This is a genomic window from Gallalistipes aquisgranensis (assembly GCF_014982715.1).
In the GTDB taxonomy this organism is placed as follows: domain Bacteria; phylum Bacteroidota; class Bacteroidia; order Bacteroidales; family Rikenellaceae; genus Gallalistipes; species Gallalistipes aquisgranensis.
Map to the genome: position 1 here is coordinate 1 of NZ_JADCJY010000001.1, position 57671 is coordinate 57671.

General features: G+C 58.0%; 41 protein-coding genes and 1 rRNA gene (1 of these 42 running past the window's edge). 19 read left to right on the forward strand and 23 right to left on the reverse strand.

From position 1 onward, the window contains the following. Positions 1-122 (reverse strand): 16S ribosomal RNA (locus INF32_RS00005); the annotation flags it as partial. Between the two features lie 692 nt (positions 123-814). Here INF32_RS00005 and INF32_RS00010 point away from each other — a divergent pair. Together INF32_RS00010 and INF32_RS00015 are read left to right on the forward strand one after the other, a co-directional pair. Then, positions 815-3070, forward strand: coding sequence for a glycoside hydrolase family 31 protein (locus INF32_RS00010; protein ID WP_226386365.1), 2256 nt, complete (start codon positions 815-817; stop codon positions 3068-3070). A 4-nt stretch (positions 3071-3074) separates the two neighbouring features. Further along, entirely contained in the window at positions 3075-3560 is a 486-nt protein-coding gene (locus tag INF32_RS00015; protein WP_226386366.1) for a pyridoxamine 5'-phosphate oxidase family protein, read from the forward strand. Positions 3561-3691: 131 nt separating this feature from the next. On the opposite strand, the gene leuB is transcribed toward INF32_RS00015, so the two are convergent. From leuB to INF32_RS00060, 9 genes are all read right to left on the reverse strand, one after another. Beyond that, positions 3692-4756: a 3-isopropylmalate dehydrogenase gene (leuB, locus tag INF32_RS00020; protein ID WP_226386367.1), complete on the reverse strand. Its 1065-nt coding sequence runs from the start codon at positions 4754-4756 to the stop codon at positions 3692-3694. A gap of 34 nt (positions 4757-4790) precedes the next feature. Then, positions 4791-6314 (reverse strand): alpha-isopropylmalate synthase regulatory domain-containing protein, encoded by a 1524-nt coding sequence (locus tag INF32_RS00025; RefSeq protein ID WP_226386368.1) that lies wholly within the window; start codon positions 6312-6314, stop codon positions 4791-4793. Between the two features lie 6 nt (positions 6315-6320). Then, entirely contained in the window at positions 6321-6914 is a 594-nt protein-coding gene (leuD, locus tag INF32_RS00030) for a 3-isopropylmalate dehydratase small subunit (RefSeq protein ID WP_226386369.1), read from the reverse strand. Positions 6915-6926: 12 nt separating this feature from the next. After that, on the reverse strand, positions 6927-8330 hold the full coding sequence (leuC, locus tag INF32_RS00035; RefSeq protein ID WP_226386370.1) for a 3-isopropylmalate dehydratase large subunit: 1404 nt from the start codon (positions 8328-8330) through the stop codon (positions 6927-6929). A gap of 21 nt (positions 8331-8351) precedes the next feature. Further along, the gene (locus INF32_RS00040; protein WP_226386371.1) at positions 8352-9863 is read right to left on the reverse strand and encodes a 2-isopropylmalate synthase; all 1512 of its coding nucleotides are present in this window, start codon (positions 9861-9863) and stop codon (positions 8352-8354) included. A 201-nt stretch (positions 9864-10064) separates the two neighbouring features. Continuing rightward, entirely contained in the window at positions 10065-11720 is a 1656-nt protein-coding gene (gene recN / locus INF32_RS00045) for a DNA repair protein RecN (protein ID WP_226386372.1), read from the reverse strand. A gap of 122 nt (positions 11721-11842) precedes the next feature. Beyond that, entirely contained in the window at positions 11843-13042 is a 1200-nt protein-coding gene (gene coaBC / locus INF32_RS00050) for a bifunctional phosphopantothenoylcysteine decarboxylase/phosphopantothenate--cysteine ligase CoaBC (protein WP_226386373.1), read from the reverse strand. 12 nt (positions 13043-13054) lie between these two features. After that, the gene (locus tag INF32_RS00055) at positions 13055-13393 is read right to left on the reverse strand and encodes a DNA-directed RNA polymerase subunit omega (protein ID WP_226386374.1); all 339 of its coding nucleotides are present in this window, start codon (positions 13391-13393) and stop codon (positions 13055-13057) included. Continuing rightward, the gene (locus INF32_RS00060; RefSeq protein WP_226386375.1) at positions 13374-14231 is read right to left on the reverse strand and encodes an outer membrane protein assembly factor BamD; all 858 of its coding nucleotides are present in this window, start codon (positions 14229-14231) and stop codon (positions 13374-13376) included. Before INF32_RS00060 ends, INF32_RS00055 begins: the two co-directional genes overlap by 20 nt. 418 nt (positions 14232-14649) lie before the next feature. Here INF32_RS00060 and INF32_RS00065 point away from each other — a divergent pair, with 418 nt between their 5' ends. Both INF32_RS00065 and INF32_RS00070 read left to right on the forward strand, forming a co-directional pair. Further along, a complete protein-coding gene (locus tag INF32_RS00065; protein WP_226388069.1) occupies positions 14650-15852 on the forward strand; it encodes an aminotransferase class I/II-fold pyridoxal phosphate-dependent enzyme in 1203 nt (400 codons plus the stop codon). Between the two features lie 274 nt (positions 15853-16126). Further along, positions 16127-17374 carry a sialidase family protein gene (locus INF32_RS00070; RefSeq protein WP_226386376.1) on the forward strand — a complete coding sequence of 416 codons (1248 nt, stop codon included), beginning with the start codon at positions 16127-16129 and terminating at the stop codon, positions 17372-17374. 16 nt (positions 17375-17390) lie between these two features. On the opposite strand, the gene INF32_RS00075 is transcribed toward INF32_RS00070, so the two are convergent. From INF32_RS00075 to INF32_RS00105, 7 genes are all read right to left on the reverse strand, one after another. Then, on the reverse strand, positions 17391-18542 hold the full coding sequence (locus tag INF32_RS00075; RefSeq protein ID WP_226386377.1) for a CapA family protein: 1152 nt from the start codon (positions 18540-18542) through the stop codon (positions 17391-17393). Between the two features lie 51 nt (positions 18543-18593). Beyond that, on the reverse strand, positions 18594-19307 hold the full coding sequence (locus INF32_RS00080; RefSeq protein ID WP_226386378.1) for a FadR/GntR family transcriptional regulator: 714 nt from the start codon (positions 19305-19307) through the stop codon (positions 18594-18596). Positions 19308-19518: 211 nt separating this feature from the next. Further along, a complete protein-coding gene (locus INF32_RS00085) occupies positions 19519-21102 on the reverse strand; it encodes a RagB/SusD family nutrient uptake outer membrane protein (protein WP_226386379.1) in 1584 nt (527 codons plus the stop codon). 29 nt (positions 21103-21131) lie between these two features. After that, positions 21132-24443 (reverse strand): SusC/RagA family TonB-linked outer membrane protein, encoded by a 3312-nt coding sequence (locus INF32_RS00090; protein WP_226386380.1) that lies wholly within the window; start codon positions 24441-24443, stop codon positions 21132-21134. A 30-nt stretch (positions 24444-24473) separates the two neighbouring features. Next, entirely contained in the window at positions 24474-25391 is a 918-nt protein-coding gene (locus INF32_RS00095) for a dihydrodipicolinate synthase family protein (RefSeq protein WP_226386381.1), read from the reverse strand. Positions 25392-25809: 418 nt separating this feature from the next. Beyond that, complete coding sequence (gene ahcY, locus INF32_RS00100) at positions 25810-27228, reverse strand: adenosylhomocysteinase (RefSeq protein ID WP_226386382.1); 1419 nt, start codon at positions 27226-27228, stop codon at positions 25810-25812. Between the two features lie 14 nt (positions 27229-27242). Continuing rightward, a complete protein-coding gene (locus INF32_RS00105; protein ID WP_226386383.1) occupies positions 27243-27608 on the reverse strand; it encodes a riboflavin kinase in 366 nt (121 codons plus the stop codon). Positions 27609-27723: 115 nt separating this feature from the next. Between INF32_RS00105 and INF32_RS00110 the strand changes: the two genes are divergently transcribed. The 9 genes from INF32_RS00110 to INF32_RS00150 all read left to right on the forward strand — a co-directional run bounded on the left by INF32_RS00110 (position 27724) and on the right by INF32_RS00150 (position 36813). Further along, entirely contained in the window at positions 27724-28455 is a 732-nt protein-coding gene (locus INF32_RS00110; protein WP_226386384.1) for a MerR family transcriptional regulator, read from the forward strand. A gap of 13 nt (positions 28456-28468) precedes the next feature. Next, a complete protein-coding gene (locus INF32_RS00115) occupies positions 28469-29257 on the forward strand; it encodes a Nif3-like dinuclear metal center hexameric protein (RefSeq protein ID WP_226386385.1) in 789 nt (262 codons plus the stop codon). A gap of 13 nt (positions 29258-29270) precedes the next feature. Then, positions 29271-30035, forward strand: a complete 765-nt coding sequence (locus INF32_RS00120; protein ID WP_226386386.1) for a zinc ribbon domain-containing protein — start codon at positions 29271-29273, stop codon at positions 30033-30035. A 321-nt stretch (positions 30036-30356) separates the two neighbouring features. Next, entirely contained in the window at positions 30357-30941 is a 585-nt protein-coding gene (locus tag INF32_RS00125) for an RNA polymerase sigma factor (protein WP_226386387.1), read from the forward strand. Positions 30942-30993: 52 nt separating this feature from the next. Beyond that, a complete protein-coding gene (locus tag INF32_RS00130) occupies positions 30994-31134 on the forward strand; it encodes a hypothetical protein (protein ID WP_226386388.1) in 141 nt (46 codons plus the stop codon). A gap of 103 nt (positions 31135-31237) precedes the next feature. Further along, positions 31238-33760 (forward strand): hybrid sensor histidine kinase/response regulator, encoded by a 2523-nt coding sequence (locus INF32_RS00135; RefSeq protein WP_226386389.1) that lies wholly within the window; start codon positions 31238-31240, stop codon positions 33758-33760. After that, positions 33757-35142 (forward strand): sigma-54-dependent transcriptional regulator, encoded by a 1386-nt coding sequence (locus INF32_RS00140; protein ID WP_226386390.1) that lies wholly within the window; start codon positions 33757-33759, stop codon positions 35140-35142. Before INF32_RS00135 ends, INF32_RS00140 begins: the two co-directional genes overlap by 4 nt. A gap of 226 nt (positions 35143-35368) precedes the next feature. After that, positions 35369-35911, forward strand: a complete 543-nt coding sequence (locus INF32_RS00145; protein WP_226386391.1) for a prolipoprotein diacylglyceryl transferase — start codon at positions 35369-35371, stop codon at positions 35909-35911. Between the two features lie 218 nt (positions 35912-36129). Next, complete coding sequence (locus INF32_RS00150; RefSeq protein ID WP_226386392.1) at positions 36130-36813, forward strand: energy transducer TonB; 684 nt, start codon at positions 36130-36132, stop codon at positions 36811-36813. A 103-nt stretch (positions 36814-36916) separates the two neighbouring features. Here the strand turns inward: INF32_RS00150 and lon are convergent, their stop codons facing one another. Further along, positions 36917-39346, reverse strand: a complete 2430-nt coding sequence (gene lon, locus INF32_RS00155) for an endopeptidase La (protein ID WP_226386393.1) — start codon at positions 39344-39346, stop codon at positions 36917-36919. Positions 39347-39594: 248 nt separating this feature from the next. Here lon and INF32_RS00160 point away from each other — a divergent pair, with 248 nt between their 5' ends. Then, positions 39595-42219, forward strand: a complete 2625-nt coding sequence (locus INF32_RS00160) for a valine--tRNA ligase (RefSeq protein ID WP_226386394.1) — start codon at positions 39595-39597, stop codon at positions 42217-42219. Positions 42220-42343: 124 nt separating this feature from the next. Continuing rightward, a complete protein-coding gene (locus INF32_RS00165) occupies positions 42344-43435 on the forward strand; it encodes a glycosyltransferase family 4 protein (RefSeq protein ID WP_226386395.1) in 1092 nt (363 codons plus the stop codon). Between the two features lie 31 nt (positions 43436-43466). Here the strand turns inward: INF32_RS00165 and INF32_RS00170 are convergent, their stop codons facing one another. Further along, positions 43467-44231 (reverse strand): glycosyltransferase family 2 protein, encoded by a 765-nt coding sequence (locus INF32_RS00170; protein WP_226386396.1) that lies wholly within the window; start codon positions 44229-44231, stop codon positions 43467-43469. A 24-nt stretch (positions 44232-44255) separates the two neighbouring features. After that, entirely contained in the window at positions 44256-46082 is a 1827-nt protein-coding gene (locus tag INF32_RS00175; protein ID WP_226386397.1) for an ABC transporter ATP-binding protein, read from the reverse strand. Positions 46083-46177: 95 nt separating this feature from the next. Here INF32_RS00175 and trpS point away from each other — a divergent pair, with 95 nt between their 5' ends. The 3 genes from trpS (at position 46178) to INF32_RS00190 (ending at position 49968) form a co-directional block, all read left to right on the forward strand. Continuing rightward, a complete protein-coding gene (trpS, locus tag INF32_RS00180) occupies positions 46178-47167 on the forward strand; it encodes a tryptophan--tRNA ligase (protein WP_226386398.1) in 990 nt (329 codons plus the stop codon). A gap of 26 nt (positions 47168-47193) precedes the next feature. Further along, the gene (locus INF32_RS00185; RefSeq protein ID WP_226386399.1) at positions 47194-48969 is read left to right on the forward strand and encodes a chloride channel protein; all 1776 of its coding nucleotides are present in this window, start codon (positions 47194-47196) and stop codon (positions 48967-48969) included. 99 nt (positions 48970-49068) lie between these two features. Continuing rightward, a complete protein-coding gene (locus tag INF32_RS00190) occupies positions 49069-49968 on the forward strand; it encodes a hydrogen peroxide-inducible genes activator (protein WP_226386400.1) in 900 nt (299 codons plus the stop codon). 27 nt (positions 49969-49995) lie between these two features. On the opposite strand, the gene INF32_RS00195 is transcribed toward INF32_RS00190, so the two are convergent. The 3 genes from INF32_RS00195 to INF32_RS00205 all read right to left on the reverse strand — a co-directional run bounded on the left by INF32_RS00195 (position 49996) and on the right by INF32_RS00205 (position 54940). Beyond that, the gene (locus INF32_RS00195) at positions 49996-52641 is read right to left on the reverse strand and encodes a hypothetical protein (protein ID WP_226386401.1); all 2646 of its coding nucleotides are present in this window, start codon (positions 52639-52641) and stop codon (positions 49996-49998) included. A gap of 94 nt (positions 52642-52735) precedes the next feature. Beyond that, complete coding sequence (locus INF32_RS00200; RefSeq protein ID WP_226386402.1) at positions 52736-53920, reverse strand: AraC family transcriptional regulator; 1185 nt, start codon at positions 53918-53920, stop codon at positions 52736-52738. Positions 53921-53932: 12 nt separating this feature from the next. Beyond that, positions 53933-54940, reverse strand: a complete 1008-nt coding sequence (locus tag INF32_RS00205) for a Gfo/Idh/MocA family protein (protein WP_226386403.1) — start codon at positions 54938-54940, stop codon at positions 53933-53935. Between the two features lie 523 nt (positions 54941-55463). On the opposite strand from INF32_RS00205, the gene INF32_RS00210 reads away from it, so the two are divergent. Next, on the forward strand, positions 55464-57671 hold the 5' portion of the coding sequence (locus INF32_RS00210) for a SusC/RagA family TonB-linked outer membrane protein (protein ID WP_226386404.1). Its footprint extends 885 nt past the window's final position; the window shows 2208 of its 3093 coding nt (coding positions 1-2208); it begins with the start codon at positions 55464-55466; the stop codon falls past the right edge of the window.

A 57671-nucleotide genomic window follows, 5' to 3' on the forward strand; every position in this document is an offset into this window, starting at 1 on the left:
TACGCACCCGTGCGCCGGTCGCCGGCAAGAGTAGCAAGCTACTCTATCCGCTGCCCCTCGACTTGCATGTGTTAGGCCTGCCGCTAGCGTTTATCCTGAGCCAGGATCAAACTCTCCATTGTAAAAATGTTTTGTTATAAATCTTGGCTTTATTTCAAAGGTATTGATTTTTGAAAATCTATATAAACTTTAGCTGCTCAAATACCTCAAAGAACCTATTTCGTTCGTTGTTCTTTTGCTGAACTCCTGTCTCTTATCGAAACGGGTTGCAAAGATAGTCACGTTTTTTGAATCTGCAAAACTTTTTCAAAAAAAACGAAAAAATATTTTTCAGAACTCGTTTGCTTTGCATTGTTTCCTTTGCGAAAGCGGGTGCAAATATAGAGACTTTTGTTTTAAACTTCCAAATATTCGGAGATCTTTTTTTGCGTTTTTTTGTACCTAATTTTGTATTAGGTTAAAAAACAGGTGTTTATTCGGACTGGGAAAATGTCTTTTTTTCGTTGCCTGGTGTGTCGGTTGGCGGAACATTCTTTCTGCATGGGGGAGTTTACTTGATGTCGACTTTTCGTTCCGGCGATCTTTTTCTTCAGCGGATGAAGGAAAAATGATGAATTAGCTTCTGGCCCTATCGGTTTTTTTAGGGGGAAGCACCCGGCTTTTTATCAGGAAACGGAAAGGAACTGTCTGTTTGTTCGGTTTTTTTCGACTGTTTTTTTGTGTGTTTTTCGGAAATGTTCCGGGCACGGGTTTCTTTTTTTATTACATTTGCTATACTGACTCTCTTTGAAAGTGAATAAATCTTCGACTTCTGATGAAAAAAGGATTCCTGTTGCTTATGTGCTGCTTTGTCTTCGGTCCCCTCGCGGCCGGAAATCATTCGAACCCGCTCGTGTTCGGCAATAACCGGATTACGTTGATCACCGACGGTCTGGTCCGGCTCGAATATGCCGTGGACGGTAAGTTTTTCGACGATCCCACGATGTTCGCCTACGACCGGAGCCATCTGCTGGATACGTTCAGCGTGGAGAAGCTGGACGGTAACCGTTACCGGATCGAAACGGGACGGATGACGATTACCTATACGGCCGACGGCTTCCCTTTCGGGGCGATGAATTTCCGGATAGAGTTCGACAACGGGGGAGAGAAGCCGTCCCGGTGGACGGTGCGCCAGTCCGCTTTCCCTTCGAAAAACAATCTGCGCGGGGCGATCGCCACGCTCGACAACATTGACGGCCGGACGGAACTGGACGAGGGATTGCTCTCCCGGGACGGTTATTATATGATCGACGATACCGGCAAGGAACGCCTGGTGGACGGTTGGATCGCGGAACCGAGCAAGGCACATGTGCAGGACTACTATGTTTTCATATACGGTACGGACTACCGTTCCGCCCTGCGTTCGCTGGGCGCGATCAGCGGCCGGGCGCCGATGAACCGGAAGTATATGCACGGGGCGTGGTACTGCCGGTTCTACAATTACAGTGCCGACGACTACCGCCGGATCGTCCGGGAATACCGAGAGCACGACTTTCCGCTCGATGTGCTGGTTTTCGACATGGACTGGCATACGATGGATGCCAAAGTCGGCAGCGGACACGGAGGACGTCTTTCGTGGACAGGATATACGTGGAACAGAAAGCAGTTTCCCGATCCGGCGGGATTGCTGGCAGAGTTCCGTAAGGAACATATTTATGTGCCGCTGAACGACCATCCGGCCGACGGTATCCGGCCCCACGAAGAGGGATACGACGGTTTCATGCGGGCCATGGGAGAGGACCCGGCCGAAGGCAGGAGTCTGCTGTTCGATGCCGGAGACCGGAAATACATGGAAAATTTCTTTCGGTACGCATTGGAACCCAACGAGAAAATCGGGGCGGCCTTCTGGTGGCTCGACTGGCAGCAGAACTATATTCAGCCGTGGGTGAGGGGCACCCGGATGCGCCATCTGCCTTGGCTCAATCACCTGTATTACCGTCATTCGCTGAAAGACGGGCTGCGCGGAGCCTTGTACAGCCGCTGGGGCGGTTGGGGCACTCAGCGGTATCCGATCCAGTTTTCGGGCGACACCTATGCCAGTTGGGAGATGATCGCTTTCCAGGTGGAGATGACCGCAACCAGCGGCAATGCCGGATGTTTTTTCTGGGCACACGACCTGGGTGGCCATTATAACGGGGACGATCCCGAAATGTATGCCCGCTGGACGCAGTTCGGGGCCGTGAGTTCTTCGCTGCGTGTACATTCCAGTTCTTCCGCTCCCGACCGTCGTCCGTGGAACGAGGTGTGGGGCAGGCAGGCGACCGAGTCGATGCGGCGGGCCTATCATTTCCGTTCCGAAATGATGCCCTATATATACAGCAGTCTCTGGCAGGTGCATCGGGAGATGGTGCCGTTGACCCGGGCGCTTTATATCGACTATCCCCGCGTGGAGGAGGCTTACCGCAATCCGCAGGAGTACCTGCTGGGCGATCTGGTGCTGACGGCGCCGATCGCCTCGCCCGGCAAGGGCCCCGACCGGGTGGCCGAACAGACGGTCTGGTTTCCCGTCGGGGACAGTTGGTACGATCTGTTTACCGGGCGGCGTTTCGAGGGAGGAACGAAACATACGGTGTCCGCTCCCCTGAACGAGTTTCCGGTGTATGTGAAAGGTGGCTATCCATTGCCCATGCAGCCCTATACACCCCGTATGGCGACGGCCCGGATCGACACGCTGATCGTGCGGTGCTATCCTGGCGGGCCCGGTGCGGACAACGGTTACGAACTGTACGAGGACGACGGACTCTCGCTCGACTACACGCGCGGCCGTTACGCCCTCACTCCGTTGCGGTACAGGCTTTCGGACGGAGGACTGACCGTTACTGTCGGGGCTGCCGAAGGCGAATACGAGGGACAGCCGGCCGAGCGCAGTTACCGGATCGAATTGCCGGGCCTTTCGTCCCGTGCCGTGGCCCGGATCGACGGCCGCCGGACGAAGATTTCGGTGAATGACAGGGGAATGCCCTGCATCGACGTTCCCCGGCGTTCGATCCGGAGACCGGTGGAGATCACTCTGACTGATCCTTATCAATAGCTTTATGATGTACGATAACGATACCGTGCGGCGGAGGGACCGCCTGTTGGGGGAGCCTGAAGCCCTCGCTTTGCTGCGGGAGGGAGAGTACGGAGTGCTTTCGATGGCCGCCGAGGGTGGTGGCGCTTACGGAATTCCGGTCAGTTATGTCTGGGACGGTGCCGTGGCTCTCTATTTTCACTGTGCACCGGAGGGGCGGAAGCTGAATTTGCTTGCTGCGGACGACCGGGCCTCTTTCTGTGTGGTGGGACGTACCCGGGTGATTCCGGACCAGTTTACGACAGCCTATGAGAGCATTGTCCTCGAAGGACGTGTCCGTATGAATCTTCCCGGGGAGGAGCGGTGGCGTGCACTGGAGTTGTTGTTGGAGAAGTATTCACCGGACGATCTGGCGACCGGAATGAAGTACGCCGAACGTTCCTTTCATCGGACGAATGTCCTGCGGTTCGACATCGGGCGGATGTCCGGTAAGCGGAAACGGGTCGGCTGATTCTTTCGCCGGTGGAACGGACCGTGCGGGCGTGTTCCGGGATGGTGCGAATGACAGGGAGGTATAGGCCGACAGCCTATACCTCCCTGTAGTGTGTTTGTCCGGAACCGCAGTACGGTCCCGTTCCGAACTCAGGCGATGTTTTTGGCGATGAAATCGCCCACTTCGGTCGTGGAGAAGGCTTTTTCGCCCTTTGCCGCGAGGTCTTCGGTCACGACGCCCGCTTCGATGGCGCGGTTCACGGCACTCCGGATGGCGGTACCTTCGGTCTTCAGTCCCACGTGTTCCAGCAGCATGGCGGCCGACAGGATCGTGGCCATCGGGTTGGCGATGTTCTTGCCGGCGGCCTGCGGATAGGAGCCGTGGATCGGCTCGAACAGGGCCACTTTCGATCCCACGCTGGCCGAGGGCAGCATGCCCAGCGAGCCGCTGATGACACTGGCTTCGTCGGTCAGGATGTCGCCGAAGAGGTTTTCCGTCACGATGACGTCGAAGTAGGTAGGGCGCTGGATGATCTGCATGGCCGCATTGTCCACGAACATGAATTCTAGTTCGACGTCCGGATACTGCGGTGCCATCTCCTTGGCGATCTGACGCCACAGGCGCGACGTGGCGATCACGTTGGCTTTGTCCACTACAGTCAGGTGTCTGCGCCGTCCCTGTGCCAGCCTGAAGGCCAGATGCAGGATGCGTTCCACCTCTGCACGCGTGTAGACACAAGTGTCGTAGGCTGTGTTTCCATCCTCGCTGCGTCCCTGCGGACGGCCGAAGTACATGCCTCCCGTCAGTTCGCGCACGCAGAGGAAATCGGCACCCTTCACGATCTCCGTCTTGAGCGGCGAGCGGTGGGCCAGCGAGTCGAATACCGCCAGCGGACGCAGATTGGCGTAAAGTCCCAGCGATTTGCGCATCCGGAGCAGTCCCTGTTCGGGGCGTACTTTCGCCGCCGGGTTGTTGTCGTACTTGGGGTCGCCGATGGCACCGAAGAGCACGGCGTCCGCCGCCTCGCATACTTCGTGCGTCTCGGCGGGGTAGGGATCGCCTGTGACGTCGATGGCACAGGCGCCTACCAGCGCCTTTTCATAGGTGAACGTATGACCGTATTGGGCGGCTACGGCGTCGAGCGCCTTCACCGCTTCGCCCACGATCTCGGGGCCGATGCCGTCTCCCGGCAGAAGCGCGATTTTCAGATTCATATCTCTCTGTTCCGTTTGGTTTGTCGATGGAATGTCATGCCGTTGCCCGGTTTTCGATCCTGTTGAGCATTTTCAGGGTCGCCTTGATGGCTGCTTCGGTCTGGTCGGCATCCAGCCCGCGGGTTTTGAAGGTTTCGCCGCGATACTCCCAGGTGATGATCGTCTGTACGAAAGCGTCTGTCCGTCCGCCGGGCGGGATGCTCACCGAATAGTTTTTCAGCATCGGGAAATCGCGTTTGAGCGTCGTTTTGTAAATCTTGCGGAGCGCCTTCACGAAGGCGTCGTATTGTCCGTCGCCCACCGAAGTCTCCTCGTACTCCTGGTCGTTGATCCGTATCTTGAGCGTGGCCACCGGTTTCAGGCCGTGGGCCAGCGACAGCCGGTAGTTCAGGATCGTCACCTTGTTTTCGTGCAGCTCCTGCTTGAGCACGTCCGCGATGATGTAGGGCAGGTCCTCCGGGGTGACCATCTCTTTTTTATCGCCCAATTCGATGATCCGTTCGGTCACCTTGCGCATCGACTGTTCGTCCAGTTCGATGCCGAGCGCCTCCAGGTTCTTGCGGATATTGGCCTTCCCCGAAGTCTTGCCCAGCGCGTATTCGCGTACGCGGCCGAACCTTTCGGGCAGCAGGTCGTTGAAATAGAGGTTGTTCTTGTTGTCTCCGTCGGCATGGATGCCCGCGCACTGGGTGAAAACGTTCTCGCCCACCACCGGTTTGTTGGCCGGGATGTGGATGCCCGTGTAGGTCTCCACCATGCGGCTCAGGTGGTTGATCTCCTGTTCGACCACCGTGGTGCGCTCTCCGCACTGGTCGTGCAGGACGGCCACGACGCTCGACAGCGGGGCGTTTCCCGCCCGTTCGCCCAGGCCGTTCACCGTGGTGTGGATGCCCCGGATACCCGCCCTTACGGCCGCGGCCGCATTCGCCACGGCCAGGTCGTAGTCGTTGTGGGGATGGAAGTCGAAATGTAGCTCCGGATACCGCTCCGTCATCCGGCGGCAGCACTGTTCCGTGTTGTAGGGATTGAGGATACCCAGCGTGTCAGGCAGCATGAACCGCTTCACAGGTTCATCCTTCAGTCCGTCGAGCATCGCGGTCACATAGTCCGGCGAATGGAGCATGCCGTTCGACCAGTCTTCGAGGTAGATGTTGACGGCAATCCCCGCTTTGGCCGCCCGGGCGATCGACCGTCTGATGTCGGCCAGATGCTCTTCGGGCGTCTTTCCCAACTGCCCCGTGCAGTGTTTGAGCGACCCTTTGCACAGCAGGTTCATCACCCGGCAACCCGCCTCGGAGAGCCAGCGGATCGATACTCCGTCGTCCACGAATCCCAGCACTTCGATCTGGTCGAGACGCCCCCGCTGGGCGGCCCATTCGGTAATGAGCCGTACGGCGGCGAACTCTCCTTCCGACACCCGGGCCGATGCCACCTCGATCCGGTTCACGCATACCCCTTCCAGCAGCAGCCGGGCGATACCGAGCTTTTCCCGGGCCGAAAGCGATACACCCGAGGTCTGTTCCCCGTCGCGCAGGGTGGTATCCATGATCTCGATCATCGGCGGTCAGGCTTGGCGGCGCTGTTCGAAAGCCTCTATTTCGGGGCGGATGCTCCGCAGGTAATCCACGTCGTCGTATCCGTTGAGCAGGCACTCTTTTTTATAGGCGTCGATCTCGAACCGGGTGCTTTCGCCCGAAGGGAGCGTGAAGGTCTGGCTCTCCAGATCGACCGTGAACCGTGCTTTCGGATCGGTCTCGATGGCGGCGAATACCTTTTGCAGGAACTCCTCGCTTACCTGGACGAGCAGCAGACCGTTGTTGAGCGCGTTGTTGCGGAAGATGTCGGCGAAGAAGCTCGACACCACCACGCGGAAACCGTAGTCGAAAATGGCCCAGGCGGCGTGTTCGCGCGAGGAACCGCAGCCGAAGTTCTTCGCCCCGACCAGTATTTCGCCCGAGTATTTCGGGTCGTTCAGCGGAAACGAACCGATCTTCCGGTCGCTCTTGTCATAGCGCCAGTCGCGGAACAGGTTGTCTCCGAATCCCTTGCGCTCCACGGCTTTCAGAAAGCGGGCCGGAATGATCTGGTCGGTGTCGATATTTTCGATGTTGACGGGAACGGCTCCCGTAACCAGTTTTTTGAATTTGGGAATGGACATGGTCTCTTCGTTTTACAGGTTGAACAATTCGCGGGGATCGGCGATCACGCCGCTTACGGCTGCCGCTGCGGCCACCAGCGGTCCGGCCAGCAGGGTGCGCGCTCCGGGGCCCTGGCGGCCTTCGAAGTTGCGGTTGGAGGTCGATACGCTGTACATGCCGGCCGGAATCTTGTCGGCGTTCATGGCCAGACAGGCCGAACAGCCCGGTTCCCTCAGCTCGAAGCCCGCCTCTTTCAGCACCTTGTCCAGTCCTTCCGCCTTGCACTGGGCCTCCACGGCCCGCGATCCCGGCACGATCCATGCCGTCACGTTGTCGGCCTTCCTGCGGCCCTTGACCGCCTCGGCGAACAGGCGGAAATCCTCGATCCGCCCGTTGGTGCAGCTTCCCACGAAGACGTAGTCTACCCGTTTGCCCAGCATGGCGTCGCCCGGTTTGAAGTCCATGTATTCCAGCGCCTTGTCGAACGACACCCGGTCGCTGCCCGAAAGCCCTTCGGCCGTGGGGATGCGTCCCGTGATTCCCACGCCCATGCCAGGATTGGTGCCGTAGGTGATCATCGGTTCGATGTCGGCGGCGTCGAACGTGTATTCGGTATCGAACCGCGCGTCCGGATCGGAGTAGAGTTCCTTCCATCGCTCCACGGCCCGGTCGAAATCGGCCCCTTTGGGTGCATTCTCCCGTCCGCGCACGTAGTCGAACGTGGTCTGGTCGGGGGCGATCATGCCGCCCCGGGCCCCGCATTCGATGCTCATGTTGCAGACCGTCATGCGGGCTTCCATGCTCATCGAGCGGATTGCCTCGCCGGCGAATTCGATGAAGTGGCCCGTGCCGCCCGAGGCCGATATTTTCGAAATGATATAAAGGATCACGTCTTTCGAAGTGACGCCCCTGCCCAATTGGCCGTTCACCGTGATGCGCATGGTCTTGGGTTTGGGCTGCAGGATACACTGTGAGGCGAAGACCATCTCCACCTCCGAGGTGCCGATGCCGAACGCCACGGCTCCGAACGCTCCGTGGGTCGAGGTGTGGCTGTCGCCGCAGACGATGGTCATGCCCGGCTGGGTGAAACCCAGTTCCGGTCCCACGATGTGCACGACGCCCTGCTTGGGATGGTGCAGCCCGAAGTGTTCGATGCCGTTCTCTGCGCAGTTCTTTTCGAACGCTTCCAGCTGGCCGCGCGAAAGCGGGTCCTCGATCGGCAGGTGGCGGTTGACGGTGGGCACGTTGTGGTCGGCCGTGGCCGTGGTCTGTGCCGGACGGGCCACCTTGATGCCCCGGTTGCGCAGGCCGAGGAAGGCGACGGGCGAGGTGACCTCGTGGATATAGTGGCGGTCGATATAGAGTACGCTGCGGCCGCCGTCCAACTGGCGGACGACGTGTGCGTCCCAGACTTTGTCGAAAAGTGTCTTTCCCATCTTGTTCGTGTTAGTGTGTCGTTATTCTTTTTTGTCCGTTACGTTCAGTTTGCGCAGTCCGTCGATGAAGGCTTCCACGGCGGCCCGCACGATATCGGTGTGGGCCGCGAAGCCGTGTACCATGTGTTCGCCCCGGCGGATCTGGAGATGCACGCGGCCCACGTCGTTGCAGCCCCGGGTCATCGCCTGCAGGAGGAATTCGGAGATGAAAACCTCCTCGTTTATCATGCTTTTGACGGCGGTGACGGCCGCATCCACCGGACCGTTGCCCGTGCTGGTGGCCATGATCTCCCGCTCGCCGAACTTCACCACGACCGTGGCGGTCGGAACGAGCGTGCCGGTGATGACCTGGAGGTATTTCAGTTTGATGTGGTTCTCCTTGACGGCTGCGATGTCGCCTACGAGATAGAGCAGGTCGTCGTCGCGGATATCCTTCTTCGTGTCGGCCAGTTTGAGGAATTTCTCGTACACGCTGTCCAGCTCGGCCTGTTCCAGCCGGTATCCGAGCAGTTCGAGCCGGTGGTTCAGCGCCGCCCGGCCGCTGCGGGCCGTGAGGGCGATCACCGATTCGTCTACCCCCACCTCTTTCGGGTCGATGATTTCGTAATTCTCCCGGTTCTTGAGCACTCCGTCCTGGTGGATGCCCGACGAGTGGGCGAATGCGTTGCGCCCCACGATCGCCTTGTTGGGCTGGACGGGCATGTTCATCAGGCTCGACACCAGGTGGCTGGCTTTGGTGATGAGCTTCGAATTGATCCCTGTGTCGACGTCGATGTCCTTGTGGCAGCGCAGGGTCATCACCACCTCTTCGAGCGAGGTGTTGCCGGCCCGCTCGCCGATGCCGTTCAGCGTCACCTCGGCCTGACGGGCCCCGTTCAGGATGCCGGCGAGGGTGTTGGCCGTGGCCATGCCCAGGTCGTTGTGGCAGTGGGTGGAGATGATCGCCTTCTCGATACCCGCCACATGGTCCACCAGATATTTGATTTTCTCGCCGTAGAACTGCGGAAGGCAGTAGCCCGTCGTGTCGGGAATGTTCACCACCGTCGCCCCGGCCTTGATGACCGCTTCGATCACGCGGGCCAGGTACTCGTTGTCGGCCCGTCCGGCGTCTTCGGCGTAGAACTCCACGTCCTCCACATATTTTTTCGCGTATTTCACGGCTTCGACCGCCCGCCGGAGAATCTCTTCCGGGTTCGATTTCAGTTTGTCGTAGATGTGGAAATGCGACACGCCGATTCCCGTGTGAATCCGTTTGTGCCTGGCATAGGAGAGGGCGTCGGCCGCCACGTCGATGTCCTTTTTGACGGCACGGGTCAGAGCGCAAATCGTAGGTAGGGAAACGGCCTTCGATATTTCCTGTACGGAATGGAAATCGCCGGGGCTGGAGATCGGGAATCCCGCCTCGATGATGTCCACCCCCAGGTTTTCCAACATACGGGCCACTTCGATCTTTTCGACCGTGTTCAACTGACAGCCCGGAACCTGTTCGCCGTCGCGAAGGGTGGTGTCGAATACATACAATTTCTCGCTCATAGTCTTATCGTTTGGTCATATTGTGTCGATGTGCGAATTTATATCTTTTGTTAAAAAAGGCGCATAAATGCAAAAATATAAATTACGACCGCAAAAACAAAATTTTTTAAAATATCTCTTCACGCAGGGGTACGGGGCCCCGTTTTGCCGCCGTAAGGCTACGACGACAAAATAGGATAAATAACGTCATCGAAGCCGGAATTATACTTTTAGCAATAGTCGGGCCTGTGCCAGGGCTGCATCCGTCACGGTGCTTCCGCTCAGCATCTTGGCGATTTCGGTAATTCGTTCGTCGGCCCCCAGGCGCCGGATGCGGGTGCGGATACCTCCTGCGAACTCCTCCTTGTAGACGAAGAAGTGGGCCTCGCCTTTGGAGGCCACCTGCGGCAGGTGGGTGATGTTGACCACCTGCATGTGTTCGCCCAAAGCGGCGATGATGCGGCCCATCGCGTCGGCGATACGGCCCGACACGCCGGTGTCGATCTCGTCGAAAATGATGGTGGGCAACTTGGACCGGCTGGCTACGAACGATTTGATCCCCAGCATGACCCGTGAAATTTCGCCTCCCGAAGCCACCTTCTCGACGGGTTGCGGGGCCATGTTCCGGTTGGCCGAAAAGAGGAACCGTATCGTATCGGTGCCCGACGGGGTGAGTTCTCCGTCAGGGGTGATCTCCACAGTGAAGGAGACGGAGGGCATTCCCAGTTCGGAGAGCGTTTTCCGCAGGTGCTCCTCGATGGCGGCCCCCGCTTTCCGGCGTCCCGCGCTGATCTGTCCGGCGGTTTTGCGGGCGTTTTCCCGGAGGGCGGCGATGCGGCGTTCCGTACCGGCGATCTCCTCGTCGCTTCCGGTGATCTTCGCCAGCCGGGCGGCGTATTCGTTGTACAGTCCGATCAGTTCCTCGACGCTGTTCACTCGGTGTTTCTGTTGCAGGTCGTAGATCAGGTTCAGGCGGCTTTCGACTCGGGCCAGACGCTCCGGATCGGCTTCGATCCGGTCCGCTTCACTGCTCAGCTCGCTCTCCAGGTCGCGCAGTTCCAACAGTGACGAGTGGATGCGTTCCCCGATCCGGGGAGCGGGCGCGTAGACCTGCGCGATGCGCCGGAACTCCTGCTCGATCGCCTTGAGGCGGGACAGGACACCGGTCTCTTCCTCGCCGAGCGTCTCGGCCGAGCGGACCAGCGCTTCCTGTATCTGTCCCGCATGGGAGAGTTCGGCCAACTGCGCTTCCAGTTCGGCCTGTTCACCCTCCCGGAGAGCGGCGGCGGCGAGCTGTTCCGTCTGGAACCGGAGATACTCCTCGTCCCGGCGGCTTCCTGCGGCCTCCTCCTGCAGACGGGCCAACTCCTTCTCTGCGTCCTTCAGTGCTCCATATTCTTTTTTGTATCGTTCCGTCAGGTTTTCATGGCCTGCCACTCCGTCTACGATCCGGGTGCGGAAATCGTCGCTGCCCAGCATCAGACTCTGGTGCTGGGAGTGTATGTCGATCAGGCGTCCGCCCAATTCCCGGAGCATGGCGAGCTGTACGGGCAGGTCGTTCACGTAGGCCCGGCTCTTGCCTGCCGGGGTGACGATCCTCCGAATCACGGTCTGCGGATCGTATTCGAGGTCGTTCTCCCCGAAAAACTCTTCCAGTCCGTATCCTTCGATTTCGAAAACTCCTTCCACTACGCAATTACGGTCTCCTTCGCCGAGTATACTCCCTTCTCCCCGGCTGCCCAGCAGCAGGGAAAGGGCCCCCAACAGGATCGACTTTCCGGCTCCGGTCTCTCCCGTGACGATGTTCAGCCCTTCGGTGAGTTCCAGGTCCAGTTTGTCGATCAGTGCGTAATTTTCAACCGATAACCTTCGTAACATGGCGTCGTTTTCTCTCTCTCGTTCCCTTACGGCCTTCCGGTCGGGACGGCCGCATGTTATATTATTTAAGGTATGCCGTTACTTCGTGCCTCCTTATTTCCGCCTTGCGGGCGGGGCCGGATTTACGACAGATACTTTTCGATCTTGTCCGCGATGTCTCCGGCCGCTTCGCGCTTGCTTTTCAGCGGATAATCGGTGCAGGAGCCGTCCCGTTCCAGAATCGTGATTTTATTGGTATCTACGCCGAAACCCGCTCCGGCGTCCCGGAGCGAATTCAATACGATGAAGTCGAACCGTTTGCGTTCGAGTTTCGACCGTGCGTTCAGCCGTTCGTGATCGGTCTCCAGAGCGAAGCCGACCAACAGCCGGTTCTCCTTGATCCGGCCCAGCTCGGCCGCAATATCGTGGGTGGGGCGGAGTTCCAGCGACCAGCTTCCGTCCTCTTTCTTGATTTTCCGGTCGCTCACTTCGGCGGGGGTATAGTCGGCTACCGCTGCACACATGACCGCACCGTCCGTCTGCGGGAAAATCTCGCACGCTTTTTCATACATTTCCTGCGCCGATACCGTGTCGATGCGGTGAATGCCCTTTCCGACCGGAAGGTTCGTCGGTCCCGTCACGAGGTACACTTCGGCTCCGCGTGCGGCCAGTTCTTCGGCCAGCGCATATCCCATTTTCCCGGAAGAGTGGTTCGAGATGTAGCGTACCGGGTCGATCGCCTCCCTCGTGGGACCGGCGGTGACCATCAGCCGCCTACCGTGCAGGTTCTTTTTTTTTTGATTCCGGAACCAGGTGCCGACCGCCTCTGCGATCTCTTCCGGTTCGGCCATACGACCCTTTCCGACCAGTCCGCTGGCCAGTTCGCCTTCGCCCGGCTCGATGACCGTGACCTTCATGCCGCGCAGTTTGTCCAGATTCGCCCGGGTCGCGGGATGGGCATACATGTCCAGATCCATCGCGGGGGAGACGAACACCGGACACCGGGCCGACAGATAGGTGGTCAGCAGCAGGTTGTCGGCGATCCCGCAGGCCATTTTGGCCAGCGTGTTGGCTGTGGCGGGAGCGATGACGTAGGCATCCGCCCACTCGCCCAGCGAAACATGGCTGTTCCAGCGACCGTCCTCCGGATCGAAGAAATCGACCAGGATCGGATGGCGCGAAAGGGTGGCCAGCGTCAGGGGCGTGATGAACTCCTTGGCCAGCGGGGTCATCACCACGCGGACCTCGGCGCCTTCCCGTACCAGCGTCCGGATCAGTATGGCGGCTTTATAGGCCGCTATGCTGCCGGTCACTCCCAGCAGTATGTGTTTCCCGCGGAGCATTTCCCTATGGCGTTACTCCTGGGCGGGCTGTTCTTCGGGTTTGTTTTCGCGGAAATAGACCTTCCCCTCCAGAAACTCCTCCGTTGCGATGATGGCCGGCTTGGGCATCCGCTCGTAGTAACGCGAAATCTCGATCTGCTCGCGGTTTTCGAAAGTCTCCTCCAGCGAATCGTTGGTGCTCGAAAAATCGGCCAGTTTGCGCGTGAGCTCCTGTTTCAGGTCGGAGGCGATCTGGTTGGCCCGGCGGGCGATGATCACGACCGACTCGTATATGTTGCCCGTGGGGGCATCCAGATCGGTCAGCTTGCGGGTGACGGTGTTGTTGGGAATGTTACTCTTTTTTGTCTCCATTATCCTGTGTGTTGTCTTTATTGTTCTTTGTGTTCGGATCGGCCGCCTCCGGGTCGTGCCGGGCCAGATAGTCTTTCGCCTCGGCCTGCATCCGGTCCAGTTCCTTTTTGTACCGGCTGTCGGGAAATTCCGATGCGAAGTTGTAGTAGGCGTCCATCATGTCGAGGTACCGGTCGCGCTGGAGATGCGGCAGGGAGTTCTTCGCCAGCAGGTAGCTCGACTTGGCGGTCAGGTAGAGCAACTCCTCGCGGTGGGGTGTTTCGGGATACCGGTTCAGCGCGTTCTTGAGGGCCACGACGGCGGATTTATAGCGGCCTATCGTGTAGTAGGAACGGGCGTTGATGAACGATTTGTCGTACAGTTTGAGTTTCAGCTCCTCGATGTTTTTGAGCAGGGTCTCCTTCTTCACGCTGTTGGGATAGCGGTCGAGGTATTCGTTGATGGCGATCAGCGCCTGCTGGGTGGTCGTCTGGTCCCGTTCGGGCGAGGGGGAGGAGAAGTAGAACCCTTTGGCATACATATACTCCACGTCCTCGATGAACGGGCTGCGGCCGAAACGGCGGCGGAAATCGTCGAAGATCGCCCCGCTCGATTCGAAGTCCCCCATCTTGTAATGTGCGGCGCCCGTGTAGTAAAGAACGGTGTCCTCGCGTGTGGTGCTGCTGTAAAACGGCGAAACCTCTTCCAGCAACTGCAGGGTGCGCTGGTATTTCTGGGCGTCGTAATACTCCAGCGCCTTTTTGTACATCAGCTCGTGGTCGCCGCTCTTGATCAGTTTGTTGTACCCGCTGCAACCCAACAGTACCGCTGCCGATGCGGATACCAGGAGCGTCTTCAAGAATTTTCCGTTTGTCATTTCACTGCGTTTGCTTGCACACGTAAGGGGATAATCCGTGCAAAGTTATGTATTTTTAACGTATAGAAAAAAATATTATTGCTTTTTTTATCTCCGGGTCCGGGCCCGTCCGCCGCTGTGTGAAGGGCGGTGGCGCCGAATCGGGCGGGGCCCGCGGCCGCAAAGCCGCGTGCGTTCCCTCTCCCTGTCGTTCCGGGCGTAGGTATTAATACTTATTTGCGTGGCCCAGAGCCTCTTTCCGGTAAGAAATAGTCCGAATTATTTAGACGGGAAGAAAAATGTTCGTAGATTTGTGTGGCTTTTTCCCGCAGGGAATATCGAAAGAACTAATCATACATAAAAACTTACTGTTGTGGATATTTTTGAAAGAATAGAGAAGAATGCCGGCGGCCCGATTGGTATGTATCAGAAGAAGAGCCACGGGTATTTTTCGTTCCCCAAGCTGGAGGGCGAGATCGGCCCCCGCATGATGTTCCGCGGACGCGAGGTGCTCAACTGGAGTCTGAACAACTACCTCGGTCTGGCCAACCATCCCGAGGTGCGCAAGGCGGACGCCGAGGGTGCCGCGAAGTTCGGCATGGCTGCTCCGATGGGGGCCCGCATGATGAGCGGGCAGACCAAGTATCACGAGGAACTGGAGCGCCAGCTGGCCGAGTTCGTGGGCAAGGAGGATGCCTTCCTGCTCAATTACGGTTATCAGGGCATGATCTCGATCATCGACTGCCTGCTCACGCCGGCCGATGTGGTCGTGTACGATGCGGAGGCGCACGCCTGCATCATCGACGGGCTTCGCCTGCACCGGGGAAAACGGTTCGTCTTCGCCCACAACGACATGGAGAGCCTGCGCAAGCAGCTGGGCCATGCGGTCAAGGTGGCTGCCGAGACCAAAGGGGGTATTCTGGTGATTACCGAGGGCGTTTTCGGCATGAAGGGCGACCTGGGCAAGCTGGACGAAATCGTGGCGTTGAAGAAGGAGTTCGATTTCCGTCTGCTGGTGGACGATGCCCACGGCTTCGGTACGATGGGCGAGGGCGGACGCGGTACGGCTTCGCACTTCGGCGTGACGGACGGCGTGGACGTGCTCTTCAATACGTTCGCCAAATCGATGGCCGGTATCGGTGCATTCGTCTCTTCGCATAAGTATATCATCGACTATCTGCGCTACAACATGCGTTCGCAGACCTATGCCAAGTCGCTTCCGATGCCGATGGTGATGGGTGCTTTCAAGCGGCTGGAGCTGATAAAGAAGCATCCCGAGTATCAGGAGAAGCTGTGGGAGATCACCCGTGCGTTGCAGAAGGGATTCCGTGACCGGGGATTCGACATCGGCGGCACGCTCTCTCCCGTTACGCCGGTCTACCTGAAGGGCGATATTCCGGAGGCTACGAACCTCGTGGTCGATCTGCGCGAGAACCATAACCTGTTCTGTTCGATCGTGGTCTATCCCGTGATTCCGAAAGGAGAGATGATCCTGCGTATCATCCCTACGGCGGCCCATACGCTCGAGGACGTGGAGTACACGCTCGACTGTTTCAGCGCCATCCGTTCGAAGCTGGAGGCAGGCGAATACCGCAAGCCGATGCCCGATATGGCAGACAAATAGAGATACGGAAGCGTTCCACCCGACGGGGGTGTCCGGAATGCGGATACCCCCGTTTTGTTTCTCCGGCCGGCCGGATACGGGGGACTTTGCGGGTTTCGGAAAACTGCCTTTCATCAGGGTTGTATCGGCGCGGACGAAAGAGTGGCAGGTGTCGGTTCGGATTATGGCTTGCCGGTATTGGTTTTTCGTGCCGGAATCCGTATATTTGTATGATAAATGTGATTATTAATGCTACCGTGCGGGATGGCCCGTGCGGTATGAAAATGAAACAGAGATGAGACGGACGATCGCACTTTTCTTATTGACCTGCCTGTGTGCGGCAGGGGTGGCACAGAGGCAGCCGGAGGGGACTTTTCGGGTGCAGTCGCTTTTCGCGGCGGGACAGGTGGGGTATTTCAACTTCCGGATTCCTTCGCTCGTGACCTCCCCGGACGGCGTATTGCTCGCGTTCTGTTCGGCGCGCAAAGGGAAGGGGTTCGACCACGATCCGATCGACATCGCCCTGCGTCGCAGTACCGATGCGGGACGTACCTGGGATTCGATGCGGGTGATCGTCCACCGGCCCGACGGAGCGTCGTGCGACAATGCCACGCCCATCGCCGACTACCGTACCGGGCAGGTGCATTTGGTTTATCAGATCGACTACGAGCGGATTTACTGCACGAGCACGTCGGACAACGGACTGACGTGGTCCGCTCCCGTGGATATTACGGCGACGCTGGAGGGGTTCCGCAGCGCCTACGACTGGCTCGTGGCGGCGCCCGGTCCGGGGCACGGCATACAATTGCGCAGCGGCCGTCTGGTGGTGCCGTGCTGGTTGTCTACGGGCGGACGGAAAGAGTTCGGGCGCTCGAAGATCGGGCATCGGCCCTCGATCGTCGTGTCGATATACAGCGACGATCACGGTCGGACCTGGCTGCCGGGCGAGGTGGCCGTACCGGACAACGATACGATCGTGATTCCGAACGAAACCTCCTGCCTGGAGCTGGCCGACGGCCGGGTGATGTTCAATTCGCGCAACGAGTCGGTCAATTACCGCCGGGTGGTGACCTGCAGTCCGGACGGGGCATCCCGGTGGGAAAGGCCGCGTTTCGAGGACGCTTTTTTCGAACCGATCTGTTACGGCAGCATGTGCCGTTATACGATGCGGCCTTTCCAGTCCCGCAACCGGATTCTGTTCTGCAATCCGGACAGCCGTTATGATCCGTGGGTGGCTCCGCGCCGCATTACGCCCCGTTCGGCTCCGGGACGTCGCCGGGCCAATCTGACCGTGCGGATGAGTTACGACGAAGGGGTGACCTGGCCCGTCTCGAAGGTGATCGATCCCGGTATCGCGGGGTATTCCGATCTGGCCGTCACGCCTGACGGGATGATCCACTGTCTGTACGAAGGAGGAGCGTTGGAAGGGGACGACAAGCGCAACCGGCAGATGAATTTCGTTACGTTCGATCTCCGATGGCTGACCGGCGGACAGGATGCCCTCAAACGCAGGGAAATTCCCTTGAAACCTTCCGTGAAATAGGGCGGATTCCCCTTCTTCACGGCGAGGCGATCTCTCCGACAAATGGGCGGCCGTCCAGCAATGTCCGGCTGTCCGACACGAATTTACGGTAGGCGGTTTCGGCAGCCGGATCGTGGCGGAGCAGGGTGTCGGCCACGTAGGAGGGGAGGATGCGGTATCTTCTCCGGCCCGCTTCCCACGGGGTATGTACCCAGGTGAGCAGGTAGTCCGTGCGGTAGGCGGGCGGCAGTGAGTCCCGGTGTGTGATTTCGATCCGCAGGACGATGCCTCCGTCGGTGTACCGTTTCCGCTGGTTGGAGACGAAATTGCCCAGCGAATAGGCCGTCACCCCGCCGGGCGTGCTGTCCGCCCGCAGCAGTGTCTCGATCGGCTGCAAGACATGCGGATGGCTCCCGATCACCAGGTCGGCACCCCGGGCATGGCACCATACGGCCAGTTCCCTCTGCTGCCGGTTCGGCCGGCGGGAGTACTCCTCCCCCCAGTGGAAGAAAGCGACGACGTGGTCGGCTTTCGTGCGGTCGATACGGCGCAGGTCTTCGGCGATACGTGTCGTGTCGATGCCGTTGAGGATGATGCCGTGCGGTACGGGAAGTCCGTTGGTGCCGTAAGTGTAGTTGAGCAGGGCGATCCCGATGCCGTTCGCCGAGACGTACAGGGGGTGGCGTCTGCGGAAGTCCGTGCTGTCGGCGAAGACGCCTGTGTAAAGCAAGCCCGCTTCGTCGAGTGTTTCGAGGGTGGAACGGATGCCTTTTCCGCCCCGGTCGCAGATGTGGTTGTTGGCTGTGGTCACGATGTCTGCTCCGGCCCTGCGGATCGCGTGGGCCAGCGACGGAGGGGAGGCGAAACGGGGATAGCCGCTGTAATCGGAGTGGGGCGTGAGCGTGGTTTCCAGATTGAGCACCACCAGGTCGGCCTGCCGGAAGAAAGGTGCGATGTGGCGGAAACAGTCGGTGTAGTCGAACGTGCTGTCCTGCCGGGCAGCCGTCACCTGTGGCATGTGCTGCATCAGGTCTCCGGCGAAGAGAAGCGTGATCTTTTTCTCCGGTTCGCCGGGAGACACACCGCTCGCCGTCTCTTCCGGTTCGGACGTCCTTCCCCCGCATCCGGCCAGCGAGGCGGAGAGGAGAAGGCAGCAAAGGGGACGCAGGATCGCAGGCGGCGTTTTCATCGGCGGGCGGGTTCTCGCCGTTAAAGATAGCGAAATATTTCTTTCCGCAGGTTATTTCCGGTTGCGCAGAAATGTTTTGTAGACCATGAAGTGCTGTTCGATCGCCTGTTTGTAACCCTGTTCGTCGCCTGCCTTGATGAGCTCCAGCAGGTCGGAATGGCTGACCAGCTTGCCTTGCCGCTCCAGTTCGATGTTGATCGGCTCGAAAGCCACCTTGAATTTGTCCTTGATGAAGGTCAGCACGGGATGGATGATCTCCTGGAATTCGGCGATGGTCCTGTTGCGGGTGATCTCGTAGAGTTTCGAGTGGAACATGTATTCGCTGATGAGCGGATATTCATTGTTGCTGAACACCTCCCCCATCCGTACGATCTTGTCCAGTTCGTCGATCTCCTCGGAGGTGATGTAATAGAAGATGTCGCTGCTGATCCCTACCTCCAGGGCCACCCGGAAATCGAGCAGGTCGAACAGTGTGTTTTCGCTCAGGATGCGTGGGTCGATCACCCGTTTCATGGCGCCCAGCAGGGTGGGTTCCTTGAGAATCATGCCCCGCCGCGTACGCGTTTCGATCAGTCCCATCATCTTCAGACGGCTCAGCGCTTCCCGCAGGGCGCTGCGGCCCACGCCCAGCGCTCCAGCGAGTTCGATTTCGTTGGGAATGACGCTGCCGACCCCCAGGTCGTTCGCCTTGAAGTAGTTGAGTAATTTGTCTTCGATCTGGTCGACCAGTGTGACCGGTTTGCTGTCGAGTTCCAAACGATACATATCGGTATGCGTTAAACGGGTTGATTTGTCTGACAAAATTAGTGTTAATTTGTCGTTTTGCAATTTTTTCAGTGGAAATACATACATTTTCAGCGAATTTTCAACCAGATAAATAAAGAGAGAGAATTCCGCATGATACGGAACTCTCTCTTTTGATTTGCCGACGATCCGGAATTTGCCAGACTGGAAATTCCCTTTCCGTCGTTCTGTTTTAGTACCCGGGATTCTGTTTGATGGAACCGTTGCGCAGGATTTCGTCGTTGGGAATCGGCAGCAACAGTCGCCATGCATCGATTTTATCTCCGTAAATCACCTGGGAGAGCATGGTGTATACATTGGGGTATATCAACGGGTCGTAAGCGGGTTCCGTTTTGTAGAACTCCAGAAGAATATCCGTGGCGTATTGGTCTCCCTGGCGTATCATGTCGAATAGCCGTTCGTTTTCAAATGCCAGTTCCAGCCGGCGTTCGTTCAGCACGGCTTCCTTCATGTCGCCTCCGAACATGGCGGTTATATCGTCGGTGTCCAGTTCCGGAGCCCCGGCCCGCCTGCGTACGTCGTTGATCAGGCCCAGAGCTTCGCCTTCGTTATAATAGAGGCTGTTGGGATCGGCTTTGATTTCGGCTAACAGCAGGACGACATCAGCAAAGCGCAGTTCGGGCCAGTCCAGATAGCCGTCGTTCTCCTTGTCCAACTGGTCGGTTTCGTATTTGCCGCTGCCGTCTGCTTTCAGTCTCAGTCCGACCATTTTGGGAGGATAGCGTTTGGGATAGTCCTGTCCTACGGTGGTCGATGACGAAATCTCTCCGCAGGTGACCGGATAACGGCGGTCGAGCGTCACGTCGCTCGTTTCGGTGAAGGCGTCGCGCAGGCTGTTGGACCAGAAAACCAGATTGCTCCCTTTCGTACCGCTGACCTCCTCGTGACCGCACAATGTGGAGAAGTTGTTTCCGATCCCCAGACCTCCACCCGTAAAGCGGATCGGGAAGAGAATCTCCTCCTTGCCCTTAGTCGTTTCGAGGGTGGCGACGAAGACGTCTTCGTAATTGCCGGTGAGTTTGAACCCGCTGTGCAGATGAACGTCTTCGAGCAACGGCTTGGCCAGGTCGTTTTTGTGCCATGTCATATATACCTTGCCGAGCAGTGCCTTGGCCGCCCACTGGTGGGCACGTCCGTAGGCGGGCTTGTAGCTGTTGCCCAGCGATTCGAACAGTTGGTAGGAGTCGCGCAAGTCGGCTTCGATCCTTGCGAACGTATCGTCCAGCGACGCGCGTCCGATTCCCTTTGCATCCTCACCCGAACTTACGGAGGTCGTGAGCAAAGGTACGCCGCCGAAATACCTGGCCAGCATGAAGTAGGCCCATCCGCGGAGGAATTTCATTTCGGCTTCGTATTGCTTCCTTTCGTTTTCTTCGATCACCACATTCAGGTGTTCGAGCACCAGATTGGTTCGGTTGATCAGGTAATAGCACCCTCTCCAGATGGGGAGGATGTTGTCGTTGTTCGAACTGATGAGCAGCAGGGAGGGCGTGATGGCGTCGTAATTGGACGAAATGTTTTCCGTGTTGGGATAGGTGGCGTTATCGCTCCTGTTCTCGTTGATGAGCAGCTCTTTCGAACGGTGTATGGTGATCAGTTGGTTGTAGCAGCCGATGACGTTTCCCGCTATGTCTGACGGAGAGTCGTAGCTGTTTTCGATACTTTGTGTGTTGTACGGGATTTTGGTCAGAAAATCGTCGCAGGCGAGTGCCGAGAGACAGATTCCCAGCAATCCTATTTTTAAGATATTTTTCATTGTCTAAAGTCTTATGATCGGTTAGCCTGTTAGAATTTGATGTCGATACCGGCCGAGAACGAACGCATCAGCGGTACGACCGTCATACGTTGTTCGAGGGCGAATCGGGAATCTTTGTTGGCCGACGCCCTGAATTCGGGGTTGATGCCGTTGTAGTCCTTGCTCATGAAGTAGAGCAGGTTGCGTCCCGATACGTAAACGCGGATCTTGGTTTTGGGAATGCTGTATCCGATCGAAAGGTTACGCAGGGCTACGTAGGAGGCGTTTTCGATCAGGTAGTCCGTCGAGCCGATGAGAGCGTTGTTGTAGAACGGTTTCTCTCCGTGGAACTCGTCGACATAGGCGTTTTCCTGCATGTTTTTCAGGAAGTTTCCTCCGTAGAGGTTGGTCATATTCCAGACTTTCGCTCCGTGGGACCCCTGGAACATGAAACTGATGTCCACTCCGTAGAAACGGAACGTGTTGGACCAGCCCCATTCGCATTTGGGTGTCGATTGTCCGAGCCCTACGCGGTCGTCTTCGGTGATCTTGCCGTCGCCGTTGAGGTCCTGAACCTTCGAATCGCCCAGAACGTTGTTCGGCAGGGCCAGTCCTGCATCTTTGGCCGCCTGCAGTTCGGAGGGTGACCGCCAGATTTCGTTCGTCATTTTGTATCCGTAATATTCGCCCAGCGGCCGGCCGATCTGCAGCTGGTAGATCGCATCCTTGTAGCCGGTGAACGTTTCCCTCTGTTGGCCTCCGTAATCCAGCAGGTGGGTGCTGGAGGCGGAGAAGTTGGCGGTCATCGTCCAGACGAAATTCTTACGTTCGATGTTGACCGTATTCAGTTCGATCTCCACGCCCTGGTTCCGCATTTTGCCGATGTTGGCCCATTCGTTTGCATAGCCCGATATGTAAGGGGTGGGGACCTGAAGCAGCAGGGCCTGCGTTTTCGAACGGTAAACGTCTACGTTCAACTGGATGCGGTTGCGGAGGAAGCCTGCCGAAATTCCGATGTTGCCCGAGTTGGTCTGTTCCCATCCGATTTCGGAGTTGCCCAGCGTAGCGGCCGGGGCGTATCCGTCAAGTACGTCGCCGTCCATCGGGTAGAGGACCTTGTTGACTTTCGTGATATAGGAATATTTGGTGATGGCATTGTTCCCGGAGACGCCGTACGATGCCCGGAGTTTCAGGTCGGAGAGCCACGATACGTTCCGCAGGAAAGGTTCCTCTTTCAGACGCCATGCGGCCGAAACCGAGGGGAAGCTACCCCATCGTTTGCCGGAGCCGAACATCGAACTGCCGTCGGCCCGGAATACGCCCGAGAGGATATACTTGTCCTTGAAATTGTAGTTCAGCCGGAAGAACGTGGAGACGAGAGTCTCTTCCTCGCGGTTGCTGGTCGTGGATTTTGCCACGATCAGCCCTGCGTAATTGAGGGTGCGGATGTCGTCTATCGGGAAGTCGTCACCCATCGCCTGCAGGGTTTCGTACATGCCCGACTCTACCGACAGACCTGCCATGGCGTCCAGATGGTGGTTGCCCAGTTTCAGCTTGTAGGTGAGGTAGTTCTCGTTGACGATGTTCGACCGGATGGCCTGGCTGTATGTGGCCGATCCGTCGCCGGAGGTCTGCTTGCCTTTGCTGTTCGAATAGGAACCTTTCCACTTGTCGGTTTTGTTGGAGCGGACATTGGCGCCCAGCGTGGTGCGGAATGTCAGCCCCTTGATGATATTCCACGTTACCCCGAGGTTTCCGTTGAGGGCGTACTCTTTGCGCAGGTCTTCCGAATCCATGGCCAGCGCGTAGGAGGTGATGTCGCCCGTGCCCGAATAGGTGGAGATGGGAATCGTCTTGCCTTTGCTGTCATAGACGAAGTCGGTCATGTCGTCGTTGAGCAGGACGATGTTCCTGAAGTCGCGGCTTTTGATGTAGTCGCCCAATTTTACGTCGGCGGGAACCCCCTGTTTGCCGGGCGTCATCATCTTCAGCGTTCTCGCGTCGTGGGTGAGCGGATGAGCCAGCCAGCGCAGGGCGCCTCCGAGCTGGGCGGCCGAGCTGACGTTCGTCTTCTTGTAACGCGGATTCAGTTTCAGGTCTACTTTTACTTTCGGGTGCACCTGAGCCTGGATATTGGCCGATACGGAAATGGACTGGTTGTCGTTTTTGATCATGACGCCCGATTCGTTGGCGTATGCGGCCGAGAGGTAGTAGTTGATCTTGTCGCTTCCGCCCTGGGCGCTCAGCGTCACCTTGTGGGAATAACCGGTCTGGGTAACCGAACGCTGCGGGTCGGCGGCTCCTGTCAGCTGGTTCAGCCGGGCCATTTGGGCGTAACCGGCTCCGTTTTTGTCATAGACCGTTCCGGTCGCGGGGTTGAGTTCGGTCGTGAACCATTTGTCGAACGGAATGAATGTTTTTCCGTTGGGGGCTTTGTTGAACGAGCCGTCCTCGTTGATCCCGTTGGGAATCTCCATCCCCTCGCTCAGGTAACCGGTTTCCCAGGGGTAGAGTACGTTCTTCCGGTAGTACAGGTCCGCGTACTCCTCCAGCGTGTAGGTGTCGTAGTATTTCAGAACATTGGTGACGCCGGTCTGGTATTTGACATTGAACTGGGTTTTGGATTTCGATCCCTTTTTCGTCGTGATCATGATGACACCGGGTGCTCCGCGCGAACCGTAGATGGCGGTCGAGGCGGCATCTTTCAGCACCTCGATATTCTCGATGTCGTTTACGTTCACGTCGCTGAGGCTTCCTCCCTCGATGGGCAGTCCGTCGATTACCAGGAGCGGGCTGCTGCTGGCGCTGAACGAGGAGTTGCCGCGGATATGGATTTCTGCGTCGAGACCGACCTGTCCTTCGACATCCTGTACCATCATACCGGCCATACGTCCCTGCAACAGCTTGTCGAGACCGTCGGCGGGGATTTCATCCAGTTTGTAGCTTTCGGGATTGAGCGACGAGGCGGCGCCCGCGAAGTGGGCCCGTTTCTGGGTGCCGTAACCGACCACCACCACGTCCTCCACGGTCATGGCGTCGGCCTGCATCTGCATGTTGACCGTCGTCTGGCCGGGGCGGACGGCGACTTTCTGCGTTTTGTAGCCGATGAACGAGAAGACCAGCGTGTCTCCTTTCTGGACGGCGATGGTGAACTCGCCTTTTCCTCCGGAGATGGTTCCCGTGGATTTTCCCTGGACGAGGATCGTGACCCCGGCCATCGGAGCCTTGTTCTCGTCGGTGATCTTTCCGGATACCTTCGTCTGAGCGAATGAGGGTCCGTGGCACAGCATGAGCAGGGCGATCAGAAGTGTCGCCAGCGGAAATCCTCCGTGCCTTCTGTGTGATGCGTAGCGTTTGTTCATTGGTTTGGGGTTTAGGTTGTTATTCGGATATTATTTCTGGAGAGAGAAAAAGTCGATGTTCTCCAGTTCTTTGCGGAGTGTTTCCAGTTCGTTTTCCCCCCAGGGGGCGAGGGGACGGCGGCAGGTGCCGCACTCGATGCCGAGCAGGTTCATGATGGCCTTGCCTCCGCGGACTCCTCCGCCGTGGCGGATGATGATTTTCACCACCTCGACCGAGATCATCTGCAGGCGCCGGGCCTCTTCCAGATCGCCTTTCTCCACGCACTCCATGATGCGCAGGTAGACGGGGGCGATATAATTATAGGTACTTCCCACGCCGGCTTTCGCTCCGAGGGCCAGTCCCGCCAGCAGGATTTCGTCGAAACCGTGCAGGACTTCGAACCGGCCTTCCTCCAGATTCAGCAGTGCCTGCATCTCCATCAGGTTGTTGTGGGTGTATTTCACTCCGGCCAGGTTGGGAATGGTCTCGCCGCCCAGTCGGAGGAATTCCTCTACGTCGATCGAAACGCCGGTCATGGAGGGCATGTGGTAGTAGAAGAAGGGAAGGGCGGGTGCGGCCGCTGCCACCGGCACGAAGAAATCGACCAGTTCGCGGGCCGAGGCCGGTTTGAAGAAGAACGGGGACATGGCCGCCGTGGCATAAGCCCCGATCCGTTGGGCATGGGCGGCCAGTTCGCGCGACTGGGGGATGCAGTTCCCGCCGACGTGGACGATCACTTTGAGCCGCCCGGCCGCTGCGGCGACCCATCTTTCGGCGATCCGTTTGCGCTCGTCGGTAGTCAGAGAGGCCGATTCGCCCGTGGTTCCGCAGATGAATACACCGGAGATGCCCTGTGAGATCAGGAATTCAGCATATTTGTCGATCGACGGACAATTTACTTCGCCCTGGGCGTCGAATGGAGTGAACGGTGCGGCGATCAGGCCGCGGAGTGTGTGGTTTGCTTTCATGTGTTCGGGTAGTTGGATAATATTCGGTGCCGGTTTTTAATATTATTAATATTATTTGTGTGACAAATAAACTGAATATATTTTTAATATGCAAATGTAAAATAGATATTTTCAAGAAAAACGGATGGTTTTTCCTGGTTCCGGCCGATTTTTCTGTATGGAGAATTTTGCGGAAGAGTTTCGGACGGGAGTGTGCGGGCAGACGGATCGCTTTTTGTGGACGGTGGACCGTCCCGGGTGAAAGGAGTGCGGGCAATGGATGGCGGCTTCTCGGTCTGGTGCCGGTAGAAGGGGCGCGTACGGACGGTCCGGCAGGAACCGTTTTTTTACGGTTCACCCCCGCCGAAATCCGTTCCGGCGGGGGTGAACTGTGTTTTGCGGGCCTTGTCGGACCTTCTTTTCCGATGCGGAAGCAGGATCAGTACCGGTAGTGTTCCGCCTTGTAGGGGCCTTCGGGTTTGACGCCGATGTAATCGGCCTGTTTTTGTGTCAGTTTCGTGAGTTTGACGCCGATATTGGCCAGGTGCAGACGGGCGACCTCCTCGTCGAGGTGTTTGGGCAGCCGGGTGACATCGACGGGCAGCCGGTCGCGGTTGTTCCACAGCTCCATCTGTGCCAGCGTCTGGTTGGTGAAGGAGTTGCTCATCACGAACGAAGGGTGGCCCGTGGCGCAGCCCAGGTTGACGAGCCGTCCTTCGGCCAGTACGAAGATGGAGTGGCCGTCGGGGAAGGTGTATTTGTCCACCTGCGGTTTGATGTTGGTCTTCACGACCCCCGGACAGGTTTCGAGACGGTCCATCTGGATTTCGTTGTCGAAATGGCCGATATTGCAGACGATCGCCTGGTCGAGCATGCCCTGCATGTGTTCCAGTGTGATGACGTCGCAGTTGCCGGTGGTGGTGACGTAGATGTTGCCTTCGCCGAGCGCCTCCTCGACGGTCTTCACTTCGAATCCCTCCATGGCGGCCTGGAGGGCGCAGATCGGGTCGATTTCGGTGACGATCACTCGGGCTCCGTAGGAACGCATGCTGCGGGAGCATCCTTTGCCCACGTCGCCGTAGCCGCACACGACCACCACTTTCCCGGCGATCATCACGTCGGTCGCCCGCTTGATGCCATCGGCCAGCGATTCGCGACAACCGTACAGATTGTCGAACTTGCTTTTGGTGACCGAATCGTTCACGTTGATGGCCGGTACGAGCAGTTCTCCCCGCTCCTGCATCTGGTAGAGACGGTGTACGCCCGTGGTGGTCTCCTCCGATACCCCTTTCCATCCGGCCACCGTGCGGTGCCATTTGCCGGGGTCTTCCGACAGCAGAGTGCGGAGCGTGTCCAGAATGACGGCCTCCTCGTGGCTGCCGGGTGCGACGTCCAGCGTCGCGGCATCGTTCTCGGCGGCATATCCCTTATGAATCAGGAGTGTGGCGTCGCCGCCGTCGTCCACTACGAGGTTGGGGCCTTTGCCGCCCGGGAAACTGAGTGCCTGGGCGGTGCACCACCAGTATTCTTCCAGCGATTCGCCCTTCCAGGCGAAAACGGGTACGCCCGCCCGGGCGATGGCTGCGGCGGCGTGGTCCTGCGTGGAGAAGATGTTGCAGCTGCACCAGCGCACTTCGGCGCCCAGTTCGACGAGTGTCTCGATCAGCACGGCGGTCTGGATGGTCATGTGGAGCGACCCCATGATACGGGCTCCCGCCAGCGGTTTTTCGGCGGCATATTTTCGGCGCACGGCCATCAGGCCGGGCATCTCTTTTTCAGCGATCTCGATCTCCTTGCGGCCCCACTCGGCCAATTCGATGTCTGCCACTTTGTAGGGCAGGGTTTCGTCTATGAACATAGTCGGTATGCGGTTTAAAGTTTCTTCATGACGGTTTCGCGGTCGAGGGCGATCTGGCTGCGGAGCGCCTCGAAGGAGTCGAACCTCCGTTCGGGGCGGATGAATTCGAGCAGTTCCACTGCGATGGTCTGTCCGTACAGGTCGCCTTCGAACCCTATCAGGTTGGCCTCCAGCACCCGTGCCCCGCTGCCTGCCACCGAGGGCTTGCGGCCCAGGTTGACCACGGCGTCCCATGTGCGCCCTGCGGCCTCCACCCGGGCCCGGTAGACCCCGTTGGCGGCCTCCAGCGATTCGTCGACCCGGATATTGGCGGTCGGAAACCCGAGCCGGCGCCCTATCTTGTTTCCCCCGACGACCTCTCCCCGGATGATCTTTTCCATGGCGTGTTGCGATTGGTTTTAAAATTGCGGGTCAAAGGTACGAAGAATAATTTTATTTGTGAAAGCGTCCGTTTTTTTGTACCTTGCCGCCGTTTATCACCCCTTTGTGTTCGTCATGCGCGAAATCCAGCATAAGAAAGGAAAAGTCTATTACTCGATGGGAGAGGTGTCGGAGATGTTCGACGTCAGGCCTTCGCTGATCCGTTTCTGGGAGCAGAAGTTCGACATCCTGAAGCCCCGCAAGAACAAGAAGGGAAACCGCCTGTTCACGCCCGAGGACGTGGACAATCTGGCGCTCATCTACCATCTGGTCAAGGAGCGGGGCATGACGCTGGCCGGGGCCCAGATGCGCATCCGGCAGAACAAGGACGGGGCGCAGCGCGACCGGGAGATCGTGGACCGGCTGATGTCGATCCGGGCCCTGCTCATGGAGATACGCGAAGAACTCAAGGAGGACGGTTCGGCGGCCGTGGTGGTGCCGTCCGTCGCGGATGCCGTGCAGGGGCCGGAGGCGGTTGCGGAGGAGGATTCCCTGTCGGCGGAAGAACCGGAGGCGGAATCCGTCGTTATGCCGGCTGCCGCATCCGAAGACGAGACTTTTGCGGCGGAGATCGCCGACCCGCAACGGGACGGAAGTGCGGTGGCTGCGGTGACCGGGCCCGAACCTGTCGCAGAGGCGGGAGCTGCGGTGCCGGTGCCGTTTGAACAGCCTCTGCTTCCGGACGAATCGTTCGCGCTGGCCATGCAGGTCACGGTGGAGGCGCCGGCTCTGCCCGAGGCGGAGGAGCCCGTTCCGGCCCAGCCGCAGCGGGAACAGCCTCAGATTATCGAACAGACTCTTTTTTAACGGTTCCGTAACTATGAAAATTCGGGAAATAACGGACGTCATCGAGGCGTTCGCGCCGCTTTCGGCGCAGGAGAGCTATGACAATTCGGGGCTGATCGTAGGTGATCCGCAGGCCGAGGCGGAGAGTGCCCTGCTCTGCGTGGATATTACCGAACCGGTACTGGAAGAGGCCGTCGACCGCGGAATCGGGCTCATCGTGTCGCATCATCCGGTGGTGTTCCATCCGCTCAGGCGGCTGACCGGAAGCACCTACATCGAACGGGTGGTGGCCCGGGCCGTCCGCGAGGGGGTGGCGCTCTATGCCTGCCATACCAATCTGGACAGCGTGCCCGGCGGAATGAGTTACCGGCTGGCCGGAATGCTCGGTGTGGAGGGGCTGCGGTTGTTGAGCCGCAGCCGGACGGACGATCCGCGGATCGGGTTCGGCGTGGTGGGGGAACTGGCCCGGGAGATGCCCGCGGCCGACTTTCTCGCCGTGATGAAGGAGCGGCTGAATCTGAAAGTGATCCGCCACAGCGAACTGTGCCGTGAGACGGTGCGTCGGGTGGCGCTCTGCACCGGAGCGGGGGCTTCGCTGATCCCGGCGGCCAAGGAGGTGGGGGCGGACCTGTATGTGGCCGCGGATTTCAAATACAACGATTTTCTGGATGCGGACGGTCGTCTGATCGTGGCCGATGTGGGCCATTTCGAGAGCGAATATTGCGCAATCGACCTTTTATATGATATAATTACGAAAAAAATGCCTACTTTTGCACTCCGCAAGAGTGTGAAATCGCAGAATCCGATAAATTATTTCGTTTAAGAAAGACAAGTATATGGCAACAGCAAACAAGAAAACGGCCGAGAACGACTACTCCATGGAGGAGAAGATCGTCGCCCTGTACGACCTCCAGAAGATCGATTCCAAGATCGACGAGATCAACAAGCTGAAAGGGGAGCTGCCCCTGGAGGTGCAGGATCTGGAGGACGAGGTGGCCGGCCTGCAGACCCGGATCGAGAACATTACCTCCGAGATCGAAGGGCTCAATGCCCAGACCAAGCAGCGCAAGGATGAGATCGAGCAGGCTAAGGTTTTGATTGCCAAATATGAGGGACAGCAGGACAACGTGCGGAACAACCGCGAGTTCGATTCGCTTTCCAAGGAGATCGAGTATCAGAAGCTCGAAATCGAGTTGTGCGAGAAACGGCTGAAAGAGTATTCGGCCGAGATCAAGGTGAAGAAAAAAATGGCGGAGGACGCCGAGACCGTGCTGGCCGACCGTAAGATCGACCTGGAGAACAAGAAACAGGAACTCGAAGGCATCGACAAGGAGACCGCCGGCGAGGTGGAGACGCTCAACGCTCAGAGTGCCAAGGCGCAGGAGAAGATCGACGCCCGGCTGTTGGCCGCCTACAAGCGCATCCGCAGCAATGTCCGCAACGGGTTGGCCGTGGTGACGGTGAAACGGGATGCCTGCGGCGGTTGCTTCAACCGGATTCCGCCCCAGCGTCAGTTCGAAATCCGTCAGGGTAAAAAGATCATCGTCTGCGAATACTGCGGACGGATTCTGGTCTCCAATCTGCTGGACGAACAGGAATAGGTGACGCCTGAAGACAGAGAGAAGGGGCTGCACCGCAAGGTTCGGCCCCTTTTTCGGATTCCGGCAGGGAGGTGAAAGAACGGTACGGGACAGAAAAAACGTTGTTTTTCGCTGCCGCGCGATTTTTTGGCACAGTATTTGATTTTAATCGGGTGCCGCAAGGGGCGCCCGAACCGATTCGGGAGGCGGATTTTGGTTTTTTGAAATAAAAAAGCTACCTTGCCGAAAATTATTGATTAACTTAACCGGGATTTTATCCCAATTAAAAACGGATTGCCTATCGACCAGATCTACTTCAAACTAAAACAAGAGGAGTAGAGTATGAATCTCAAAGCATTAAGCGACCAGGAACTGCTTAATACCTATCTTTCGGGCAATGAAAGCGCTATATCCGTTTTGATAGAACGGCACCGCAAAAGGGTTTCCGACTATATCTACATGATGGTCAAAGACCGGGATGTCGCCGACGATATTTTTCAGGAAACCTTCATCAAGGTGATCCGTGTACTGAGCGAAGGGCGTTACGTCGAGACGGGCAAGTTCCTTTCGTGGGTGTTGCGTATCGCGCACAATCAGGTCATCGACCATTTCCGCCAGAACAAACAGCAGAATCAGGTGACCGAATCGGATGCGGGGTATGACATTCTGAACAGCCGGAAATTTTCCGATACCACGGTGGAAGACCACATGGTTTCCGCGCAGATCGAAAGCGACGTGCGCAAACTGATCGACTACCTGCCCGACGAACAGCGCGAAGTGGTGATGATGCGCTATTACAGCGGCCTGAGTTTCAAGGAGATCGCCGAGCAGACCGACGTAAGTATCAACACGGCGCTGGGGCGTATGCGGTACGCGTTGATCAATCTGCGGAAAATGATTCAGGAAAAGCAGCTAATTTTGAGCTGATCCGGGCAATAAAACGGACGGGCGGTCGTTTTTAGTTAAAAATGACAAGCCTATGGAGGAGATTGACAATAGCGCTTTGACGAAAGCCGATGCCGACGAGGAGGAGATGTTGCTGAACCACGTGGTGCAGGGAGATCATGAGTTGCTCTACCTGGATACCTATCTTCGGGAACTCTTCGGTAACAGGGAGTAAGCAGATATGCGCGGGGGCGTCTTGAGAGGATGCTTCCGCGTTTTTTCGTTTCGGGGAGGAAGGTTCCCGGATTCGCATTATCTTTGTACCGGAGGAGAAAATCGTGAAACAGTCCAAATACGTTAAGACGAAAATCCTGCTGGGATACCTGCTGACGGCGGCGGTGGCCGTCGTCGCGGTCCGGTACATCTACGGCGAGATGGAGAAGATCGCCCGGGTGGACGAGACCCAGGCCCGCCTCCAGGCGAAACGCAGTCTGATTACCCGGACGCTTTACCACCTCTACCAGACCGAGAGTTACGGGCAACTGATGCTGGCGGGTTATCTTTCCTATGAAAACCGGTATGTCCGCGAACTCGGGCTCGTGCAGAAGGATATAGATTCGCTGCGGGTGATTGCCGCCGAATCGGCCGATTCGATGCAGATCATGCGGATCGACAGCATTTCCCTGCTGTTGCGGACGAAAGCCCGCAGTACGTTCAGCCTGCGTAGCAACGTGCGCAAGGCCGCATCCGGTTCCCTGTACAATGAGAATATCGAGCGCATCCTCTCCGAAAACCGGCCGCTCGTCCCGGATACGGTCAAACGGAGCGAGGTGATCATCACCAGCGACACGTCGCGCACGGTAACCACGCACGTCCGTAAACGGGGCTTCCTGCGCCGGCTGGCCGACCTGTTCTCGCCGGAGGAGCCGGATTCGAACGTGGTGATTACCTATTCCACGCGGATCGTGGCCGATACGCTGCCCTTCAATCCGGCCGATACGATCGCGGGAGTGTTGCGGAACCTGCAGGGAGACGTCGACCAGCAGCGGCAGCAGATCTACGATCAGGCGTGGGAGGACGGACAACGGATGCGATACAGCAGCCAGATCGTCAATCAGAAGATCAACCGTCTGATCCTCGATGTCGAGGAGGAGATCAGTCAGCAGGAGCTGCGCCGGTTGGACCTTCAGCACGAGACCGAACGCCATGCCTCCCGGGTGGTGGGGGGTATCGCCATCGGGGCCGTGGTGCTCATGCTTTTTTTCCTGCTGCTGATCTGGCGGGACATCGGCAGGGGGAACCGTTACCGGCGGGAGCTGGAGGCAGCCAACCGCTATGCGGAGGAGCTGCTGGCCCTGAGGGAACGGCTGATGCTGACCATTACGCACGATATCAAGGCTCCGCTGGGTTCGGTGATCGGGTATATCGACCTGCTCTCCCGGCTGGTGGAGGATAAGCGGCAGCGGCTCTACCTCCAGAATATGAAGGATTCGTCGGAACACCTGCTGCGGCTGGTGAATCAGTTGCTCGACTTCCATCGCCTGGACTGCAATAAGATGGATGTAACCCGGGTTTCGTTCAACCCCGGCCGTCTGTTCGAGACGATCGCCGCAGGCTACGGTCCCGTATCGGAGAGCCGGGGCGTGGCGTTCCGTTACGAACCGGGAGACGGGCTCGACCGGGAGTTCGCAGGCGATCCGTTCCGCATCCGCCAGATCGCGGACAACCTGCTTTCGAACGCGTTCAAATTTACGGACCGGGGCGAAGTCGTGCTCTCCGTGGCGATGGAACCGGAGAGTACGCTTCGTTTTTCGGTGCGGGATACCGGACGCGGCATCGGAGAGGCGGAGCGGGAAAAGATATTCCAGGAGTTTGTCCGGCTTCCTTCGGCCCAGGGGATAGAGGGTTTCGGGCTCGGGCTCTCCATTACCCGCAAACTGATCGAACTGTTGGGCGGCCGCCTCTCGCTTCAGAGCCGGCAGGGGCGGGGAAGTACCTTCACTGTCCATATCCCGTTGGAACCGGGGGCGGCTTCGGACTCCGGCATCGAAGAGAGCGGTATAGTGCCCGGACGTACGGCGGCGTCCGATGCCCCGGCCTTTACGGGCCTCAGCTGCCTGCTCGTGGACGACGACCCTTTGCAGCTGGAACTGATGCAGGCGATGTGTGCCCGCCTGGGGCTCGATGCCGACCGCTGCGGAAGTCCCGAGTATGCTGCCGAGATGCTTCGCAGACGGCATTATGATTTGATATTTACCGATTTGCAGATGCCTGCCATGGACGGGTTCGGTTTGCTGGCCCGGGTGCGGGAGGCCGATGCCGGGATTCCCGTGGTGGCCGTTTCCGCGCGTTCGGACCAGTCGCGGGAACGGATGTGCGAAGAGGGTTTCGCCGATATCCTGCACAAACCTTTCCTGCTGGACGAGCTGGCGGCATGCGTGGCCCGGGTGACGGGACGCGGAGAGGGCCGGCCGGTCCCGGCGGCGGGAAAGCCGGAAGAGGGACCTGGCGACGGGCCCGATTTCGGAGCATTGACCGCTTTTGCAGGAGACGATCCGGTGGCGGCGGCCGAAATCCTGCGCAGTTTCGTCGTACAGTCCGGGGAGAACCGGCAGGCGCTGGCGGAGGCGCTTGAGGCCGGCGACATGCCGGCGATCCGAGCGTTGGCCCATAAGATGTTGCCTGTCTTTACGATGTTGGGTAATTCCGTTCTGACGGTGATCCTGAAATCGCTGGAGATGAACCGCGAAGGCTTGACGGACGATGTGCGGCGTAAAGCGGCGGAAGCAGTGGAACGTATCGGCGAAGTGACGGAAAAAGCGGAAAAAGAGTTAACTTTGCTTCAAAACGAGAGAGAATGAGAAGACTGCTGATCGTGGAAGACGACATCACTTTTGCGCTGATGCTCAAGACGTGGCTCACCCGAAAGGGGTTCGAGGCGGAGACGGTTTCCCGTGTCGATGCGGCACAGCAGCGTTTGGAAGCTTCCGACTTTTCGCTGGTGCTGACCGATATGCGTCTGCCCGACCGCGACGGCATTTTCCTGTTGCAGTGGATCGCGGACAACCGGCCGTCGCTTCCGGCGATCGTGATGACCAGCTATGCCGATATTCAGACCGCCGTGCGCAGCATGAAGCTCGGGGCAAGGGATTATGTCGCCAAGCCGGTGAATCCGGAGGAGTTGCTCGCCAAGATCGAGGAGGCGCTTTCCGCGCCCCGGAACGAGACGGCGGACGGAAAGGCTACTGCCGGGAAAAACGTCCCGGGAACGGAGGCTTACACGGGGTTCGTGGAGGGACGCAGCGAGGCGGCCCGCAGGTTGTACGATTATGTGCGTCTGGTGGCCCCGACCAATATGTCGGTGCTGGTCAACGGTGCGAGCGGGACCGGGAAGGAGCATATCGCCCGCATGATCCACGAGGGGAGCAAGCGGCGGGGAAAGCCGTTCGTGGCGATCGACTGCGGAGCCATTCCCCGCGATCTGGCCGCTTCGGAGTTTTTCGGTCACGTGAAAGGTTCGTTTACGGGGGCGCAGACCGACAAGCGGGGCGCTTTCGAGGCGGCGAACGGGGGGACCCTTTTTCTGGACGAGATCGGCAACCTGAGCTACGAGGTGCAGGTACAGTTGCTCCGGGCGCTGCAGGAGCGGAGGATTCGTCCCGTGGGCGGTACGGAGGAGGTCGAGGTGGACATCCGTCTGGTATCGGCGACCAACGAGAACCTGGAGGCGGCTATTGCGGAGAAAAATTTCCGTGAAGACCTTTTTCACCGGATCAACGAGTTCACGCTCCGGATGCCCGATCTGCGCGAACAACGGGAGGACATCATGCTGTATGCCGATTTTTTTCTCGACCAGGCCAACCGGGAACTGGAACGCAGCGTAGTCGGGTTCGATGCCGGAGCCGTAGAGCGGATGATGGCATACGACTGGCCCGGAAATCTGCGGCAGTTGAAAAATGCGGTGCGCTGTGCCACCCTTCTGGCTTCGTCCGATTATATTACCTGCCGGGAATTGCCGGCCGAAGTGACACGTCCTGTTCCTGTACCGGTGCCTTCCGCTGCCCCGGCATCTGTTCCGGGTGCGATTCCCGTGCCGTCCGTGTTGCGTGACCGTGCTACGGAGATCGAACAGATCCGCCAGGCCCTGCGGCTCAGTGGCGACAACAAGTCGAAGGCCGCCCGTCTGCTGGGTATCGACCGCAAGACGCTTTACAACAAACTCAAGGCCTACGGCATCGAGTGACCGGGTGTGGATGGGGTGTGTCCTGTGGATTTATTCCACACTTTTCCCTGCTTTATTCCACATTTTTCTTTGCGGTGAAATTTCTGGCATTTTATTATTGTATTGATTTATAGTGTTTTGAATTTTTAGTCTGTGCTTTGGTACGCCGGTTGAACTGAAAAAGGGCAAAGGAAGTTCAGAAAAACCGAATAAGAAACTAAAGTATTCACATTAAAAATTCAAAGAGATGAAAAAGTCAGTTGTTTCCGTAGCCATGTTCCTGATGTTTCTGGGTAGTGCAACGCTCGTAGCAGCACAGACCCCGGCTCCGCAGACTCCCGAGTCGCCGAAGGAACAGCCCGCCGAGCCCGCAAAGGATACCCCGAAAGAGGAGCCCAAGAAAGAGGAACCGAAACAGATTCTTTTCTCGGTGGCCCAGGAGCCCGAAGCCGAACCTGCCGATACGACCAAGAAGGCCGAACCCAAGAAGGACGCCGTTCTGATCGCCCAGGAGCCGGCCAAGGAGGCCCCGGCCGATACGGTGAAGAAAGCCGAGCCCGCAAAGGCATCCATCCTGATCGCACAGGAACCAGCCAAGGAGACTCCGGCAGAACCGAAGAAGGAAAAGGACGAACCGGCCAAAACCGATCCGAAAAAGTGTCCCGAATCGGGTATTCTGATCGCACAGGCTCCTCAGGCTCCGGCAGAACCTGCCAAAGAGGCTCCCAAAAAGGATGAACCCAAGAAAGAGGAACCCGCCAAGGAAGCTCCTGCTCCTTCGCTGAGTTAAGGGAAATAAAAAAATCTTCTGTTAAGGATTAAGTGGTAAGAGAGTCTCCGGGAAACCGGAGGCTTTTCTTTTGGAGTATTTGAAAAAATGCGGCGTCATGTCGGGGTGGATGAATATTTATTTGAAAAATTATGGTTTTTTCGATATTTTATTTAAATTTGCGTAAAGGGTTTCCTTCCCGGACGGATTCGTTTAACTTCCACTAAATATCTCTTATTATGGAAACCAAGAAATCGCCCAAAGCCAATCTGCAGAACAAGCGGAAACTGTTTCTCGAGATCGGGCTGATCTTCTCGCTGGGCACGATGATCGCCGCTTTCGGGTATAGTTCGCAGGAGAGTTCCGTACCGACCCGTTTCGGCGACGCTGCGCCGGCGCCGGAAGAGGAGTTGACCGAAATCACCTACCATGAGAAAACGCCCGCTCCGGTCAAACACATTATCCAGGTGTCGCCAGAGTATCTGCGCATCGTGCCGGACAATCAGAAGATCGAGATCGAATACGTGATTGACGAATTTTCGCCGGACGACATCTATGTGCCGGAGGTGGCCGTAGGCCAGGAGGCGACGGTAGAAGAGGATGAGGTTTTCCTGGTGGCCGAGTACATGCCCGAATTCATGGGCGGTGACCTGAACCGATTCCGCAGCTGGGTGTCGGAGCGGCTGTATTATCCGACCGTGGCGGCGGAGAACGGAATCGAAGGTACGGTCCTGCTGACGTTCGTCGTGGAGAAAGACGGTACGCTGGCCCATATCGAGGTGTTGCAGAGCCCCGACCGATCCCTTGCAGAGGAAGCCGTGCGCGTATTGCAGACCTCTCCCAAATGGAAGCCCGGCATGCAGCGGACGACTCCCGTACGGGTAAGGTTTACCCTGCCGCTTCAGTTCCGCCTGCAACATTGACGGAACCCGGTCGAAACCGATTCCTGCCGGATCGGGTGTTACGATAAAAAAGCCGCAGCTCTTCGAACCGAGCTGCGGCTTTTTTGGGGATGTTTGTGTGCCGTTATTTCTGGAGCGCCAGTTCCAGCACGTCGCTGTTGGTGCGTACGTAGTGGAACGTGAGGCCCTTGATATACTCGGGTTTGATCTCGGAGATGTCTTTACGGTTGTCCTCGCTGAGGATGATTTCCTCGATGCCGGCCCGTTTGGCTGCCAGTATCTTCTCCTTGATGCCTCCCACGGGCATCACGCGTCCGCGCAGGGTGGTTTCGCCGGTCATGGCGATCCGGTCTTTGACTTTCCGGCCCGTGTAGGTCGAAACCAGCGAGGTGACCATCGTGATACCGGCGCTCGGACCGTCTTTCGGAATGGCTCCCTCGGGGACGTGTACGTTGATGTCGAACTTCTCGAACTTCTCGCGGTCGATGCCCAGTTCCTCGTAGTGTCCCTTGACCCATTCGAGGGCGATGGTCGCCGACTCCTTCATCACGTCGCCCAGATTGCCCGTCAGGTTGAGGGCTCCTTTGCCCGGAGTGAGGATCGACTCGATGTAGAGAATGTCTCCGCCCACTTCCGTCCATGCCAGTCCGGTCACCACACCCGTGATGCCGCCCACTTCGTACATGTCGTTCTGGAACTTGGGCAGCCCCAGGATTTTCTCCACGTCGGCCGCCGAAATCTGCGGGTCGTACTCTTCGCCGAACCCGATGTTCTTGGCGCGGTGCCGGGCGATCTTGGCCAGCAGTTTGTCCAGCGTCCGCACACCCGATTCGCGTGTGTATTCGGAAATGATCTTTTCGATCACGGCCGGGGCGATCTTCAGCTCCCTGGCCGGAACGCCGTGCGCTTCGAGTTGTTTGGGAAGCAGGTGCTTGCGGGCGATCTCGATCTTGTCCTCGAGGATGTATCCCGGGATGTTTATCATCTCCATCCGGTCGCGGAGGGCCGGATTGATGTTGGCAATGTTGTTGGCCGTGGCGATGAAGAGCACTTTCGACAGATCGTACTCCATGTCGAGGTAGTTGTCGTGGAACGTGGTGTTCTGTTCCGGATCGAGCACCTCGAGCAGGGCCGACGACGGGTCGCCGTGGTTGCCGATGCCTACCTTGTCCACCTCGTCGAGGATGATGACGGGATTCGACGAGCCGCAGCGTTTGATGGTCTGGATGATCCGTCCCGGCATGGCTCCGATGTAGGTGCGGCGGTGTCCGCGGATTTCGGCCTCGTCGTGCAGGCCGCCCAGCGAAATGCGCCCGAATTTGCGCTTGAGCGATTCGGCCACCGACTTGCCCAGCGAGGTCTTTCCCACGCCCGGAGGGCCGTACAGGCAGATGATCGGCGACTTGAGGTCGCCTTTAAGCTTGATGATGGCCAGGTGTTCCAGGATGCGCTCTTTCACCTCTTCCAACCCGAAATGGTCTGCGTCGAGCCGTTTGCGGGCGCGTTGCAGGTCGAGGTTGTCCTTGGTCGTCTCGTTCCACGGCAGGTCGAGCATCAGCTGCAGATAGGTCATCTGCACGGAATACTCCGCCACGGCCGGGTTGAGGCGCTCCAGCTTGCTCACCTCCTTATCGAAAGTCTCGGCCACCTCTTTGCTCCATTTCTTCTTTTTGGCACGGCGGCGCAGTTCGGCGATGTCGTTGTCTACGGGGTCGCCTCCCAGTTCGTCCTGTATGGTGCGGATCTGCTGCTGCAGGAAATATTCCCGCTGCTGCTGGTCCAGGTTCTGCTTCACCTTGCTCTGGATTTCGCTCTTGAGCTCCACGAGCTGCTGCTCGCGGATCAGGATTTCCAGCAGACGGCGGGCACGGGCCAGCAGCCCGGGCGCCTCCAGCAACCGCTGGCGGTCGGCGTCGGCCAGGTCGATGTTCGAACAGATGAAGTTGATGATGCCCCGCTTGCTGTCGATGTTCTTGATGGCGAACGAGGCCTCTTTGGGCATGTTGGGCGAAATGTTGATGATGTTCAGCGCCACGTCCCGGATCGAATCGACCAGCGCGTCGAACTCCACGTTGCCGCGTTCGGGCGCCGAATCCTTCAGGGGATTGACCTTGGCCGTGAAATAGGGGTCGGAAGATAGGAATTCGGTGATCTCGATCTTCTCCAGCCCGTGCAGGATGACGGTCAGGTTGCCGTTGGGCATTTCCAGTATTTTCAGGATGCGGGCGGCGGTGCCGATCTTGTAGATGTCGTCCGGGCCCGGCTGTTCGATGTCTGCCTCCTTCTGGAGGGCGGCGCCGAGGATACCCGCACCGTTCTCCACCTCCCGGATCAGCCGCATGGATTTTTCGCGTCCCACCGTGATGGGGGTGATGGAACCCGGAAAGAGTACCGAGCTGCGCAGGGTGAGGATGGGGAGTTGGTCGGGAATCACCACGTCGGTCGCAATCTCGTCGTCTTCGGTCGAGACGATCGGAATGACCTGATGTTTGCCCTCGAGCATATCTGATATGCCGGCAAACTCCTCGATTTCGTTTTTATGTTTTTTACTCATATTCTGTCTCCTGTGAGGGGCAAAGATAGTGCATTTTTGGCGGAATCGACCGCCTTGCCTCCAAATTCGATAATCACGTTATTAACATTGTCTCCCGCTCCGGACTCCGGCGGACGGCGGAATGACCGGGCCCGGCGTTTGCGGCGTTATCTGTAAACGTTTCCGGAGGGTGAAAAATTGTCTCTGCCCGTTATGTTTATCCGGGCAAAGCACTATCTTTGCAAATTGAATGCAAATATTGAACGACTATGGAGATTGGCGACAAATACGCCCCGGGGCAGATCGAGGGCAAGTGGTACGACTACTGGCTGAAGAACCGATTTTTTCACTCCGAACCGGACGACCGCGAGGCTTATACCGTCGTGATCCCGCCCCCCAACGTTACCGGCATGTTGCACATGGGGCACATGCTCAATAACACCATCCAGGACGTGCTGGTGCGTCGTGCCCGTATGCAGGGCAAAAATGCCTGCTGGGTGCCGGGCACCGATCACGCCTCGATCGCGACCGAAGCGAAGGTGGTGGCCAAACTGAAGGCCGAGGGGATCGAGAAGTCGTCGCTGACGCGCGAGAAGTTTCTCGAATATGCCTGGGAGTGGAAAGAGAAGCACGGGGGGATCATTCTCCGGCAGCTCCGCAAGTTGGGCGCCTCGTGCGACTGGGAGCGGACGAGCTTCACGATGGACGAGCCGCGCAGCCGCAGCGTGCTGAAGGTGTTCGTCGATCTTTACAATAAGGGGAAGATCTACCGCGGGGTGCGGATGGTGAACTGGGACCCGGCCGCGCAGACTGCCCTTTCGGACGAGGAGGTGATCTACAAGGAGTCGAACGGCAAGCTCTACTACCTGCGTTACCGGATCGAGGGCGAGGAGGGTTCCGTGATCGTGGCGACGACCCGTCCCGAGACGATTCTCGGCGATACGGCCCTGTGCGTCAATCCGAACGACCCGCGTTACGCTTCGCTGGAGGGTAAGCGCGTGATCGTGCCGCTGGTGGGGCGCGTGATTCCCGTCATCCGCGACGAGTACGTGGATATCGAGTTCGGAACGGGCGCTCTCAAGGTGACCCCGGCCCACGACGTGAACGACTATATGCTGGGCGAAAAATACAACCTGGAGGCGATCGACATCTTCAACGACGACGGTACGGTCAACGGCAAGGTGGGGCTGTACGTGGGAATGGACCGCTTCGAAGTGCGCCGGCAGATCGAGAAGGACCTCGATGCGGCCGGTCTGCTGGAGAAGGTGGAGGCTTACACCAACAAGGTGGGCTGTTCCGAACGTACGGGCGTGCCCATCGAACCGAAGCTCTCCATGCAGTGGTTCCTGAAGATGGATGAACTGGCTGCCCCGGCCATCCGTGCCGTGATGGAAGACGTCATCGAATTTGTCCCCGCGAAGTATAAAAACACCTACCGCTACTGGATGGAGAACATCAAGGACTGGTGCATTTCGCGTCAGTTGTGGTGGGGGCACCGGATTCCCGCTTATTACCTGCCGGGCGGCGGGTACGTGGTGGCCGAGACGCCCGGGGAGGCGTTGGAACTTGCCCGCCGTAAGAGCGGAAACGACGCGCTGGAGCTCGCCGACCTGCGGCAGGACGAGGATGTGCTTGATACGTGGTTCAGTTCGTGGCTCTGGCCGATCTCCGTTTTCGATGGAATCAACCGGCCGGACAATCCGGAGATCAACTACTACTATCCGACCGTCGATCTGGTGACGGCGCCCGACATCATCTTCTTCTGGGTGGCCCGGATGATCATGGCCGGCTACGAATACCGGGGGGAGAAGCCTTTCGGACATGTATATTTCACGGGAATCGTGCGCGACAAACTGGGCCGCAAGATGAGCAAGCAGCTCGGCAACTCGCCCGATCCGCTCGACCTGATTGCCCGGTACGGTGCCGACGGGGTACGCATGGCCATGCTGCTCTGTTCGTCGGCCGGCAACGATCTGATGTTCGACGAGGCGCTTTGTGAACAGGGACGCAACTTCGGCAACAAGATATGGAATGCCTACCGCCTGGTCCACACATGGGCTGTGGACGACAGACTGCCGCAGTCGGAGAACAACCGGCTGGCCGTGGAGTGGTTCGAGGCCGTGCTCGACCGTGCGATCGCCGAGACGGACGGGGATTTCGCCGCCTACCGGATTTCGGAGGCGCTGATGAAGTTCTACAAACTTTTCTGGGACGATTTCTCGGGATGGTACCTGGAGATGGTGAAACCGGCCTACGGGGAGCCGATCGACCGGGTTACGCTGGATGCGACCCGCGGACTGTTCGAGAAACTGCTCAAGCTGCTGCACCCCTTCATGCCTTTCATCACGGAGGAGATCTGGCAGGACATCGCGCCGAGAAAGGATGGGGAGAGCATCATGATTAGTCCGATGCCCGTGGGGAACGGAGTGCGCGGGGAGATGCTCGCCCGGTTCGACCTTGTGCGCGAGGCGATCACGGGTGTCCGTAATGTGCGCAAGCAGCGGAATATTCCCAACCGGGAGGCTCTCGTGCTGAAAGTGGTGGAGGATGTCAACTATCCCCGCGAGTACGAACCGGTGCTGATGAAGATGGCCAATCTGTCGGCCGTGGAGACCGTCCGGGAGAAAGACCCGCTGGCCGCCGCTTTCCTGGTCAAGACCACGGAGTATTTCGTGCCGATGGAGGGTAAGATCGACGTGGCCTCCGAGTTGAAGAAGATGAACGACGAACTCGCTTATCTGGAAGGGTTCCTCGCTTCGGTGATGAAAAAACTGGGGAACGAACGCTTCGTGCAGAGCGCTCCGCAGAAGGTGGTGGAGAACGAACGGGCCAAAAAGGCCGATGCGGAGGCCAAGATCAAAGCGATCCGGGAACGGATCGGAAGCCTGAAATAGCCGGATATACGGATGCCTGCCGTGCGGGAATGTCGTCCGGGAGGAGGACGTTTCCTGTTGCCGGCGCGGAAGGAAAAGTCCGGTCCGGCAGGAAGTCCCGTTGCAGGGAAAAATGGCGGAAAGAATGAGGGTGCTTTATGATTATCAGACGTTTTCGTCTCAGCGGGTCGGCGGAATCAGCCGTTATTTCGCCCACTTGTACCGGCATGTGCCGGACGGACGGGTCGAGACTTCGCTCTCCCTGCTCTATACGCGGAACGTCTATCTGAAGGGAGAGCGTTTCCCGTTGCAGAACGGATGGGGCGATGTGTTGATCGGCGGACATTTCCGCGATGCGAACAAGCTGTGGTCGAAGGTCCGGATTCGTTTTTCCCGGTACGACATCCTGCACCCCACCTATTACAATCCCTATCTGATTCCGGACGCCGGGGGCCGTACGGTGGTGCTCACGGTGCACGACCTGATCCACCAACTTTTCCCGAACTATTTTCCGGGGGACCGGACGATCGAATGGCAGCGCCGCATGATCCGGCGGGCCGACCGTCTGATCGCCATTTCGGAGAATACGAAGCGGGACCTGGTGGAGCGGATGAAGGTGCCCGAGGAGAAGATCACGGTGATTCACCATGGGCTGATGTTCGACGGTGACGGAGAGGGGCTGTCGGCCCGGGAGCGGGTTGCGGAGCTTCCCGAAAACTACATTCTTTTCGTGGGTGACCGCAGCCGGTACAAGAATTTCGACGGATTCGTCTCCGAAGTGGCGCCGTTGCTTGCGGAGTACGATCTGCGTCTGGTGTGTACAGGGGGGCGGGAGTTTACCGGGGAGGAGCGGACGCTTATCCGTTCGTTCGGGATCGCCGACCGCGTGATCCGGATGACGGTGAGCGATGCCATGCTCGGACGGCTTTACCGGCATGCCGTCTGTTTTGTCTATCCCTCGTTGTACGAAGGGTTCGGGCTGCCCATTCTGGAGGCTTACCGGGCCGGATGCCCGGTCGTGCTGACGCGGGCCAGCTGTTTCCCCGAGATTGCCGGCGATGCGGCCCTCTATTTCGAACCGGGCCGGCCGGGGAGCATGAGGGAGGTCGTGCGGTCGTTGCTGGACGATACGGGGCGGCGGAGGGAACTGTCGGCGGCGGGAACGCGGCGCCTGGCTCTTTTTTCCACGGAAAAAATGGTCGAAAAGACCCGTAACCTCTATCTCAGTCTGGGGTAGGGGAAGTCCGTCCGGATAGCGGAGCGTGTGTTCAATAGGAGGTGTCCCGGCGGGTGTGCCGCCGGATTTTCCGGATATAGGTGATGGTGAACCAGAGCCGGATCAGGCTTTTGGTACGGGCCCAGGAGCGGTCCAGTTCGTTGACCACCCGGATGTTCTCCATCAGTCCGAGGTCCCGCTTGCGGGAGGAGATGCCTTTCTTGTCGAAAATGGCCACCAGGATAGGCATGTGTCCGAACCGGTATTTCTTGTTGTAGCACTGTTTGAAGAACTTCAGGTCGGCGGACATGCGGTAGCGGATGTCGAATCCGATTTCCCGCAGGATTTCGGTCTTCACGAAGGAGGCCTGGTGGCAGAAAAACATGCGGTGTTTGCTGGCCGGACGGTGTTCGGCCTCCTTGCGATGCTGGGTGCCGTCGGGGAAAAGTTCGTAGATGTCGCCGTAGATGATGTCGTAATCCCCCGCTTCGATGAACTCCTTGACCTGCGTCAGCACGGACGGGTCCGTGAAGGTGTCGCCGCTGTTCATGAAATTGATCCACAGTCCTTCGGCCATGGCGATGCCCCGGTTCATGGCGTCGTATATGCCCCGGTCGGGTTTGCTGACGAATTTCGAAACGGAATCTTTATAGCGGTCGATGATCTCCAGTGTGCCGTCCGTCGAACCGCCGTCCACGATGATGTACTCCATGCTGGAGCAGGTCTGGGAAAGGACGCTCCGGATGGTCTGCTCGATGGAATCGGCGCAGTTGTACACGACGGTGATGACGGTGAATAATGGCTTTCCTGTATTCATAAACCTTTCCGTATAGATGGACGATTATGCCATTTGCTGCATTTCGATCAGTTTGCAATAGGTCCCTTTCGCTTCCATCAGCTCGTGATGGGTGCCCGCTTCGGTGATCCGTCCCTGTTCGATCACGATGATCTTGTCCGCGTTGTAGATCGTGCTCAGCCGGTGGGCGATCACGATCGACGTGCGGCCTTCCAGCAGGGAGTTTAGTGCTTCCTGCACGAGTTTCTCGCTCTCGGTGTCCAGCGCCGAAGTCGCCTCGTCCAGAATCAGGATCGAAGGGTTCTTGAGCACGGCACGTGCGATGCTCAACCGCTGCCGCTGTCCTCCCGAAAGTTTCATGCCACGGTCGCCGATATTGGTCTGGTAACCCTGTTCGGTCTCCATGATGAACGCATGGGCGTTGGCGATCTTGGCTGCGTTTTCGATCTCGGCCTGCGTGGCGTCCTGTTTGCCCAGCCGGATATTGTTGGCGATGGTGTCGTTGAAGAGGACGGTCTCCTGGGAGACGATGCTCATCTGGTCGTGGAGGCTCTCCTTGGTGTATTCCTTGATGTTGCGCCCGTCGATCAGAATTTCGCCCGAAGTCACGTCGTAGAAGCGGGGAATCAGGTCCGACAGGGTCGATTTCCCTCCGCCCGAGGGACCGACCAGAGCCACGGTCTCGCCTTTTTTCACCTTGAAGCTGACTCCGCAGATCACCTCCCTGTTGTCGTAGGCGAAATGGACGTCGCGGAATTCGATTTCGTCGTTGAATTCGGTGAGTTTGACCGCGTCGGGACGCTCTTCGATCTGGTTCTTGGTGTCGAGCAGGCTCAGAACGCGTTCACCGGCGGCGATACCCTGGTTGATGTTGCTGAATGCGTCCATGAAGGAGCGAATGGGACGGGTGAGCTGGGTGAAGGCGCCCAGGTAGGCGATGAATCCGCCCACGCTCAGCGACTCCTGCAGCACGAGGTATCCGCCGAAGACCAGCAGACCGCCCGCAGCCATGATCCCCAGGAATTCGCTCATCGGGGAGGCCATCTGCTGGCGTCGTGCCATGGTGCGGGAAATACGTGAAAAAGTGGCGTCGATGAAGTGGAATTTCGACTTGAAATAGCCTTCTGCGTTGTATCCCTTGATGACCTTGATGCCCGAGAGCGACTCGTCCAGCACGGAGGTCATCACGCCGAAGTTCTCCTGCGCCTCTTTGGCCGAACGGCGCAGCTTCTTGACGATCGTGCCGATGATGAGCGCCACGATCGGCAGGTAGATGACGGAGAAGAGCGTGAGGGTCAGCGAAATCTTCATCATCAGGAAGATGTAGAAGATGATGAGGAACGGTTCGCGGAAAGCCACCTGCAGGGTGTTGGTGATGCAGAACTGCACGACGCCCACGTCCGAGGTGATCTTGGCCATGATATCGCCCTTGCGTTCGTTGCTGAAGTACCCGACGTTGAGGCCGATCACATTGTCGTACACGCTGTCGCGCAACTTCTGAAGCGTGTTGATCTTCATGTTTTCGATGTTCCACTGTCCCAGATAGCGGAACAGGTTGCTCAGGAAGGCCGACAGGGAGATGAACACGGCCAGCAGGAAGAGCACGTCCAGTACGTCGTAGTTTTCCCCGAAATAGTTGTAGAGGATATAGTTGACCAGGTCGTTGAAGAACTCCATGTTCAGGGCGAAATGCGGGAATTCCGTCACGTGTTCCAGTACCCGGGTCTTGTCGAAAAGCGTGTTGACGATCGGAATGACCATGGCGAAATTCAGCGTGTTGAAAACCGCATGGAAAAGCGTGTAAAAGAAGTAGGGGATCGCGTATTTTTCGATGGGTTTCGCAAACCCCAGGAGTCTCCAGTAAATGTTCATCCGATAACAGTCTGAAATTAATATGGTGCAAATGTAACCTATTTTATTAATTATTGCTTACTTTTGCGAGTAAAAATCATATTAGCGATACCTCTATGGACATTGTATTAAGCGGCATACGTTCTACCGGACAACTTCATCTGGGGAACTATTTCGGTTCCCTGCGGAATTTCGTCAAGATGCAGCACGATGCGCGCTGCTTCTTCTTCATTGCCGACTACCACTCTCTTACGACGCATCCCGACCCGAAAATGTTGCACGGGAACGTGAAAAACGTGCTGACGGAGTATCTGGCCGCCGGCCTCGATCCCGAGGTGGCCACGATCTACGTGCAGAGCGACGTGCCCCAGATCGCGGAACTGTCGCTGCTGCTGAGCATGCACGCCTATGTGGGTGAACTGGAACGGACCGCTTCGTTCAAGGAGAAAATCCGCAAGCATCCGGACAATATCAATGCCGGCCTGCTCAACTATCCCGTGCTGATGGCGGCCGATATTCTGATCCACCGTGCCACACGGGTGCCGGTGGGCAAGGACCAGGAGCAGCATCTGGAGATGACGCGCCGCTTCGCCCGACGTTTCAACCAGATGTACGGTGTGGAATACTTCCCCGAGAGCATGCCCTACAACTTCGGGCAGGAGCTGGTGAAGATTCCCGGGCTGGACGGTTCGGGAAAGATGGGCAAGAGCGAGGGCAACGGCCTCTTCCTGGTGGATTCGGACGAAGTGATCCGTAAGAAGGTGATGCGGGCCGTGACCGATGCGGGGCCCACGGAGCCGAACACGCCGATGAGCGAGCCTATCGCCAACCTGTTCACCATTCTGAAAGCGGTATCTTCGCCCGATACGGTGCAGTATTTCACGGACAAGTACAATGCGTGCGAAATCCGCTACGGCGACCTGAAAAAGCAGCTGGCCGAAGACATCATCAAGGTGGTGGCTCCGATCCGCGAGAAGATCGACGCGATCAAGGCCGACGACAAATATCTCCACGAGGTGGTGGGCGACGGCGGCCGCCGGGCCCGCGAGAGTGCTTCGAGGACGTTGGCCGACGTGCGTGAGATCATGGGAATCAAACCCTTCTGAGAGGGGCTTCCCCGTCATTCCCGGCCATGAAGTTCCTCGAGACGTTATACCGCTATCTGCTGGTGTTGACCAAACGCCTCTCCAACCGGCAGCTGATGCTGTTGCTGGGGGCGGTCGTCGGTTTGCTGGCGGGTTTCGGTACCTACGTTTTCGAGATGCTGCTCTACTGGATCAAACAGGGGCTGGTGAGCTGGTTTCCGGTGGAGAGCGCCAGTTTCCTTTTCCTGATCTATCCCGTGATCGGTATCATTCTGGCTTCTCTTTTCGTCAAGTACGTCGTCAAGGACAATATCTCGGAGGGGGTGACACGGGTGCTCTACGCCATGTCGAAAAAGGGGTCGCGCATCAGACCGCACAACTGTTACACCTCGATCATCGGCGGAGCCACGACCATCGGTTTCGGAGGTTCCGTGGGGCCCGAGGCGCCGATCGTGCTGACGGGGGCCGCCATCGGCTCCAACGTGGCCTCGTTCATGCGGATGAACTACCGCAATACCACGCTCCTCCTGGGCTGCGGGGCTGCCGGGGCGCTTTCGGCCATCTTCAAGGCACCGATTTCGGGCGTGGTCTTCGTGCTGGAGATTCTGATGCTGGACATTACCGCCGGGTCGATCATCCCGCTTATCATCTCGGCCGTGACGGCCACGTCGCTGGTCTTTTTCCTGAACGGGTTCGACCCGATCCTGGCCGTGGACGTCAACCATACCTTCGCCTTGAAGAACCTGCCCATGTATGTGGCGCTGGGGGTGGTGTGCGGATTGCTTTCCTACTATTTCAAGGCGGTCAACGCCCGGGTAGGCGCCTTTTTCGGGCGTATCTCCTCTCCGTACAGGAAGTGGCTGGTGGGCGGCGTGATCCTGGGCGTGCTGATTTTCGTCTTTCCTCCGCTCTACGGCGAAGGATACGAGGCGTTCACCGACCTGATGCACGGGAATACGGAGACCCTGTTCAATAACTCTCTTTTCTACCGGTTCCGCGATGTGCCGTGGGTGGTGATCCTCTACCTGCTGGCAATCCTCTTTTTCAAGGTGATCGCCATGGCGGCCACCAATGCCGCGGGAGGCGTGGGCGGAACCTTCGCCCCCTCGCTGTTCGTGGGAGCGTTCGCCGGCGGGGCGATGGCATATATCTGCAATTCGATGCTGGGCATGGACCTGCCGCTCGTCTCCTTCACGCTGGTGGGCATGGCGGGCGTCATGTCGGGTGTGATGAATGCCCCGCTCACTTCGATCTTCCTGATCGCCGAACTGTCGAACGGTTACGGTATCTTCGTGCCGCTGATGCTGGCCTCGTCGATCTCCTTCGCTATCGGCTACTATTTCGATCCTTATTCGATCTATACCAAGAAGCTGCACCAGCAGGGAGAGCTGCTCACCCACAACAAGGACCGTTCGGTGATGGTCTTCCTCAATCTGCAGAAGCTGATGGAGACGGATTTCTATCCGATCGGCGAACGGACCACGCTGGGCGACCTGGTGAAACTGATCTCCAGTGTGCGGCGCAACATTTTCCCTGTGGTTTCGGACGACGGGACGCTGAAAGGGGTGGTCCAGCTGGACGACCTGCGGGCCGACATGTTCAACAGTGACAAATACGGTCTGCCCGTGACGCACTACATGATTCCGCCGCCCGACACCATTCTGCCCAATGAGCAGGTGCTGGCCGTGCTGGACCGGTTCGAGGAGAGCAAGGCGTGGATGCTGCCCGTGGTGGACAAGAACGGGAAATACCTGGGCTTTATCTCCAAGTCGCGCATTCTGGCGGCTTACCGCGAACAACTCGTGGCCATCAGCGAGGAGTGACTCCCGCTTTTGCGTTGAAATGCGATAAAATAGCGCCTCGGGGTCTTGGGATTATAAACGGAATTTATAATCTTTGTACTCCGTTATAAGATTCCTACCATGACTATCGTCCAGCTCGAATACCTGTTGGCCGTGGCCAATTGCGGCAGTTTTTCGGTGGCGTCCGAACGTTGTTTCGTCACGCAGCCCTCGCTGAGCATGCAGATCAAGAACCTGGAGGAGGAGTTGGGCGTGATCCTGCTCGACCGTTCCAAGAAGCCCGTGATCCCTACCGAGGCGGGACTCGTGGTGATCCGCAATGCACGCGAGACGCTCAAGGCCTATAACTATATCAAGGAGTCGGTGAGCGAACTCAAGGGGGAGGTGGCAGGAACCATGCGGCTGGGGGTGATTCCGACCGTAGCGCCTTACCTGCTTCACCGGTTCATTCCGGGTTTCGTGAAACGGTATCCGAAGGTGGAGCTCGAAATCCGGGAGATGGTGACCTCCGACATCGTTGCGGCCCTGAACCGAGACATGCTCGATGCGGCCCTTCTGGCCGGGGGAACCTGCCCGGACGGGATCGTCGAACAGGAGTTGTTCGACGACCGTTTCTATGCCTACGTTTCGCCCTCGAACCGCCTGTTCGAGCGCAGCAATATCCGCATCGAGGACATCGACCAGAAGGAACTGCTGCTGCTTGCGGAAGGACACTGCCTGCGCGACCAGATCGTGGAGTTGTGTCAGGCCCGCCGGAGCGTACGCACCTCTTGTCTGTTCGAGTGCGGTTCGCTCGATACACTGATGCGGATCGTCGACAACACATCGGCGATGACGATCATTCCCGAGATGGCGACGCAGTTCATTCCCGCCGAGCGCCGCTGCCAGCTCAAGACGTTGGCCAAAGGTGCCGCCTCGCGGAAGATAGCGATCGCCGTGCGTCGGACCTACGTCAAGGGATCGCTGGTCAATGCCCTGAAAGGTTCGATTTTGAATGCCGTGGGTGTGGCGGCCGGCTGAAAATGTTCCTGTCGCAAAAAGAGCCCGCTATTTCTGCCCGGGTGCCGCGGATTCGCTGAAATCCTCCATCAGCGTGCTGCCCGGTTCGAGCAGCTCCACGGCCCAGAGAGCGCTTAGGGCGGCATATTTGGCGGCTCCGATCGCCTCTCCGTGTACGGGACGGGGCATGTTTTTCGAAAGGTTCTCCATCGAATGGACGTATGTGGGCGATGCGAAGCTCCAGACGTATTTCAGCAGTACGGCCCGCATTGCGGCGTCGCTGCCGAACAGTTCCGCACAGTAGAGCAGCGGAAGCGCCTTCAGCGTGGCCCGGCCTCCCATGTCGTACATATCCAGTTCCCGGCCGCGGTAGAGCCCGGAGAGGAATGTGTCGTGGAGCGTCTCGCGGCAGATTCCTTTCAGTTCCCGGTCCTGCGTGTCGAGGTATATCCAGCACAGTGCTTCGGCCTGGAAGTAGCTGACGGCCGAGAAGCGTCCCCGGGCATAGAATTCGGCGTTGCGGTCGGCTATGCGGCGGAACTCTTTCCGTTCGCTGCCTCCGGCACTCCTGGCGAGCGTGATCTGGGCGCCGAGAATATCCGAAAGCACCCAGGACGGACCGGTCAGACGCTCTTTCCTCCCTGCGGGTCCCAGTCCGTAGAAACCGGGGCGTGCCTCCCCTTTGGCGAACTCTCCGGGGTTTTCGTGACGGAGCCGCTCCGAACGGGCGCTGTCGATGTAGTAGGTCTCCGCCCAGTGGCCGAATTTCGTCAGGGATGAAAGCCATTTCCCGCGTAATGCGGCGTCGTTCACGTAGCGGAGCGATTGTCCGATCGAAATGGCCATCTGTCCGCAGTCGGCTACGTTGTATATCCGGGCGTGTTCTCCGTATCCCATGGGCCAGGCACCGGAAGGAAGCTGACGGTCGGCCAGCATGTCGAAAAAGCGTTCGCCGCAGCGGCGTATTTCCTCCGGAGAGACGGTTTCCCACAAATCGGCATTGCATTTCATGCGGCCGGGGTCCCGGTTCAGCAGGTCGGAGTAGGCGAACATGGCCCGCACGCCGTAGGCATCGCCGAAAAAGTGGTTGCTGATACGCCCGTCGGGGTAGAGCCGCTGGGTGCGGACCATGTGGCGGAGAGCCGTGATCAGGGCGCGTTCCGTGTCGGCCGTGTCGCCCACCGTGTCGCGGCCCTGCGGTGTGGAGCAGACGATCTTCCATTCGAAACGCTTCATCGGAAAATTTTCCGGCACCTCGGGCAGTTCGATACGGTACTGCCGGCAGCCGTAGGGTGTCAGTTTCACCTTCGTTTCGCTGCGCAGGATGCCTCCGAGGTCGGCCGAAAGGGTCGCTTCGGTTTCCCGTCCCAGCGGATTGACGATTTCCGTCAGGAGGACGGGACGTACCCGGCCCTCCTGTTCGAATTCGGTCGTGTTGATGGAGAAGCCCGCGATCCGGGGTGTCTCCGTGATTTTGCGCAGAACCGGCGCGACGATTTCCGCCGCCTCCGGACGGCCGCTTCCGAGCCCGACGAGGGTTATCGAACCGCCGGCGTAGCGCCCCCGTCCGTATTGAACGAATTCGCCCGCACTGCGTCCTTTCCCGTCGGTCAGGAAAGTCACGGTCCGCATCATGCGTGTCTGTTTGTCGCGCACCGATTTCTTGTGGTCCGATCCCGTCGCACTCCCCGGGTGTTCGTAATACAGGGGCGGAACGAGGGTGGCGGAGGTCGTCGTGGATATTCGTCCGGAAAAATAGCGGCCCGTGCTCCGGATGGCGGCATCCCGGACGTACTCTCCCCCGAAGAACGGATCGACGATCCAGGTCGGTGCCGTGATTCCGATCTGTTCGAAGGGGAGACGGAGCTGTTTCAGCCGGGAGGAGGGCGTGTACTCTCCCGTACTGCGTGCCGTCCGCAGGGCGGCGACGTCGAAACTCATGGCCTTTTCCCTCCAGACGGCCATGGTATTCATCCCCATGCGCAGCACGGCGGCCTGCGAGGGGGCGAGCAACGGATAGGGCGTATCGGGGTCGCTCCAGCCGCCGGGCAGGAAGTCGGCCAGAGAAACGGCATATCGCTGCCACAATGTGTCGAGGGGAACGAACGTGTACCATATCTTCCCTTTCCGGTCGGTGATTTCGATCGGCAGAAGGTCCATGTAATGGCTGCCCCGGGCCTCGAATACGAGTGTGTTCTCTCCCGGCGACATGCCCCGGAGCGGAATTTCGAACATGGCGTCGCGCATGCCTCTCCCGGTCGTTTCGAACCGGATACCCCGTTCTCCTTCGTGTTCGATGAGCGTCACGACCGGAGCGTCGACCGAACCTCCCGGCTTGCTCCGTTCGGGCCGGACGACGGCCGGCAGAGTGTCGAATGCGAAGAGCGGCCGGGTCGTTTCGAACCGGGGTTCGTAACGCAGGGCGTCGGCGCCTACCGTTATCAGGTTGCCGCCCGCCCGGAGGAACCGGTCGATCGGTATCCGGAAGTCGGCCGGAAGCGGTTCGTCTCCCGAGAGGATCAGTACGCGGCTCGTACGGATGTCGATGTCTCCGGCATCGGCGACGCTTTTTATCTCGAACGAGGAGGACAGCCGCCGGAGAAAGGCGCGGTCGTCGCCTGCGACCAGCACGGGCGCAGCATGCAGAGCGGAGGCGAGAAAAGCAGACAGGGTGAGAAACAGGAATCGTTGCATGGATTTTCGTTTTGCGGGACCGGCGGGTTCCGGCCGGACCGAGTTTTGCGATGGGGGGGCCGGAACCGTGCGGGGACAGCTCCCGGTGAGAGAATCAGAGGGTTCCGCTGTTGGTGTCGTCCAGCGCGTGGAAATACTTTTTGCGGTATTGGGACGGTGTGATTCCCTTGTAACGTATGAATACCCGCGAGACATTCTTGTAGTCATCGAAACCGCACGAAGCGGCGATACTCTCCACCGACCTGTTGGTGGTGATCAGCTCTCCGGCGAACCGTTCGATCCGGGTCTTTTGCAGAAACTGGTAGATCGACATACCCGTGTTCGCCCGGAACCGTTTTTCGAAGACCCGTCTCGACAGCGGAACGAGTTCCAGCAGGTCCGATACCGTGATATGACTGGCGTAATGAGCCTCGATGTACTCCACTGTTTTCATGATGTACTTGTCCTCGATCACGTAAGCCTGGGTCGACTGGCGGGTGAGTACCTGCACGGGACTGACCATGATGTCGAACGGGGTCTTCACCTTTTTGTTGATCAGGTCGTGCAGGACTTTCGCCGCCACGTACCCTCCGTTTTCGGCGTCGATCACGATCGAGGAGAGGGGCGGATTGGAGATGTTGCAGAGCAGTTCGTCGTTGTCCACGCCGAGGATCGCCACGTCGCCGGGAACCGGCAGGTCGTACATCCGGCAGGTTTCGGAGATTTGCAGGGCAAAGTAGTCGTCGCAGGTGAATACGGCCACCGGTTTGGGCAGCGACTTGAGCCAGGCGCCCAGAACTTCCGGATTGTAGATCCACTGTGTGCGCGAGTAGGAGGGTTCGAAGAAGGTGAGCAGCTCGAAGCCGTTCTCTTTCAGACGCTCTTCGAAGCCCATACCCCTCTCCCGCGACCAGATCGTGTCGTGAGTGCCGTAGTAGGCGAAATGGGTGTATCCCTTCCGGATGAAAAACTCCGCGGCGAGGCGGCCCGTTCCCACGTAGTCGCCCGTCAGGTTGCAGATGCCGGGCATCCGTTCCCGGTAGTTCTGCACGATGATCGGAATGTGCAGCGTGTCCTGCAGCGAACTGATGTCGATGTCGGAGAGTTGGGCGATGATGGCGTCGGCGTTCCATTTGCGGGCCCACTCCATGATGCCCTTCTCTCCGTGCATGACGCGGTAGTATAAAGGTATCCGGTGGAACGTCCAGCCTCCCACCTCCTGGGCGTATCGGACGATACCCCGCAGCAGGTTGCGGCTGTAACCGCTCGAGAAGTCGGTGAGCACCAGAACCTTTATCATGTCGTTGTGAGCCTATTTGTATTTTTCGGCGGCCTTCATGGCCTTCTTGTAGTTGGTCTTGAACACCTCTTCCGTCGAAACGGGTACTCCGCCTTTGGCCTTGCTGACATTCGACGCCTCCATGAAGGTGAAAATGGCCAGCGTCTCCTTTTCGCTCACCGGAGCGACGCCCGTGTCGAAGAATTTGATGATCTGTTTCACGAGGGCGTCGTAGGGAACTTTCGAGCCGAGGGGATGCGCACCGCTGGCGGTGAAGGCGAATCCTCCGTAGGCGGGTTTGCCGGTCACGTTGCCCCGGAACGTTCCGAGACGTCCGTCCTCCCAGCGTCCGACGACGATGTCGGTCTCCGGGGCCGACGTACGGGTCACCTCCACGCAGCCCGGACCCATTACCGTGAACAGGGCCTCGATGGCATGGATGCCGTACCACGAGAAGTCGGGATGGCTGGGTTCGGGTTTCGAGGGACCGAAGCTGTCCGCTCCAAGAATCTTGCCAGCCGACCCTGCGGCCAGTGCCTGTGTTTCGGGCGTGTAGCGCAGCGAGGAGGAGGAGAAACATTTCGCATGGTAGTGCCGGGCGAGTTCGAAGATGGCGATGGCATCCTGGAGCGAGGCGCCGATGGGTTTGTCGATGAAGACGGGTTTGCCGGCCTTGAATACTTTGGCGGCCTGTTCCAGATGGATCGTACCGTCGTTGCTCTCCAGCAGGATATAGTCCGACATGGCGATCAGTTCGTCGATCGAATCCACGATCTTGACCCCGTATTTCTGTACGTCTTTCGTGAAGCGGGGAATACGTTCGTAGCTCGCTTTGATCGTTTTCGAACCATAGGGGTAGGCCGCCACTACCTGATAGGCACCGAAGCCGGGCAGTTCCTCCGTTTTGCTGTTGATCAGTTTCGTGAAGGCGGGACTGTGCGAAGTGTCGAGACCGATGATGCCGATCTTCTTTACCTGGGCCATCGCTCCTGCGCAGACGAACATCGCCGCGAGGAACACCGAAATCAATTTGTTCTTCATGATTTAAGGCTGATTAGAAAGATGGAAAATAGTTTTTCCAAAAGTACTCAGGCTTATTTCTGTAAATCCCCCATAATGCGAATAATTGTCTTCATAAAGCGTTTAAGTGCATCGGGGGTGGAGGCTTTGCGCAATGAAATTCTTATTCTTCAGAATGCAAATATCGGATCGTTACCGATGTCGTAAACGTTCCTCCGGAGAGTGGGGGTACAGTGGTTTGAAAATGTAATATGATATGTTTATGGTTGATAATCTGTGTTTTGTGTTTTCATGTCGGTGTGTTCGCGCGTTTGAGAAGGGACGGGAATTGCGGAAAAGTATCGTATAAATCCGCTGGTCTTCCTTTTGGGGTGTTAAAAGACGTGTTGTGAGGGTATTGATTCGCAAAGTGAGGCAATGCGTATGGGTTGGTTATGTACTTTTGAGCATGGAGGAATGTCTCTCCGCATGAAGAACCTGCGGCGCTTTCGGGCGACGCTTTAGATACATGATTTTCTGATGCCTAAACTTTAACTTGTTCCGTATGAAAAACAAATGGCCCTTGCTTGTTCTTGGGATTCTGCTGTGTGTCGCCGATCTTTCCGCACAGAACCGGAAGGTGACCGGTAGGGTTACCAATGCTTCCGACGGGTCGCCGGTCATCGGCGCCACCGTGATTGCCCGCGAGTCGAAGCGGGGAACCTCCACTACCCATGACGGAAAGTTCACCCTTTCCGTCGCATCCTATGACAAAAACCTGGAAGTTTCGTTTCTGGGAATGAAAAAGGTCTCGGTCGCCCTGACCGCCTCCAAATCCGTTTACGACGTGGTGCTGGAGGAGGAGTACAGCGACCTGGACGCCATCGTGGTCACCGGATACGGTTCGCAGCGCAAGCGCGACGTGACCGGTGCCATCACGTCGCTGACCGCTAAGGATATCGAGAAGAATGCGGGCGGCAATATCAACACGGCCCTGCAGGGAAAGATTCCCGGAATGCAGATCATCACGACCTCGGGCGAGCCCGGTGCGGGTGCCAATATTTCGATCCGCGGCCTCTCCTCGATCAACGGGAATAACGAGCCTCTGTATATTATAGACGGTGTGCAGATTGAGTCGGGGAACGTTTCCTCTCTGGACGGCGACGCTTCGTTCAGCCCGATGGCCGGCCTTGATATCAGCGATATCGAGTCGATCGAGGTGCTCAAGGACGCCGCTTCCGCCGCTATCTACGGATCGAAGGCCGCCAACGGCGTCATCATCATCACGACCAAGGGCGGGCAGAAACTCGGGATATCGGAGCCTGTGGTCAATGTCAGCCACACGTCGTCGATCGTGACCAACTCGCGCAACCTCGATGTGCTGAATGCACGGGAGTTCCGGGAAGTGTACGTTCAGTCCCGGCTCAATAACGGGAACGACCGTCCGACCAACGACTGGATCGTGAATCCCAACAATCCGATGTATCTGCGCAGTACCGACTGGCAGGACCTGATGTTCCGCACGGTCTATCAGCACCGGGAAAATATCAGTCTGAGGGGAAGCAGCAATAATTTTTCGTACAGCCTCTCCCTCAGCTACAAGGACCAGAAGCCGACGGTGATCGAGACCAAATACCGCCAGTACAACGGCCGGGCCAACTTCACCTATAAGATGAACAAGTGGCTGAAGGGTTACACCAGCGTGTCGTATGCCAATCAGGATTACAACCGGGTTCTGAGCGGAAATTCGCTCACCAGTGTGATAAGCACGATCGTGAAGACGAACCCCTGTTATTCTCCCTACGATTTCGAAACGGGCGAACTGGTCGATTACCTCGGAAAGAAGGAGACCCGTAACCCGATCGCCATGGCCAAGTACATTCCCTACAATTTCAGTCGGGAGTGGACGATCATCAGCCAGAATTTCGATTTGACGCTTGCCAAAGGACTGGTGCTCCGCATTTCCGGTTCGATGGACAAGGACAACACCCTGCAGGAGTCCTATTTCCCGAAACGCTTCGATCAGACCAGTACGAATCCCATGGATAAGGGACGTTACAGGGACCAGCAGACGACGAAGCTCTCTACGGAGGACTATCTGACCTATAATTACAAGAAGGGAGACCACCGTCTTTCGGTGATGGTGGGTATGTCGATTTCGAAATACTCCAGTAAGAGGACGACGCTCAACGGAGAGGATTATATCGACTCGGAGATTCACAATATCCAGAACGCCGGGAAGATGACCAATCCTCCTTCGGTGACCGAGTCCGAGTATGCCGAACTCTCTTTCTACGGCCGGGTGAATTATACGCTGAAAGACCGTTATATCGCCTCCTTCACCCTGCGCCGGGACGGTTCGTCGCGGTTCGGTAAGGACAACCGGTTTGGCAACTTCCCCGCCGCCCAGCTTGGCTGGCGTTTCTCGGACGAGAAGTTCATGCGGTGGGCCAAGAAGAACGATGTGCTCTACGATGCCAAGTTGCGTCTGACCTGGGGTACGACGGGTAACAACTCGATCGGGAACTATGCCGCGCTCGGGTCGTTCAAGGCCGCTACGAGCCAATACGACGGCAGTCCCGCCGTGCTCTATTCTGCCGTGCCCAATCCCAATCTGAAATGGGAAAAGACCACGCAGTACAATGTGGGTCTCGACCTCTCCTTCTTCGCCGGACGGATGAACATCACGGCCGACGCCTATATCAAGAAATCGAAAGATCTGCTCTTCAACTTCCCCGTTTCCTATTATACGGGTTTCTCGACCATTGCGATG

What these genes read in the sequence shown, in the direction of transcription:
- INF32_RS00010 (WP_226386365.1), top strand. Translation starts at nt 815, where the DNA reads ATGAAAAAAGGATTCCTGTTGCTTATGTGCTGCTTTGTCTTCGGTCCC.
- INF32_RS00015 (WP_226386366.1), top strand. Translation starts at nt 3,075, where the DNA reads ATGATGTACGATAACGATACCGTGCGGCGGAGGGACCGCCTGTTGGGG.
- leuB (WP_226386367.1), bottom strand. Translation starts at nt 4,756, where the DNA reads ATGAATCTGAAAATCGCGCTTCTGCCGGGAGACGGCATCGGCCCCGAG.
- INF32_RS00025 (WP_226386368.1), bottom strand. Translation starts at nt 6,314, where the DNA reads ATGATCGAGATCATGGATACCACCCTGCGCGACGGGGAACAGACCTCG.
- leuD (WP_226386369.1), bottom strand. Translation starts at nt 6,914, where the DNA reads ATGTCCATTCCCAAATTCAAAAAACTGGTTACGGGAGCCGTTCCCGTC.
- leuC (WP_226386370.1), bottom strand. Translation starts at nt 8,330, where the DNA reads ATGGGAAAGACACTTTTCGACAAAGTCTGGGACGCACACGTCGTCCGC.
- INF32_RS00040 (WP_226386371.1), bottom strand. Translation starts at nt 9,863, where the DNA reads ATGAGCGAGAAATTGTATGTATTCGACACCACCCTTCGCGACGGCGAA.
- recN (WP_226386372.1), bottom strand. Translation starts at nt 11,720, where the DNA reads ATGTTACGAAGGTTATCGGTTGAAAATTACGCACTGATCGACAAACTG.
- coaBC (WP_226386373.1), bottom strand. Translation starts at nt 13,042, where the DNA reads ATGCTCCGCGGGAAACACATACTGCTGGGAGTGACCGGCAGCATAGCG.
- INF32_RS00055 (WP_226386374.1), bottom strand. Translation starts at nt 13,393, where the DNA reads ATGGAGACAAAAAAGAGTAACATTCCCAACAACACCGTCACCCGCAAG.
- INF32_RS00065 (WP_226388069.1), top strand. Translation starts at nt 14,650, where the DNA reads ATGTATCAGAAGAAGAGCCACGGGTATTTTTCGTTCCCCAAGCTGGAG.
- INF32_RS00070 (WP_226386376.1), top strand. Translation starts at nt 16,127, where the DNA reads ATGAGACGGACGATCGCACTTTTCTTATTGACCTGCCTGTGTGCGGCA.
- INF32_RS00075 (WP_226386377.1), bottom strand. Translation starts at nt 18,542, where the DNA reads ATGAAAACGCCGCCTGCGATCCTGCGTCCCCTTTGCTGCCTTCTCCTC.
- INF32_RS00080 (WP_226386378.1), bottom strand. Translation starts at nt 19,307, where the DNA reads ATGTATCGTTTGGAACTCGACAGCAAACCGGTCACACTGGTCGACCAG.
- INF32_RS00085 (WP_226386379.1), bottom strand. Translation starts at nt 21,102, where the DNA reads ATGAAAAATATCTTAAAAATAGGATTGCTGGGAATCTGTCTCTCGGCA.
- INF32_RS00090 (WP_226386380.1), bottom strand. Translation starts at nt 24,443, where the DNA reads ATGAACAAACGCTACGCATCACACAGAAGGCACGGAGGATTTCCGCTG.
- INF32_RS00095 (WP_226386381.1), bottom strand. Translation starts at nt 25,391, where the DNA reads ATGAAAGCAAACCACACACTCCGCGGCCTGATCGCCGCACCGTTCACT.
- ahcY (WP_226386382.1), bottom strand. Translation starts at nt 27,228, where the DNA reads ATGTTCATAGACGAAACCCTGCCCTACAAAGTGGCAGACATCGAATTG.
- INF32_RS00105 (WP_226386383.1), bottom strand. Translation starts at nt 27,608, where the DNA reads ATGGAAAAGATCATCCGGGGAGAGGTCGTCGGGGGAAACAAGATAGGG.
- INF32_RS00110 (WP_226386384.1), top strand. Translation starts at nt 27,724, where the DNA reads ATGCGCGAAATCCAGCATAAGAAAGGAAAAGTCTATTACTCGATGGGA.
- INF32_RS00115 (WP_226386385.1), top strand. Translation starts at nt 28,469, where the DNA reads ATGAAAATTCGGGAAATAACGGACGTCATCGAGGCGTTCGCGCCGCTT.
- INF32_RS00120 (WP_226386386.1), top strand. Translation starts at nt 29,271, where the DNA reads ATGGCAACAGCAAACAAGAAAACGGCCGAGAACGACTACTCCATGGAG.
- INF32_RS00125 (WP_226386387.1), top strand. Translation starts at nt 30,357, where the DNA reads ATGAATCTCAAAGCATTAAGCGACCAGGAACTGCTTAATACCTATCTT.
- INF32_RS00130 (WP_226386388.1), top strand. Translation starts at nt 30,994, where the DNA reads ATGGAGGAGATTGACAATAGCGCTTTGACGAAAGCCGATGCCGACGAG.
- INF32_RS00140 (WP_226386390.1), top strand. Translation starts at nt 33,757, where the DNA reads ATGAGAAGACTGCTGATCGTGGAAGACGACATCACTTTTGCGCTGATG.
- INF32_RS00145 (WP_226386391.1), top strand. Translation starts at nt 35,369, where the DNA reads ATGAAAAAGTCAGTTGTTTCCGTAGCCATGTTCCTGATGTTTCTGGGT.
- INF32_RS00150 (WP_226386392.1), top strand. Translation starts at nt 36,130, where the DNA reads ATGGAAACCAAGAAATCGCCCAAAGCCAATCTGCAGAACAAGCGGAAA.
- lon (WP_226386393.1), bottom strand. Translation starts at nt 39,346, where the DNA reads ATGAGTAAAAAACATAAAAACGAAATCGAGGAGTTTGCCGGCATATCA.
- INF32_RS00160 (WP_226386394.1), top strand. Translation starts at nt 39,595, where the DNA reads ATGGAGATTGGCGACAAATACGCCCCGGGGCAGATCGAGGGCAAGTGG.
- INF32_RS00165 (WP_226386395.1), top strand. Translation starts at nt 42,344, where the DNA reads ATGAGGGTGCTTTATGATTATCAGACGTTTTCGTCTCAGCGGGTCGGC.
- INF32_RS00170 (WP_226386396.1), bottom strand. Translation starts at nt 44,231, where the DNA reads ATGAATACAGGAAAGCCATTATTCACCGTCATCACCGTCGTGTACAAC.
- INF32_RS00175 (WP_226386397.1), bottom strand. Translation starts at nt 46,082, where the DNA reads ATGAACATTTACTGGAGACTCCTGGGGTTTGCGAAACCCATCGAAAAA.
- trpS (WP_226386398.1), top strand. Translation starts at nt 46,178, where the DNA reads ATGGACATTGTATTAAGCGGCATACGTTCTACCGGACAACTTCATCTG.
- INF32_RS00185 (WP_226386399.1), top strand. Translation starts at nt 47,194, where the DNA reads ATGAAGTTCCTCGAGACGTTATACCGCTATCTGCTGGTGTTGACCAAA.
- INF32_RS00190 (WP_226386400.1), top strand. Translation starts at nt 49,069, where the DNA reads ATGACTATCGTCCAGCTCGAATACCTGTTGGCCGTGGCCAATTGCGGC.
- INF32_RS00195 (WP_226386401.1), bottom strand. Translation starts at nt 52,641, where the DNA reads ATGCAACGATTCCTGTTTCTCACCCTGTCTGCTTTTCTCGCCTCCGCT.
- INF32_RS00200 (WP_226386402.1), bottom strand. Translation starts at nt 53,920, where the DNA reads ATGATAAAGGTTCTGGTGCTCACCGACTTCTCGAGCGGTTACAGCCGC.
- INF32_RS00205 (WP_226386403.1), bottom strand. Translation starts at nt 54,940, where the DNA reads ATGAAGAACAAATTGATTTCGGTGTTCCTCGCGGCGATGTTCGTCTGC.